This window comes from Niallia laureatilytica, from assembly GCF_046613985.1.
In the GTDB taxonomy this organism is placed as follows: domain Bacteria; phylum Bacillota; class Bacilli; order Bacillales; family Cytobacillaceae; genus Niallia.
Genome location: NZ_JBKKHP010000012.1, coordinates 57,672 through 115,342, shown reverse-complemented (window position 1 = coordinate 115,342; position 57,671 = coordinate 57,672). Strand labels below are relative to the sequence as shown.

Genomic DNA, 57,671 nt, shown 5'->3' with positions numbered 1-57,671 from the left:
CGCCATTAAAAAGGACGGCATTGTTAATTTAACATCAGCAGAATACCGCATTAATATAAAAGCAAATGATCAAACTGCAAATGTTTATGTTTGGGTTGGTGAAAAAGGGCAACAAAGCACATTAATGAAGGAAGGAGACTCCCATACGATTTATATTGTCTCAGAAAAATGGACAAACTTATTGTCCCAGCTAATAATGTTTTAAATGAGACTAAAGGGGGAAAACATAGAAAATACCTTTGACTTACGGTATATATAAATGTATTCTATATATGAATATATGTTCATATAAACAATATTAAAATAAAATGCTTATGTAAAAACAATTTAGCGGCATAATGTAGCTTAAGGGGGAATGAAAAATGGGACATAACCATAGTCATGGACACGCTCACAATTCGAATAAAAAAGTGTTGTTAATATCTTTTATCATTATTACGAGTTATATGATTATTGAAGCAGTCGGCGGCTTTCTTACAAACAGTCTTGCCTTGTTATCAGATGCTGGACATATGTTAAGTGATTCAGTTTCATTAGTAATTGCGCTTCTTGCTTTTCAATTAGGAGAGAAAACAGCAAGCTACAGCAACACATATGGGTTTAGGCGGTTTGAAATAATTGCGGCCATGATAAATGGTGCTACCTTGATGCTTATTTCCCTTTATATTATATACGAGGCTATCATTCGTTTTGCTAATCCACCGGAAGTTGCAACAACTGGAATGCTCCTTATCAGCATTATTGGATTGCTGGTCAATCTGGTCGTAGCTTGGATCATGTTTCGCGGCGGAGATACCGAACATAACTTAAATATGAGAGGAGCTTTCCTGCATGTGATAAGTGACATGCTGGGCAGTGTCGGGGCGATAATAGCAGCCATTTTAATGATGGTGTTTGGATGGGGCTGGGCTGATCCCCTTGCAAGTGTCATCGTAGCAGTCTTGATTCTAAGAAGCGGTTACTTTGTGTTGAAGGATGCCCTTCATGTATTAATGGAGGGGACACCAAAGTCGGTAAATGTTGAGGAACTTATTAAAGATATAGAAAAAACAGAAGGTATTCAAGGCATTCATGACTTGCATATATGGTCGATTACCAGTGAAATGCATGCGTTGTCCTGTCATGCTGTTGTAGACAGTCAGCTTACGGTAGCGGAAAGTGAAGCGATTTTACGCAATATTGAACATGAACTGGAACATAAGGGGATTTCTCATGTGACAATCCAATTAGAAACTGCGTCTCACCGTCATGATAATGCTATCCTTTGTCAGGCTAAAAATAAGCCGCTTCATGTTCATCACCATCATTGAGTTATGCTAAAAAGCAGTAAAACTCACCATTTGGTGAGTTTTACTTGTAACTATTTACTAATCTTAGGGATTTTTCTTGCAACGCCTGTATCGACAGCAGCCTTAACGACAGCGTCACGTATTTTATCGACAACAGTATTATTAAAAACAGAAGGAATAATGTAAGATTCATTTAATTCTTCATCTGAAACCGTTGAAGCAATTGCTTCAGCAGCTGCTAATTTCATCGCTTCATTTATTTCACTTGCCCGGCAATCCAATGCTCCGCGGAAAATACCAGGGAAGCATAATACATTATTAATTTGGTTTGGATAATCCGAGCGGCCTGTCGCCATCACTCTTACATAAGGAGCTGCTATATCAGGATCAATTTCAGGGATTGGGTTGGCCATTGCGAAAACGATGGCATCATTGGCCATTTTTTGGACATCTTCGGCTTTTAAAGCCCTAGGTGCAGAAACTCCGATAAAAACATCTGCACCTCCGATAACATCTGACAGGCTGCCTTGAAGGTTGTCAGGATTAGTCATTTCCGCATATGCTTGCCAATGGGAGTTTGTATAGCCTTCACCGCGGTAAATCGCACCATTGCGATCAACACCAATGATATTTTGCACACCTGCAGCTAGAAGAATTTTTGTACAAGCTATTCCTGCTGCACCGATGCCATTGATGACAACTTTAATATCCTTTACATTTTTTTGCACAATTTTCAAGGCATTAAGTAAACCTGCATAGATAGCTACAGCTGTGCCATGCTGATCATCGTGGAAGACAGGAATATTAAGCTCTTTCTTTAAGCGTTGCTCTATTTCAAAGCAGCGAGGAGAAGCGATGTCTTCAAGATTTATCCCTCCAAATGTAGGGGAAAGAGCTTTGACAATCTGGATAATTTCTTCTGTGTCTTTCGTATCCAAGCAAATCGGAAATGCATCGACATTTGCCAGCTGCTTGAATAACATTGCTTTACCTTCCATTACCGGCATTGCCGCTTCTGGTCCTATATCACCGAGACCAAGGACGGCTGTACCGTCTGTCACGATAGCGACCGTATTGCTTTTCATGGTGAGAGAATAAACCTTGCTGGGGTCAGCATGTATTGCTTCACTGACGGCAGCTACACCAGGTGTATAAACCCTTGACAAATCATCACGGTTTTTAATCCGCACTTTCGTTTTCATTTCAATTTTGCCACCTAAATGCAAAAGGAAGGTGCTGTCAGAGACGTTGACAATATGAACTCCAGCCAATTCGGAAATCTTACTGACTACCTTTTGCCCGTGATCATTATTATGTACTCGCACTGTAATATCGCGAACTGTATTTGTTTTACTGGAAGAGATGACGTCAAGACCGATAATATCTCCATCAGCATCTCCGATTACATTAACAATTTCTCCTAAAGAAATGATGCTAGTCTCTAACTGTATCCGAATAATAATGTTCATGCTTGCCCCGCTCGGTATAGACATTTCATCCACTCCCATTAACAATTATTAAGTATCTACATCATAAATAAATGGTAATAAACATGGTTGTTATGATCAAAATGTTGGATACTGTATATCCAAACCTTAGATGAGGCAGGAAACCTCAGTAAAAGGCCTTAAGTTATATAATCATCTCCCTTCCTATTCATTGTCCATTCTATGAAACAAGGCCTTCTTAGGAAGTGTTATAAAATGTCAGTGGGAAGGCAAAGAAGGGACGAGATTAACTGCTTTCTTTTCATTAAAATAATAATGTAAGCGCTTATAAAAAGCAATTGATATCCTAAAAAAGGAAGGATTTAAATGCTGCATTTAGGTATATGTTGCTTTTTGGCGCAATATCCTGATTCCTTTTCCTTAAAAGTAAAAACCAGCCTGTTCAACTTAACTAAACAGGCTGGTTGCTATGAAATCAATAGATTAGCACCAAACAATGATTTTGTAAGGAGTTGTTAAGGCTGGAATGCTTTTAGTGGAAGCTCCATAAAGGACAATGAGGTTTCGGTTCATAAGCGTCCCTGTAAAAGGCTGATCATTTTTTAAGCGTAGTTGGGTGCTTGAAGCAATATTTAATTTCAAGGTTCCGTCACTGCTGATTAATTGGCTGTTAAAATAGTCTGCTTTCACATTTTGATATGGTAATTCCTTTGCTATAGCAATGGCCTCATAACGGGGGGGATAAATAAGGGGGACAGGAGCATTACCATCATAAAATCCAGTTACCCGATCACCAGGCTGCACGATTAAATGGTCAATAAAATAAGTGGATGGGGCGATGACGAAGTGAACGATGGACCCTGTATGATCTTCAACGGTAAAAATTTTATGACAACCGTTCCCCTCATTATTTTGGCTGGTTGGAAAATCAGATATATTGGTGACAATGCCTTGAAAAAAATAAAATTTAACCATTTTTATTCCCTCCAATTAATAAAAAAAAAAGACTTTCTGTTGCTTGTTAACAAAGCATAGAGTTCATATTTTTTCCAAACCGTAATAATTACTATTTACAACTAAGCATAATTAAAATATGATAGAGAACATAAAACGAAATGGTTCTTATTTATTTAAAAAGCAAGAGTAAGTGATTATTAACGTGAAATGGATTGTGTTAAATAAAAATATTTTTATGCTCATGGCGGTCATTTTAGTACTGCTTTTAGCAGCATGTTCAAATACATAACAGCATTCGTTTTAGGAATAATTCTTCTAGCAAGTACGGACCAGTTGGACTGGGCTGTTAGAGTTTTTACGGGAGCTACTGAAGTTGATTATGTAAAAAATTCGATGATAGGCGCGGTTTTGCTCTTTTTCGTGATTCTGTTACCTGCAGCACATGCTTGGGGAAAACACGGGTTGTGGCTTGCCTTTATCCTTTTTAGTTTAGCAAGATCCGTTCTTCTGCTGTTATATTTGCCGAAATTAACAAATGGTTTACCAGTATCTTGAGCAAGGATGGACCTATATGACTTCCCTTGCCAAGCAGCTGCATTTCCCTCAATATAAGAGGGAAAGTATATATAAAAGAAAAGGGCGTTATCATGAAAAAGTTATTAGTAATACTTGCAATTATCGGCATTGCTGTATGTCTTTTTGTTTACCTTCAAAGAGATGATGCAGAAGAACAAGAGATCAAGATAGCAGCAACTAAACAGTCATTTTTTATAGCAGAAGATGGGGATGACGCGAATGACGGTAGCATAGAAGAACCTTTTCAAACATTGGAAAAGGCAAGTGAAGCAGCAATTCCCGGCACAACTGTATATATCCGCGGAGGGACTTATTACGAGTCTTTACAGGTGAACCACAGCGGAACAAAAACAGAGCCGATTGTTTTTCAGGCCTATGACGGCGAAGAAGTTATTATAAGCGGAGAAAAAATGGATGATGCAGAGGAGGACACAGCCCTCGCTTCCATTAATGATAAAAGCTATATTACAATAAAAGGCCTGACGTTTACTAATCTCTCCACAGAGCTGGCAGATGAAACGGTTATAGGTATATACGTTACTGGCAACAGCAGTCATATTTCGATTGAGAATAACACTGTCCGAAATATTGAGACATTCCATGATGAGGGCAATGGCCATGGAATTGCTGTTTATGCAACAGAGGCAATGAAGGACATAACAATAAAAGATAATCTCGTGGAAAATTTGAAGCTTGGTGCAAGTGAAGCACTAGTTCTTAATGGAAATATTGATGGATTTCAAATATCTCATAACACTGTAAGAGATAATGACAACATCGGTATTGATATGATTGGTTATGAAGGCACTAGCGAGGAAAATGATTACGTTAGAAACGGAGCTGTTGAAAGCAATATTGTTTATAATAATAGTTCCTACGGCAACCCTGCATATGGGGAAGATTACAGTGCTGGCGGAATTTATATTGATGGCGGCCGTAACATTACTGTTGATCATAACATTGTGCATCATAATGACCTTGGAATCGAAGCAACCTCTGAGCATCATAAAAAATATGCCGTCCATATTGATATTACAAGTAATACTGTATATGAAAATAATTATACAGGCATCTCTATCGGCGGTTATGATACAGAAAGAGGAGGTACAAAAAACTCTACGATAGCCAAAAATATTTTGTATAAAAATGATACAAAAGGTTTGGATGGCGGTCAGCTGATGCTGCAGCATGATACGAGCAGTAATAAAATCGAGAAGAATGTTTTCTCTTCAAGTGAAAATGGACTATTTATCATTAATTATTTTACCGCGAACAGCAGCAATACCCTTTCAAGCAATGTATATCATCTAGAAGAGGATAAGGAGACAATCTGGGTTTGGAAGGATGAGGAATATACTAGCCTCGCTTCCTTCGAAACAGCAGCAGATAGTGACAGTAATTCAAGCATACTTGATCTTGGTTTTGCGGATCCAGAAAATGGTGATTTTACATTAACGTCTGACTCGCCAGTTAAGAATATAATAGAATAGATGATGTTAAGGTTAATGTGTAGAACTACTATGCATTAACCTTTTTTCGCTGTATAGGAGAATTTTCACCATAAATATCAAGGAGCAACCATTAGTTGCGCCTTGGTGCGCATAGAAGTATCTTTACTTTATGACTTATCGCATTAATATAAAAAATGTAAAGGCAGGCGAACAATAAGATGATTTTTAGTGAGCGACTAAAAAAGGAAAGGGAGAAAAAGGGATGGTCTCAACATGATTTAGCAGAAAGAATTCATGTAAGTCGTCAGTCTGTTTCAAAGTGGGAAACAGGCAAGAATTATCCCAGTATTGAAATGATCATTCATCTTAGTGATTTATTTGGCGTTACAATTGATGAATTGTTAAGGAGCGATAAAGAATTGAAGGATAAAGTTATTAAAGACAGCAAGCAGCTTGCCCACCCGAAATGGAAGGTTTTTTTTGAAAGTATATTTTCCATTGGTGTCCTGTTGCTGGTTGCAAAATTAATTATCTTACTGTTAAATCATTTCGGTGGGACAGCTATAAGTTTAGAAGGAATACCAACAGGAATCGTATCGTTTTTACCATTAGTTTTGATGCTTGTCGGCGGAATTGGGGCAGATCAGCTGAAGAATAAATATGTAGAGTAAGCAATACAAAATACAGCTAAAGCCTGCAGGCAGTCTATAATGCCTGCAGGCTTAATTTAATTAATCTTAAAGCATATGTCAGAAAAGTTTAGTATAGAAGCTGTTGGGGAAAACTTAAACCATAACGTTATACTGTACAGTTTCTGGTTGGTATGATATATTATATATAAATAATGAACGGAAAGGGTGAGTAATTTGGGAAGGCGTTGCTGCGTATCGGAAAAGTGGCTGAATTAAGTGGATTGTCAACACGGACAATAGATTATTATTCTCAAATTGGTTTACTGGAGGTACAACGGTCTTCTTCTAATTACCGCTTATATCCAGAGAACGTTCTTGAAACATTGGAAAGAATTAAGCTATTGAAGCAGCAAAGGATGTCGATGGAGGAAATAAAGGAAGCCTTGAAGTCAGATGTTTCTGGAGACATCGAACCGATTATATGCGATGTTCAAGATGAAATAAACTGCTTGCAAAGGAAACTTTCCCTTTTGGAAGAAAAACTAAAAAATGTGCCTCCAGAAGAAAGAATGAAGGTTTATAAAAGAATTGAACCAAAAATGACAGCAATTATGACGCTGTTAACATTGTTATAACTATTCATACGGAGGTGAATCCCTCAACCTTGAGGGAATTGATTGGACATAATTACTCTTACAAATCTGTTCATACTTGCAATATTGATCGTGCTTACGGCATTCTTTGTCGGCTCAGAGTTCGCGGTCGTTAAAATCCGTCTGTCACGAATTGATCAACTGATTGCAGAGGGGAACAAAAAAGCAGTAATGGCTAAAAAAGTGGCGAGCAATCTCGATTATTATCTTTCCGCCTGCCAGCTTGGTATTACCGTTACGGCACTAGGTCTTGGTGCCCTTGGAAAGCCGGCTGTAGAGCGAATTCTTTATCCTATTTTTGATTTGTTGAATGTGCCAGGGTCGGTATCCTCGATTGCTTCTTATGCAATCGCATTTATTCTTGTAACCTTCCTCCATGTCGTTGTTGGTGAAATGGCACCGAAAACATTAGCTATTGAATTTCCAGAAAAGCTGACATTAATGCTGTCAGGTCCATTGTATTGGTTTGGTAAAGTAATGTACCCGTTTATTTGGGCACTAAATGGAGCATCTGGCAGAATACTGCGCGTATTCGGAGTAAAACCAGCCGGACACGAGCATGCCTACTCAGAGGAAGAGCTGAAGATTGTTATGGCGCAAAGCTATCAGGGCGGTGAATTGAACGAGACAGAGCTTGAATATATGGAGAATGTCTTCTCGTTTGATGAACGTGTTGCTAAAGATATCATGGTGCCGAGAACATCCTTAATTACATTGGACCAAAATATGGACCGGGAAGAAATCATAAAAGTTCTTGATGAATTTAACTATACTCGTTATCCAATAACATTAGACGGAGACAAAGACAATATAGTCGGTATGGTAAACATAAAAAAAATGTTAGCCAATATGGCTACAGGAAGAAACCGTCAGCTAAATGAATTTATCCGTGAACTGCCAGTTGTGCTGGAAGTTACTCGCATACAGGACATTTTGTATAAAATGCAAAAGGAAAGAATTCATATGGTATTGGTTATTGATGAGTATGGAGGAACATCTGGAATACTGACAATGGAAGATATCCTTGAGGAATTAGTCGGCGAAATAAGAGATGAATTTGATGCTGATGAAGTGGAAGATATTCAAAGCATTGGAGAACACCGTTATTTAGTCAACGGCCGTGTGTTGCTGGAAGATTTGGAAGATCAATTCGGCATCCGCTTTGAAGAAAAAGAAACAATTGACACAATCGGTGGCTGGATGCAATACCAATTAGTTGATAATGTTCAATTAGACGACCAAGTTGAATATGGAAAGTATGTTTGGACTGTCACTGAGATGGACAATTATCAAATAAAACAGGTTACACTTGCTAAAACGGAATCAACTGATGATGTCGAAATGGTCCTCAACTGATCAGTTACTAAGCATGAAAACTTTTAAAAATAGGAGCGCATGAATTGGACGGATTAATAGTTTTGAATTTGTTTCTTGTGGCCGTATTTATCGGATTGACTGCATTTTTTGTTGGTGCGGAGTTTGCGATATTAAAGGTAAGGATGTCACGAATCGATCAATTGATTGCAGAGGGTAATAAAAAGGCTCATATCGCGAAAAAAGTTGCACAGAATCTTGACTTTTACTTGTCAGCCTGTCAGCTGGGTATTACGATTACTGCCCTAGTACTTGGTGCATTAGGAGAGCCTACAGTGGAGAAGATGCTTCATCCTTTATTTGAAAGGTTTAATGTTCCAGAAGCATTAGCCACTGTCCTGTCTTATGCTATTGCCCTGTCAATTGTTACATTTCTCCATGTAGTATTAGGAGAGCTTGCACCTAAAACATTGGCAATTCAATATGCTGAAAAAATGACACTTATGCTTGCACCGCCTCTTTACTGGTTTGGTAAAGTGACAAAGCCAATTATCTCCGCATTGAACGGATCTTCCCGCATTCTCCTGCGTATGTTTGGGGTTAAACCAGCTGGGCATGAGACGGTCCATTCAGAGGAAGAATTGAAGCTCATTGTTACACAAAGCTATGAGAGCGGAGAAATTAATAGAACAGAGCTTGAATACCTGGAAAATATCTTTGCCTTTGATGAGCGGATTTTGAAGGATATTATGATACCGAAAGAGAGAATTATTTCAGTTGAAAAAGGCATGCCTTTTGATCAAATAATAACTGTTTTAGATCAGTATGAATATACGAGATATCCGGTTACAGATAAAGGGGAATATATCGGATTTATTAACACAAAAGAAATGCTTACAAGTGTTGTGGCAGGCAGGAAACTGACAATGGATTCTGTTGTCCATTCACTGCCTAGCTTTAAAGAGACAGCACCAATTAAAGATGCATTATTAAAAATGCAGCAAAGCAGTACACATTTAGCGATTGTAAAAGATAAGAACGGCAAAACAGCAGGTATTGTTTCGATGGAAGACATATTAGAAGAAATCGTCGGAGAAATCGGCGATGACTTAATCGAAGCAGCCGTTCCAGCTAAATAATTTTAGGAAGGGAGAAGCAGTATGTTTATCATATATTTTTTGATTATCCTAATTGTCCCTATATGGGCACAATTCAGAGTAAGAAGCGCTTATAAAAAGTATTCTAATGTAACAGCGTCATCCCAAATGTCCGGGAGAGAGGTAGCCAGAAGAATTCTTGATTCCAACGGCTTGTATGACGTTTCTATTGAGGAAACAAGGGGAGTATTATCTGACCATTATGATCCGCGCTCTAAGGTTGTCCGCTTATCTTCTGACAACTATCACGGCCATTCAGTGGCAGCAGCGGCGATTGCAGCCCATGAGGTCGGCCATGCGATTCAAGACCAGCAAAGCTACGCGTTTTTAAGATTCCGTCACGCTCTTGTCCCTGTAGCGAATATCGGCAGTAACTTTTCCTGGATCTTGATTCTAATCGGAATGATCGCAGGCATGAGCAATTTATTACTTCTTGGAATTGTATTCATGGCAGCAGCGGTATTATTTCAGTTTGTGACATTGCCTGTAGAGTTTAATGCCTCTAACAGAGCGATGGATGAGGTCGTTTCCCTTGGTATTATTCGCAATGACGAAGAAAGAGAAACGAAGAAAGTGCTAAACGCAGCAGCATTGACATATGTTGCAGCTGCAGCAGTTGCTGTTCTGGAGCTGATTCGTTTGATTTTAATCTATACTGGAATGCAGCGAGATGAAGACTGATTAATCAGGAGGCACCTATCTAATAGGTGCCTCTTTTTTATGCCCTATTAAGCGGCCAAACTCATGACTTAAAAAAGGTATGTATTTCTTCGTTTCAAAAATAAATATTAATTATTAATTATGAATATGGTAGAATTTAATAAATTGAATATTTGGAAAATAAAGAATATACATAGAATGCTTCTATTCGGAAAGGAAAAAAAGTATGAAGGAGTTATCAACCAAGGTTCAAGGAATTAAAGCAGCAAAAGTAAGACAAATGTATGAGCTGTCACAAGGGCTAGAGGATGTGGTCAGTTTTGTTATTGGAGAGCCAGAGTTCGATACCCCGAAAAACATAATAGATGCTGCTAAATCAGCAATGGATAATGGCGAAACCCACTATACTCCTAACTCTGGGTTACTTCCTTTGCGTGAAGCAGTTAGCAAACACTTTGAGAATTTCGATAAAGTCAGCTATGATCCTGCTAATGAAATTTTTATTACTGTTGGCGGTATGCAAGGATTGTCTTTATCTTTGTTTATTTTAACCAATCCAGGTGATGAGGTGATTGTAAGCGACCCATGCTATACGAACTATTTTGGCATGATTGAGATGAATAATGCTGTGCCTGTTACAGTGCCTGTTTATGAGGAAGAAGGTTTTAACTTTACAGAAGAGCGTCTGAGAGAAGCGATATCAGCTAAGACAAAAGCAATAATTCTGAACTCCCCGTCTAATCCGACAGGTGCTGTCGCAGGCAAGGAAACAATGGAAATGATTGCTCGGGTGGCGATTGAACATGATTTATATGTTATTTTTGATGAGGTATACAAATATTTGACGTATGACGAGCCTTTTTTTAATATAGCGAGAATCTCGGGCATGAGAGAAAGAACCATCATCATTGACTCTGTTTCTAAATCCTATGCTATGACAGGCTGGCGCGTCGGCTATTGTCTCGCACCGAAGCCAATAATTGCTCAAATGCAGAAAATCCAGGAATTTATGCTGTCATGTGTAAATACACCAGCTCAATTTGCAGCAATCGAAGCGTTGACAGGTCCGACTGAAGCTTATGCTTATATGAATGAGCAATATAAGGAGCGCAGAAGCATCATGGTGGGGCGTATTAACAAAATAGATAAGATATCCTGTGTAATGCCTAAAGGGGCTTTCTACGTCTTTATGAACATAAAAGAAACAGGCTTAACTTCCGATGAGTTTGCTATAAGGCTGCTTAACGAACAGCGCGTAGTTGTGTCACCTGGCGATTGCTTTGGCAGTATGGGAGAAGGTTATGTTAGGCTGTCATATGCGTCATCTGTTGAAAATATTCATAAAGGATTTGACCGGATTGACAGGTTTGTTCAAGATCTGTTTACAGAAGAAAGAAAGACAAATTAGTAAGGCGTGGGGGCATGGAGATTTCATGTCTCTATTCTGTTATTTAGGCTAAACTATAAAAAAAGCAAAAGAGGTGGAGCCTGATGTGCGGTCGATATTCATTAGTAAGTGAGCTGTCCCAATTACAAGCAGAATTTGATTTTGAGTTTTCTGCTGAGCTTACGCCCAGATATAATATTGCTCCAGGGCAGGATGTCCTTGCAATAGGATATAACAATGGAAGACGGATAGGGAGCTACTTAAGATGGGGACTAGTCCCTTTTTGGGCGAAGGAAGAAAAAATAGGCTATAAACTAATCAATGCCCGTATGGAAAGCCTGGAAGAAAAGCCTTCATTCAAACATGCCTTTCAAAAAAGAAGATGTTTAATCATTTGCGACGGTTACTATGAATGGAAAAAGACAAAGAGTGAAAAGCAGCCTTTTCGGTTTGTCATGAAAGATAGGCGGCCATTTGCGATGGCTGGCTTATTTGAGGTTTGGAAAAAAGCAGATGGAACGAAGCCTCTTGCTACTTGTACCATTATAACAACAGAAGCAAATGCTAGTACAGAAGATATTCATGATAGAATGCCGGTTATTTTGAAGCAGGAAGATTATGATTATTGGATGAACCCGAAGAACAGTAACATAAACGAATTAAAGCAGCTACTTGTACCATATAGTGCAGAAGCAATGGATAAATATGAGGTTTCAACCCTTGTCAATTCACCAAAAAATGAAGGGGAAGAATTGGCCATCCCGTTTAATAGTCAGTGACAAATTAATGACATGAATAAAATTAATGAAAAAATACTACAGGCATTCAAAGTGAAAGTCCCATAAAATTTGACAATAATCGCAACAAATGCGAGTAAGTATATAAATATTTATGAGGAATTGTTAAGGTGAATTTGTCAGGGGAAATGGAATGCACATTGATGAATTAAAAAAAGCGTGGAAGGATAGAGGATCCACAGATTTATTTGTATATGTTATTTCCTGTTTGAAAGTGCACTTTCGTTAAATCATCAGAGTGCATGCTGCTTATCAAATTAGGTAGTTTCCATACTTATTACAATCACCTTCATATTTACAGCATTACAAACAGGGAATGAGCCGAATAGTCTATACTCAACCATTCCTATAGTAGGCTTTTCGGCTTCCGAGCATGTCCATGATTAGAGGGGCTTTACAGGCAAATAAACAGAGCGGTAATAAAGGTTCTAGCATCTCCTTAATTTCTAGGATTAGGTTTAGATTATTTTACGGCAGTAGCAAAAAAAGGTACGGTAAGTCATTAACATACTTTTCAATGAAAAAGTTAGGTTGTTTATGTCTGCTGTTGTACTAAGACCATCTTGATGACATAGCACAGTATACAATTAATCGATTGCACACTTATTTTAATTTTATGAGTTTTTCCCCTTACAGCTTTGGTGAATGCTAATTCTTTTTTATATGGTACTCCTCCTTTTTACAGTGTCCTAAATAGGATACTGTTTTTTTGTTCTTCAAACGAGTTAGAGAATATTGACATTTTGTATACGAATGTATACATTGAATATAGAAACAAAATGTATACATATGTATACAAGGAGGGTGAACAATGAGAAACGAGCATTTTATGAAAGATAGCTATCATCATGGTGAACATCATAAGCGGAAGAATAAAGGACATAAAGGCGCGAAAACATTCCGCCGCGGCCGAGCTATTGCCTTTCTGGAGATGATGAAATTAAAACGCTCTACCATAAAGCAGCAGCTTGAAGCTCCTGAATTTCAGTCTATTCAACCGATCCTAGTCGGAGAATTGAAAGCGATTGATATGGTTATTAATGAGTTTACTGAGCTTTTTGAAATTCAAGAAAATGAAGTGAATGACACTAGCGATGCAAAGATACAGACAGAAGAAGCCAATCCGCATAAAGGGGAGGAATCTTTAAATGAGGAAGATAGGAGTGGATTGGAATAATCCAGTCCGTTTCCTGTTTAAAGGGGAGGTACTATGAAGGAATTAATGGGTTTTCTGAAGCCATACTGGAAAATAACCATACTGGCACCACTGTTTATGGTGCTGGAGGTGTCGATGGATTTGCTTCAGCCATTTTTAATGGCGCAAATCGTCAATGAGGGTGTGATGAAAGGGGATTTAGAGACAATTCAGCGCACTGGCGGGCTGATGATTCTTGTCGCATTTATCGGTTTGATTGGCGGTGCAGGCTGTACGGTGTTTTCCAGTACGGCATCGATGAATTTTGCCACCGATTTGCGAAAAGTAGTTTTTGATAAAGTGCAAAGCTTTTCTTTTCAAAACTTGGATAAGTTTAAAGGAGGCAGTTTAATTACGAGGCTGACGGCCGATATAGTCCAGCTGCAAATGTTTGTGATGATGGTTTTGCGCAGCATTCGCTCACCGCTTTTGACGATTGGAAGTGTTATTATGGCATTTACTATCAGCTTTAAGCTTGCGTTAATATTTGCCGCAACTATTCCTGTTTTATTTATTATTCTTTATCTGCTTATTCGAAAAGCCTTTCCTACCTATAATATAGTTCAGCAAAAGCTGGATAAGGTTAATACTGTCCTCCAGGAAAATTTGATGGGTATTCGAGTAGTTAAAGCGTTTGTACGCTCTGATTTTGAAAATAACCGGTTTGGGCAAGCAAACGAGGATTATACAAATAATGCAGTCAGGGCAGCTCGCATTGTATCCTTCAATATGCCTGTGTTAATGCTCATTCTTAATTTCAGCCTAGTTATTATCCTTTGGTTTGGAGCACATCAGACGTGGAGCGGATCTTTACAGGTGGGCGATCTTATTGCCTTTATTAACTATGTGACACAGGTGTTGTTTGCTGTGATGATGATTGGCATGATGATGATTACGATTTCCCGCTCAAAGGTGTCAGCAGACCGCATTCAAGAAGTTCTCCATACAGACCTGGATTTAGTGGATCATCAGCACGCAGACCAGCAAGCAATCGTGAAGGGGGAAGTAACTTTTGACCGCGTATCTTTCAGCTATGATGGACAATCTGAAGTGTTAAAGGACATCAGTTTAGTTGCAAGGGCCGGCCAAACTGTAGCCATTCTAGGGGCGACTGGTTCTGGAAAGTCTACAATGGTGCAATTAATTCCGAGATTATATGATGCGACAAGCGGCACGGTTATGATTGACGGCACGGATGTTCGTCATATTAAACTGGAACATTTGCGGACATCTGTAGGTGTAGTTTTACAGCAGTCCATCCTGTTCAGCGGCACAATCCGGGATAATATTCGTTATGGAAAACCGGCTGCAACACAAGCTGAAGTTGAATTAGCGGCGAAAGCAGCATGTGCCCATGAATTTATAATGACTATGCCAGATGGATATGATACTGTACTTGGCCAGAGAGGCATGAATTTGTCTGGAGGGCAAAAACAGCGGATTTCGATCGCCAGAGCGCTGTTAGTCCGCCCCGTAATCTTGATTCTAGATGATAGTACAAGTGCAGTTGATTTGGGAACTGAATCCCGCATACAAAAAGCACTAGGAGAATTGCTGGAACATAGCACTGCCTTCATCATTGCTCAGCGTATTTCTTCTGTAATGGAGGCAGATAAAATTGTCGTCCTGGAGGATGGAAGGATTTCCGCAGAAGGCACGCATGAACAGTTAATGAAAACTAGTGAAGTGTATCAGGAAATATACCGCTCCCAGCTGGGAAAGGAGGAAGTAGTTTATGAATGATCGCAAAACAAACATGCCTCCTCAACAAATGGGGTTAGGAGGGCCGAAGCATTTCCGCGGAAACTTGCCAGTTCAGAGGGCAAACAATATGAAGGAAACATTGGTAAGAATATGGCGCTATATTGGTCATCAACGGAAAGGATTAGTGCTGGTTGTATTCTTGACAATGACGACAGCAGTTTTAAACCTGCTAGGTCCTTACTTAATTGGTGTTTCAATCGATAAATATATCATCACTCGCGACGTAAACGGCCTTGTTTGGTTTTGTGCCGGCTTGCTTGGTGTTTATATATGCAGCTCTATTGCTACCTGGCTTCAATCTTATTTCATGGCAGCTGTTTCTCAATATACAGTACTTGCAATGCGCAAAGATATGTTCGCCAGGCTTCAAAAGCTGCCTTTGCATTTTTTTGATAGACAGTCACATGGAGAATTGATGAGCAGAACGACAAATGATATGGAAAATGTATCAAATACGCTGAATCAAAGCTTTACAACATTAATATCCAGCATTATGACACTGATCGGTGCATTATGCTTTATGCTTAGCCTTAATATTGGATTGACATTGTTAAGCTTTGTAACAATTCCAATTGTCATGTTCCTGACATCAAAAATTGCTAAATTTACGAGAAAATACTTCACTAGCCAACAGCAGCATTTAGGAGAGCTAAATGGGTATATAGAAGAAACTATTTCTGGACAGAAGGCAGTTAAAGTCTTTCATCGGGAGGAAAAGGTGAAGGAAGAGTTTCAGGACATTAATGTAAAGCTTCGCGAGGCATCTATCCGCGCACAAATCTATTCAGGGTTTATGGGCCCTGTCATGAATGTAATGAAAAACGCTAGCTTTGCAATCATTGCCGCAGCAGGCGGCTGGATGGCCCTTGAAGGCATGGTTACAATTGGGGTGGTTGTTAGTTTTCTTTCGTATTCAAGGCAGTTTAACGATCCAATCAATCAAGTAGCAAACCAATTCAATATGCTTCAATCAGCAGTGGCAGGGGCGGAGCGTGTTTTTGAAATAATTGATACTCCAACAGAATATGCCAAAAAGCAACCTGTCAAAGTTGTAGAGGATTTGACAGGAGAAGTCATTTTTGAGGACGTTTCTTTTGGTTATAAAGAGGGACACTCCATATTAAAGAATATCACTTTAACTGCAAAGCCTGGTGATACGATTGCCTTAGTTGGGCCGACAGGTGCAGGAAAAACAACCATTGTTAACTTATTAACGAGATTTTACGAGATAAGCAATGGCAGAATCTTAATAGATGGAACAGAGCTTCAAACAATCAGCAAAGACAGTCTGCGCCGCAAATTAGGGATAGTATTGCAGGATGCGTACGTATTCTCTGATTCTATTAGGGAAAATATCCGCTATGGCCGCCTGAATGCTACAGATGAAGAGGTGGAACAAGCGGCACAGCTTGCCAATGCAGATGGATTTATCCGTAAACTGCCAATGGGCTATGACACAGTTCTGACAGCAGAAGGAGGAAACTTAAGTCAAGGTCAACGACAGCTGTTGACAATTGCCCGGGCCATACTAGCAGATCCTGCTGTGTTAATTCTGGATGAAGCAACAAGCAGTATAGACACACGAACTGAAATGCAGATCCAATCAGCTATGAGCGAGCTTATGAAAGGACGGACCAGCTTTGTTATTGCCCACAGGCTTAGTACAATTCGGGAGGCAGACAAGATTCTTGTACTAAAAGACGGCGAAATAATCGAGCGTGGCGCCCATGATGAGCTAGTAGAACAAAAAGGCTTCTATTATGATTTGTATACTAGCCAATTTAAAAAGGTAATTTAATAGAATGAGTAAGGAAGACAGGACAGCACATGATGAGTGCTGTCTTTTTTGCTGTTCGGCTTTTAGAATAAACAAATTCAATAAAAGATAGAATAGCTCTATCTTTTCACCATCTTTTCACTAAAGGCTACTAAACTACCAATATGAACAAAGAAAGGAGGAAACAAAACAGTGAATGCTAGATTGAAAAAAGGTATTTTCTGGGGAGCAATTGTTGCTTCTATGACGCTTGCGATAAGCTTTATCTTTAATCTGATTGGGGGGACAACAACACTTGCTGCAGGCTTTCACGATCATGGAGGCCCAGGAGAAACAGTGCTGCATCATCGCGATGTAGTTGTGCGTGAACGAGTTTTAGTCGGCTATCATAATGAACCAGCATTTCCGTGGATTTGGACCCTCATTATTATTATCATCCTGATAGCAGTGACTGTCCTTGCCGTTAAAAGCTTCAGGAAGAAATCGCAAGCTTCTTCGATGCAGCAATTTATTGATACTTCCATCATGAGTACACCAAAACCGTCTGTGAATTATACGAATGCAACGATTTTAGATGAATGGGAAAAGAATAACGCAGAAAAAAAGGAGAGAATGTAAATGGGTATTTTTAAAAGAATAAAGACAATTGCTAGAGCGGATATTAATAGTTTATTAGACAGCATGGAGAATCCAATTGCGATGCTGAATGAATACACTAGAGAAATGGAACAGGAGCTTAGCAAGGCACAGTCCGCTTTATCTAGACAAATCTTTGTGGAAAAAAAGCAAGCGGCACTTATTTCACAAACAAAGGAATTAGTGGAAAAGCGAGTCCGCCAAGCGAAACTGGCTCTTGAGAAGGGTGATGAAGGGATTGCTAAATTGGCAGTGCAAGAAAAAATCAATTTAGAGACTCAGCTTAATCTTTATGAACAGCAGCTAATCACACTTAAGGAACAAACGAATATTTTGAAGGAAAAATTCAATGAGCTCCAAGTAACTTATAATGAGCTTCAGCATAAGAAAATTTTACTTGCATCCCGTGCAAATGCAGCAAAATCAATCAAGCAGATTCAAAAGGTTACTATTGATTTTAATGGCGAAACAATCACAAAAGGTATAACAAGAGCAGAGGAAAGAATCCTCTTTATGGAAGCAGAAGTGCAAGCAGGCAGCTATACTTCCAACCCGCTAAACAGCTATAACAAAATAAGCTTTTCCAATGTGAGCGATGAGGAAATCGCCAAAGAACTAGACAAGCTTAAAGCTGATAAAGAAGCAATATGAGTGGTTGACAAGAAGGGGAAGTGCCTGAAGTAAAAATAGGTGCTTCTCCTTCTTTAATAAACGTGAAAGGAGCTAAAAAAATGAGAGAAACAATTCAAGACTTACTTCAAATCAATCCTATATCTTATCTAAGTTATGACAAGGCACTGTCAATTTTTATTTATCTAGCAATAGCATTAATTGTGTCTGTCATTCCGATTGTTAAAGCTTGCTTTTCCATTTGGAACACTTTGCTGTTGAATATTATCAGCGATATAGCTGCTGGCAGAAAAATCAGGGGCATTAAGAAGAAGAAACAGCTGCTTGAGGGTGAAGCAGACGGGAAAACATTAAAAGCTGCTTTTCATATGTATTTAGGACACACAGGCGCTTTAATAGCAGCTACTGGTTTATTTTACTTAGTTTCAAAGCAGCAGTACGAATTTATTTTCTATATATTAATCGGGCTTCTTGGGTTATCGTTGTTGTTCTGGATTCGCAGCTTTGTCGGGTTTGTCTGGGCCATTCTTTCTATTGCCATGCTAACAGCACCGTTGTATTACGGCGATGAAACGATCATTATGCATGGCGCGATATTTCTAGCAGCGATTATCCTTGTTCAATCTGTCCTCGGGTCCTTTGTTCAGCTGAAAAGCAGCGTTTCTAATAGAAAGTTAATGAAAGGAAAAGGAATCTTCGGAAGACTTAAGTGGGTCCCAGCAATGATGTTTGGAGTAGTGCTGATTGGCCAATCTCTTTATGCAGGCTTTTTCATTGTTACTACTTTCTTAAGTTAATTTTAAGAATATGTTGCTAGGATTGGCAGAAAGTGAGTAAGACTTCAGACTTATAATAGATACAAGAAATAATAAAAAAGGAGGAGGAGTTTTACATGAACATACTCTTAGCGGAAGATGATTTCCAGCTTGGTGAGCTAGTTGAATATATGTTAAAGAAGAAGGGCAGCTATAAGGTCGATTGGGTTACAGACGGGGAAGACGCATACGATTACGCGAAAGCCTCACACTATGATATATTGATATTGGATTGGATGATGCCTAATGAGGATGGTGTGTCTGTTTGCAGACGGTTAAGATCCAGCGGCTATTCTGGAGCAATCTTAATGCTGACTGCTAAAGATGCTGTAGAGGATCGAATCATCGGATTGGACGCGGGAGCAGATGACTATCTTGTAAAGCCCTTTGAAATTGAAGAGCTCCTTGCCCGCTTGCGTGCTCTGTCCCGACGCAATTATGCACCTATTCTTGAAGAGCAGCTGTCCATTCATGAAATGCAATTAAACAGGCTCAGCCAGACAATCTCCAATGGAGCAGACGAAGTACAGTTAAGTCCTCGTGAGTTCCAGATGCTCGACTTGCTCGTGCAAAACCGTGGACAAGTGCTGCCAAGGGAAGTGATTCTTGACAGGATTTGGGGTTTGGATGCAGATGTATCCATGAAAATAATTGATGCAACAGTCAAGCTGCTCCGCAAGAAGTTGGACATGATTGGTCAAAATGGGCTGCTCCAAAGTATAAGGGGGGTAGGTTATAAATTTGAAAGCTAAAATAGCGTCACTTGTTTCTATCTGGAAAGGACGAAACAACCAGGATATCTTTAAAAGCACTCAATATCGGCTGACTGCACTATACAGCGGCTTGCTAATGCTGTTTTTGCTCCTGTTCATTATTGTTGTTTATTTGCTATTATATTTTACTATTTTTAAGGAGCAAGAACGCGAGCTGAAGGTGACTGCAGAACAGGAAGCAACCAGTATTGAAGCCTATTTGACACAGACAAATCAAACTAATCTTCTTGAATTTCAAAACCAGAAATCACTGGAGAAGGATGTAGATCAGTTTTTCTTTTATGTTGTTAATACTTCTGGTTCACTTGTTCTGGGAGATGAAACGGTGTCTGATTCCCGGTCTGAAATTTTAAACAAGCTGGATGGCTGGGATCCTTCTGAAAACGAAATTCGCAGTGAAACGATAAAAGTGGACAATATAACAGCCGAAAGAAGATTTAAAACGAGAGGCAGAGTAGAAGAGTTCGAGTCAGATCAAAAGCAAGAAACCGTGCGGCTCCTTGTAGCAGCACAGCCTATATACCATCATGGCCAAGAAATCGGCTTGCTTTACATAGGTAAGGAAATCTCGTTTGCGTACCAGCTTTTTAAAATGCTTCCCTTTATCCTGCTAGGGATAGCCGTTCTTTTTATGGGAGTCGCTATTTATATCAGCTACTATATGTCCAAAAAAGCGATGATTCCGATTTCAAGAACGTTTGCGAGACAGAAGGAGTTTGTTGCAGACGCGTCTCATGAATTGCGGACACCGTTGAGTGTGATGCTATCTTCTATAAATGCAATGGAAATGACAGCAGAGTTTAAAGAAGAGGATTATTCACACAAGCTTCTTTTTAATATGAAAAATGAAGTGAAAAGAATGACCGGTTTAGTCGGAGATTTATTAACAATTGCCCGATCAGACATGGAGAAAATAGAGTTGGCAAATGAAACCTTCGATTTTTGCCCATTAGCAAAGAAAACAATCCAATCTTTAAAAATGCTTGCTGATTCGAAACAAATTAAATTATACTTACATGCCCCTGAAGCACTGATTGTGCATGGAGATTCACAGCGTTTTACACAGCTGTTGTATATTCTAGTAGATAATGCAATTAAGTATACTCCGAACGGCGGAGAAGTCTTGCTGTCATTGGCTGCTGATGGGAGAGAACTAGTGGTGGAAGTTAAGGATACTGGTATCGGAATCGACCCGAAAGATCAGCAGCGAATCTTTGACCGTTTTTATCGCACAGATAAATCAAGAACAAGACAAGTCGGGGGTCATGGCCTTGGGCTTTCTATTGCAAAATGGATTGTCGACAGCTATGCAGGGACGATTCACGTAAGCAGTGAAATAGGCAAAGGAAGTGTGTTTTCCATTAGAATTCCTATACAAAAAGAAAATGATAAATAATCTGTTTGATGACAGGGAAAGAGCCTAATCTTTAGGAGAGGTTAGGCTCTTTTTGCGTTAGTCGAAAATTGTCGATAAAAAACAGTTTTGTATTTATAGAATTTTTTGTAAAATTAAAATATAAGAATAAGTAAAGGGCAAACTGCTTGAAAGAGTAGGGCGCAAAGCAACAGATCTAAGGGATTTCTATGATGGCTGTGCTGCCTAAAAACCAGGAGGGCGTATGGCTGACACAAGTGCTGAATTAAAATTGGATATGGAATGGATTCAATTAATAGTAGAAGCAAAAGAACTTGGATTAACGATTGAACAAATTAAAGAATTTATTAACCAGCAGAGCTAAGCGTTTTTAACATACATATATGGATAGAAAAAAGGTCAAATCTATAGATTTGACCTTTTTTATTACCAGCTTATTGTTTGATAAATTCCGGCAAAAACATTTGAGCATTATTTCGTCCGCTCCGTTTGGCAGTATAAAGTGCTGCATCTGCTTCTCGCATTAAAGTTTGAATAGTTTCGGCAGCATCATTTGTAATAAAGGCTGTATGGGAAACACCTAAGCTTAAAGTAGTATATATATTTATTTCGTGAACGGGTGCGAAGCTTTCTGAAACTTTCAGGCGGATAACATTGGCTAAACGGTATGCTTCATTTAAGGACGTTTCTGGAAGGAGGATGATAAATTCTTCTCCTCCGTATCTACCAATTATATCTTCGTCACGAATGGTTTTCTTTGCTACTTTAGCTACATGAGATAAAACGATATCTCCAGCTTCATGTCCGTATTGATCATTAATTTTTTTGAAAAAATCTATATCAAACATAATGAGAGAGACATTTGCTTGAATTGTTGAAGCTGAAAGCATTTCTTCTGCTTTTTTTAAAAAATAGGTACGGTTGTATACTTGTGTAAGGCCGTCAATAGATGCAAGCTGCTTGAGCATTTTTTGCATTTCTATCTTTTCTGTAATATTAACAAACGAGACTATTTTCCCTATTTTCCCTAACCTATTATCCTCGACAAGAGAGAAATGTACTTGATGATAAATGCTTCTATTCCCTTGATTCCATTCATAGTCACAATCTACACCTTTATCAATAATCTTCATAAGCTTTTGGTTGCCTATAAGAAGGCTGCTTAAAGGTTTTCCAATTACAGAAGCATTTAGACTTGGAATGATAGGAAGTATAGCATCATTATAATCAAGGATTACACCATTTTGATTTAATACAATAACCCCTTCTTTCATTCTCTCAAATACAGTATCCCTAAATATTGGCATTACATTGAACATCTTGAAGGTCAGAAGAGCAATAGAATGAAATATAAAGGATAAGCTCATGGATACTGGTCCAAGATCAATTCCATAAGGGCTTAGATTGTTTAAGTAAAAATAATTTGCAATAATTGGGAAAATTAAACCTGCTGACATAGTAACTATTTGTATTCGAAACATAAAGGAAGCATTTTTCAGTTGTTGTAGCAATGTAATAATACTAACAGTTAAACAGAAGAACATATAAAAAGCATGAACATAAAATAATGGTCCATATTCCAACTTTAAGATAGGAAACGGTACATCGCTTCTTAGCGCAACAGAAGAGTAGTACAGATGGTGAAGGTCATTGGTTGCTTGCATGAAAATTGTAAAGCATGGAATTAGAAATAGGATGTAATAGTTCCACTGCTTTAGCTTTTGGCCAACGTATTCCAAACACATTAAAAAGAGAAAGGCCGGAATAAAAGGCATAACAAGATACTCCATAGTTACCCAAAGTTTTATTGTCTTAAGAGAGGTGCTTGATAACTCAAAGACATAAAAAAAGGAAAATATAGAGGAAAATAAAGTTGCATATTGATAAAATCTGGCACCTGGTGCACCTTTCAGCTTAAAGTAGGAAAATATGTACAGAAATAAGCTTAAAGAACCTGCAACAATAACCAATAGTATATAAAAAATCAATTCGTTATACATCAAATTGTAGTACTCCAATAATTTTAAATGGATCTAACAAAAACTTGGCTGATTATATTAGTATGTCATTCTTCAATTATACTTTAAGATACTGCATTAGGTAAGCTATTTTAGAAACTATTGAATAGTGATGGAGTACCTTCGTACACCATGTTCATGCATAAAAGGCATCAGTAATACAAAAAATAATAAATAACATCCTACATAGGAAACTTTTAACAGCCTTATACAGGCGAGGGATACTTATGAAATTATTTAAATTAACAGTCATAATAAGCTTTTCACTGCTATTTTTAACAGGCTGCTGGGATAGAGCGGAGCTATCAGAGGTGTCTATCGTAACAGGTGTGGCAATCGATAAAGGAAAAACGAAAAAATACAGGTTAACCATTGAGACCACGGAAGCGAGAGAAATGAATTACCAAACTGCAACAGGCATGGCCCCATCATTTGTTTATTCATTAGAGGGGGATGCAGTAGGAGAAATTGCTCATAAATTTAATATATCTAATGCATCTCGTCTAGTTTACTCTCATATGAGACTGCTTGCAATTAGTCAGGAAGTGGCGGAAACCGGCACGATGGACTTCATGGATTTTTTTGACCGCAACAGAGAAATGCGTGATGACTTTAGTATAGTGATTGTTAGAGGACAAGATGCAGGAAGTTTGTTGGAAGTTACAAATATGTACAAAAAAAGCCCGTCCTTAAAAATCTTTACACAATTGAATACGATGCAGAAAGAGTGGGGCGGGGCACCTGATATTAAGTTAAATGATTTTGTGCGTTTATATAATGCACAAGGTCAGTCTCCTGTCCTTGCAGCAGCCCGATTAATTGGTGATCCAAAAAAAGGCGGAAATGTTGAGAACTTAAAGAGTGAAGTCCCTGAGAGTTCAGTAGTTATTGACTCAATTGGCGTAATCAAAAACGGTAAACTCGTTGGTTTTGCAACATTAAAGGAAGTTAGAGATATGCTCTTTATTCAGGGAAGAATAAAGAATACAGAATTGACGGTTAAATGTATTAAGGGAGATAAGAAGTTTGGCTATCGTATTACTAGCACAAAAACAAAGGTAACAGCGAAAGAGAAAAATGGCATTCCAACCTTCCATGTTAAAATTAAGGCAGAAGGCTATTTAGAAAGTACAGGTTGTACAAATGAATTTAAAAAGGAGTCTGCTTTTGAAGGGCAGGAAAAAGCTATTAACAAAATGATGGAAGACGAGATAATGCGATTTATTAATAAATCTAGAGAAGAGTATAATGCGGATATATTTGGTTTTGGAGAGTTTTTACGAGAACAAGATTATAAGCACTTTAAGAAATACGGAGTTCAATGGGATCAAGGCTTTGCCAAAGCAGATATAAATATTACTTTCGCTGCAGAAGTAAAAAGAACTGGTTTGAGAAGCAATCCATATATGATGAAATAAATAATTGATATTCACGTGAACCTCGACCAATATGTCGAGGTTTTAAACTTTCTTTTAAAATAATTTACTTTAATGGTAGCTTACGTTATTATACGTAGAAATACTGTGTACATAAATATTCTATGTACTTCACTTTTGAATGGAGTTTAGAGAAATGAAAATATCTTTTTTAGGTTTATTATTACAAATAGTATTCGTTCTGTTGATAACCATGTTTAATCATGTGCGCGTTTTTGTTATGGAGCAATACTCTATCTATCATGTAGCTTTATTTGAGCTGTTTATAGGTTTGGGTAGCTTTATTTGCGGAATTATCGGGCTGGTAAAAAAAGAAAATATAATGCTTTCCTTTTTTGTTATGGGGTTTGGGCTGCTGATTTGCATCTATTTTGTTTTTATATATCTATTAGGAGAAGCGGGGAATCCACCACCTATTCGGTGGCTTTATTTTATCTAAAAATTTGTTGTTCCACATGAATTTATAAAAAAGTAGCCATTGGTAACAATAGATATTAGAGAAACAGCTTATTTTCAAAGCTTACCTTTCTTAGAAACGAAGAAAAAAATCATTATAAATCAAAAAGACTTTAAATTATTGTTTATAATTTTTAATTGAAAAAATTCCTACTTTAAAAATGCCGATTTCTGTTGTTCAATTGAGAATAACTGCTGATGAATAGTAATGAAATTCGGCAATAAATGAATTAAACTACAGCGTCCTTATGAGAAAAAATGTTGATTTTATCGATTTTTTGATAGCCTTTTCATTTTATCTAGATTAAAATAATTACATTTTTTATTTGATTATAAATAATGATTGTTTTATAATACTAATTATTAATTTAATATTATTAAGTTATAAAATTTATTGTTAATTTAATAATACATCAAATCACTTTTAGGAGGAAATTTTTTATGTCATTAATCGGTAAAGAAGTAGCAGAATTCTCAGCTAAAGCATTTCACAACGGTGAGTTCATCGATGTTTCTGAACAAAATTTAAAAGGTCAATGGAGTGTAGTTTGTTTCTATCCAGCAGATTTCACATTCGTATGCCCAACTGAATTAGAAGACCTTCAAAACCAATATGGTGCTTTGAAAGATCTTGGAGTAGAAGTTTATTCTGTATCTACTGACACTCACTTCACACATAAAGCATGGCACGATCATTCTGATGCTATCGGAAAAATTGAATACATAATGATCGGTGACCCTTCTCAAAAAATCTCTCGTATCTTTGATGTGTTGAATGAAGAAGAAGGCCTTGCTGATCGCGGCACATTCATCATCGATCCAGACGGAGTTATCCAAACAGTTGAAATCAATGCAGACGGAATTGGCCGTGATGCAAGCACGCTTGTAAATAAAATTAAAGCTGCACAATATGTTCGCAACAATCCAGGTGAAGTTTGCCCGGCTAAATGGCAAGAAGGTTCTGAAACACTTAAGCCAAGCCTTGATCTTGTAGGAAAGATCTAAGGAGTGTCATCAATGATATTAGATGGAGACATTAAAGCACAATTAGAACAATATCTTCAGCTGATGGAAGGCGACGTTTTATTAAAGGTTAGTGCAGGTACTGATAAAGTATCTACTGATATGCTTGCTTTAGTAGATGAACTGGCAACTATGTCGCCAAGAATTAAAGTAGAAAAGACTACTTTACAAAGAACACCAAGCTTCAGTGTTAACCGTATCGGAGAAGACACTGGTGTCATCTTTGCAGGAATTCCATTAGGCCATGAATTTACTTCATTAGTTTTGGCACTGCTTCAGGTTAGCGGAAGAGCTCCTAAAGTAGACCAAAGCTTGCTAGACCAAATTAAGAACATCAAAGGCGAATACCATTTCGAATCGTATATCAGCTTAACTTGCCATAACTGCCCAGATGTTGTTCAAGCATTGAATGTGATGAGCATTTTTAATCCGCAAATATCACATACAATGATTGACGGCGGAGCATTTAAAGAGGAAGTGGAAAGCAAAGATATCATGGCAGTGCCAACTGTTTTCGTAAATGGTGAGCCATTTGGCAGCGGCCGTATGACTTTAGAAGAAATTCTTAATAAAATCGGCAGCGGTCCAGATGCTTCTGAACTTTCTAGTAAAGACCCTTACGACGTACTAGTTGTCGGCGGCGGTCCAGCAGGTGCTAGTGCAGCTATTTATGCAGCACGTAAAGGGATTCGCACAGGGCTTGTTGCTGAACGCTTTGGCGGTCAAGTAATGGATACATTAGGTATTGAGAACTTCATTAGTGTGAAGCATACTGAAGGTCCTAAGCTTGTTGCCAGCCTTGAGGAGCATGTGAAGGAATACGGCATTGATGTAATGAACTTACAGCGTGCTAAGCGTTTAGAAAAGAAAGATTTAATTGAATTAGAGCTGGAGAATGGTGCAGTTCTTCAAAGTAAATCTGTCATTCTTTCTACAGGAGCTCGTTGGAGAAATGTAGGCGTGCCTGGTGAAGCTGAGTTTAAAAACAAAGGTGTTGCGTACTGCCCTCACTGTGACGGACCATTGTTTGAAGGAAAAGACGTAGCTGTTATCGGCGGCGGTAACTCTGGTATTGAGGCTGCAATTGATTTAGCTGGTATTGTAAAGCATGTTACAGTGCTTGAATTCATGCCTGAACTAAAAGCAGATAAAGTACTGCAAGATCGTCTATACAGCCTTCCAAACGTTACAGTATTAAAGAACGTACAAACAAAAGAAATTACCGGTACAGATAAAGTAAACGGTATTTCTTATATCGATCGCGATACAGAAGAGGTTCATCATGTTGAACTTCAAGGTGTGTTTGTTCAGATTGGTCTTGTGCCAAATACTGACTGGTTAGGTGACACAATCGAACGTACTCGCTTCGGTGAAATCGTTGTAGACAGACACGGTGCTACAAACATTCCTGGAGTTTTTGCTGCAGGAGATTGTACAAACAGTGCTTATAAACAGATTATTATTTCCATGGGATCAGGGGCAACGGCGGCTCTAGGCGCATTTGATTATCTGATTCGCAACTAAATATAATATAAAAGGCTTTCGGTAACTAGTTTGCCGAAAGCTTTTTTTTACCTTCTATTTGTTCCCCTATCATAGCTTCCGTAACCTGTCACTGCTCCGTTCAACAAGGAATTGAAATAAATACAATAAAGGAGCTTTCATAAAGAAATAAATAAAAAACTGCACATTGTTAAAGCGAACTAATGTATAGTATTTAAGTTTCTTTGCAGCAAAAGTATAAGGAAATGCGAAAAAAGCATGTATTAATGCATTGATTATCATAAACTTTTTGAAATTCCCATAGGCTATCTTTAATGTCCACATGGAAATGAAAATAAATGGACCAGTATTAAAAGGCAATTCATCGACCCAATAGGTGTTTGGCTTATTATAAAAAACCCACCACTTACGGTCTTTGCCAACTTTTGCATGCAAAATTTCAATAATGCCAATTATTAAGGTAGCAGGAAGAAATCTTTTTATATTTTTAACACCGATAAAATATAGCGACAACCATGAAATCGTAACCATACAAATATTAAGTAGAGATTGAATTTTAAATGACATATTGAACCCTCACACTTTTTTTATTAGGATTCTTTTTTTAGTATTTATTATTCATAAAAAGTGTTTTCCGTACACTGCTGTAGTACTGAAAAGTCTGTTTGATATTGGAGGGCATATAGCTTGAATAAGAGCAATGAAAGGAGAAAATTTTCATACGCCAAGCATGCTAGATGGAGAAACCACAACCTCTGCTAGCGCGCCATTTTCAGAAAAATGATTTTTTAACTCTTATAAGAAGATAAATCCCCTTCTAAATTAATGTTAGAAGGGGATTTTTAAAACAACAGTATGCTCTCCTTATCGTGTTTTCCGATAGTGCAAAGGAGTTTCTCCATATTTCTGCTTAAACATTTTGTAAAAATAACTGGGATCATTATAGCCGATTTCATAAGTGATATCTGCAATTGGCATATTCGTTTCCCGCAGCAGTTTTTTTGCTACGCTTAATCGTTTATCGTTCAATAATTCAAAAAAACCTTTCCCTAAATTTTGTTTAATTTTAGAAGACAGGTAGTTTTTATTAAATTTAAATGTTTTTGCAAGGGAAGCAAGTGATACATCCTGATAATGACAGTCTATGTAGCGGATGATTTCAATCATTTTACTGTCCATCGTGTTCTGCTTCTCGCCCCAAGCCCGATTTTCCAGTATACGACTCAGTTCATAACTTAATATGGAAAAGTAATGTTTCATAACCTCCTGTTTGAAATGCTTTTGATTAAAATATTCAACCATCATATTCCGTAGTACGGATAAAATCGTCTCTTTTCCTGACACATCAATCAGTAAAAAAGTGCTGTGAGCGGATTTTTCGCGAATAGCATTAAGCAGAAATTCGCTGAAAATCGAATGTGATTGGAAAGAGTCAAACAAAATATCCATCGAGAAAAAATTCTCATGTACTAAAATATTGATTAAAATATCATTTTCTCCAATATTATCAACTTTTTGGACCACATCTTTATCCATTACGATAATGTGGTCCTTTTTTAGTTCAATTTTTTCATCATTAATATACTGCGTACAGTTTCCAGAATACATATAGTTTATTTCAACAAAGTCGTGGGTGTGTGCTGGAGTGTATGAAAATCTTTGCTGTTTATTGATAAAAATATTTCCCTCAAGAAAAAATGCCTCTTTTGGGATTTTCGGGACTTTTTGAAGGGCATAAGGAAGGTTTAACTCGTTAATATTTTGTTTTTCTTTTCGTTGAATCTTTTCAACTTCTGTATGGCTGAAAAGGTACTCATCTAATGTCGATAATTCCATGTGCTTAATATCCTTTCCGAATATTTTACTAAACCTGAACAAAGACCATATTTTCAAGAATAAATGCCATTTTATCTAGATTTTATTTAGATTATACTTCGTATGTAAGCGTTTCACAAGTAGTGAGAAAGGATGAAAATAGTGAATTATTGGATTTGGTTTCCAGGAGATTTTGAAATTTACCATATTATGAAACAAAATTTTAGTCGAGAAGAACGTGGCTTTGATTGGCCTGCCTATTGGTTTACAGCTGGTTGGAACCATAATGTTAAGTTTAAACAAACGTATCATCTCAAAGAAAAGACAACTTTTACGGTACATGCTAAGGGGAAGGGGCATGTAGCTGTTACAAGACGGGAGGAGGCTGGTAGTGAACAAGTCGATAAATACCCATTTGAACAAACTATTACTTGTAATCCAGGTAAAATAACGGTTGAAGTGATTGTTTGTCATTTGGAAGGATTGCCTAGTATCTTTGTGTGCGGGCAAACTATATTTTCTGATGAGACTTGGTTTGCTTCAAACTATATCGAATCAGATCAGGCTGTAGGTGTAAGCGCTCTTTTTGTGGATAAAGAGCAAGATCCGATGGAATTTCCTTACACATATGAACAAAAGACACCCTCGAAGATTGAATATGTAAATGGAGGTACATTGCTAGATTTCGGTCATACCATTACAGCAAAAACAAAAGTGATTTTCTCCGAAAGATTTCATCCTATTACGTGTTGTTACGGTGAGAGCAGGACAGAAGCACTTGATGATAAGGACTGTTACCTCAAACAAGTGATAAACACTCGTGATGATAAAGACTTTGAACTATTGGAAGAAAACACTTTTGTTACCCGACTGCGAGCGTTTCGCTATATCTTTTTACCCAATGTAATGGATGATTCAGTAATGATTACTGCTATCCGGCAATATGTTGAGTTCGGCGGAGTAAGTCAGTTCCACTCATCAGATCAGCAGCTCAACCAAATTTGGGAGGTTGCCGATCGCACTTTCCGTACTTGCAGTGATATCTTCTTTTTAGATGGAGTTAAACGGGATAAATGGGTATGGTCGGGAGATGCCTATCAAAGCTATTTCATTAATCGCTATAGTTTTTTCAACAAAGAAATTGTTGAGCGGACAATTCTTGGGCTCCGCGGTACCAATCTTATGCAACAACATCTTAATACAATTATCGATTATTCCCTGTATTGGCTGATAAGCATTGAAGAGTATTATCAAACATTTAGTGATCGCAGATTTATTGAGGGAATTTATCCGAAAATGGTATCCCTGCTGCAATATTGTGAATCCCAAACGAATGAACACGGTTTTATTTACGGTAAACCAGGTGATTGGGTGTATATTGATTGGGCAGAGTTTGATATTTCAGGCCCGCTCTGTGCAGAACAAATGCTGCTGGCCCGTGCTTATCAAAGCATGATGAGCGTTGAGAAAGCATTGGGAATGCCAAATGGAGACTTACAAGCAAAATCAGAAAAGCTAATAGCCAATATCCATAAATATTATTGGGACGAAGAGAAGGGCGGCTTTATAGACAGTTATGAATCTGGTAAACGGAACATAACAAAACATGCTAACATCTTTGCCATACTGTTTAATATAGTTGATGAAAAAAAAGCAGCGATTATTAAAAAGAATGTTTTATTAAACCCAGCAATTAATGATATTCATACACCGTATTTTAAGTTTTGGGAGCTTGAAGTAATGGCACAAATTGGTGAATATTCGTATGTCCTTGAGCAAGTTAAATCCTACTGGGGCGGGATGTTAGCTGAAGGTGCGACGACTTTCTGGGAATATTACGACCCTAACGAAACAGGTGCCGAAAAATATGCAATGTATGGTGATAAATATGGGAAAAGTCTCTGTCACGCATGGGGGGCCAGTCCTATTTATTTAGTCGGGCGTTATCTGTTAGGCGTTCAGCCCACAGCACCAGGGTACAAAAGCTTTGAAGTGGCTCCACAAGTAGGCCTTTTTAAAGATTTCTCCTGTGTATTGCCAGTCGGAGCAGGGCAAGTAAAAGTTGAATGGAGCAAGCAACAACTTACTGTTACAGCAAACGTATCTGGAGGAGTTCTTCGTCTAGCTAATCGAATTATTCCTATCGAAAGAGAGCAGGAATTAATTATTAACTTATAAAAAAGGGAGTAAATGAATATGGAGAAATCACAAGATAAGCTTTCAGGTAAAGACTGGTTTTTAGCAAGTGTTGCAGGTGTTGCTTCCTACCTGGATGCCGCATTGCTTGTCAGCGCCGGCATTGCTCTAGCAATTTGGTCTGACCATTTCGGCATTAATCCATGGTGGACAGGAGTTATCAGCACAGCGCTAACCCTTTCTGTTGCGATCGGGGCATTGTTTGGCGGCCGTTTATCTGATAAATTTGGCCGGGTCCGTGTCTTTAACATCGATATTCTGCTTGTAGCAATCGGCAGTATTATCATCGCCTTTTCTAATAGTATGCCAATGCTACTCATTGGGTTAATTATCGCAGGACTTGCATCAGGGGCAGATCTGCCAACATCGCTTGCTGTCATTACGGAGCGTGTTTCACCGAAACATCATGGTAAAGTTATCACTATTACGGAGATGTTTTGGATTCTCGGGATTCTCCTTTCACAAGCACTTGGTTTCTTAACTTCTACCATGGATATGACAGGGACACGGGTGTTGTTCATTTGGATTGCCGCAATAGCCCTGATTAATTGGGGCATTAGGGTGTTTTCCAAAAAGTTTCGTCAAGTTGAACATGAACTTTACGAACAAAATGCACATGAAAATAATCGCGCTCAACCAGCACAAAAAGTTTCCATCAAAGCGATTTTTGCTTCCAAAAAGTATATGGTGCCGCTCATCTCGATTACTGGTTTTTATCTGTTTTGGAATATCCCAGCAAATACTTGGGGCTCGTTCGTCAATTATTTCCTTGTTACCATTAACGGACGGACCCAATCATATTCAACTGCACTAGGCTTCTTTGCCAACCTTGCTGCAATTGCCGTTCTCTTTTTCATTTATATGAAATTAGCTGATACTAAATATCGATACACAATGATGCATACCGGAATTTTTCTTTGTGTTCTGTCTTTCGTGATTTCTGGAATTTTTGGCGGAACATCATGGATTATTTTCTCTGCCGCTTACTTTATTTACTCTGCTTGTAATAACTTACATGGAGAATCAATTTATAAAATTTGGACACAATCATTCTATCCGCCAGATTTGCGGGCAAGCGTCACAGGCTTTTCAATTGCTGTTGTCCGTATTTTAACAGCGGCGTGCTCTGTATTTACACCAGTCATTATGAACTACTCACCAGACCTTCTAATGTGGATGCTAGTTGCCTCACTAGTCATCTGCTGGGCATTCGCAGCTGCAACAATAAAATTAGTAAAAAAATATAATATTCACGATCCAGGAATAAGAGAATCTGTAACAAATAAGGATACTGGTCTATCGCAAAGATGACTTATGACATAAGCAGTCCCATGTTTACTAAAAGTGAACATGGGACTGTTTTTTTAAGGAGGCTTTGTTATAAACTTATGTACTAAAGTACATAGTGATTGTACTTTAGTACATTTAATTTTTCGAGAGTTTTCTCTAAAATAAAAAAAGAGATAATTCCTTATAATAAAAGTATTTAACGTATAGAAAGCGGTGTATACATGTCTGTATATAAGCATAATAAATTTTATTCTTTTGCTGATTTTACTCATTTTTTGTTGCTGAATAAAATACCTTTTCTCTTATGGATTTTAATTGTCTTTATTTCAGCAGTAACATTTCAGCATATTCATTCACCATTGCTGTTAAATAGTATAATTGTTGGTGCTTTTATGGTTGTTCATGTATTACTTTACTGGTATTCAGATGTACTGATTGCTAAAAAAAGGTTAGTGTATTTTATTGGGCAAACAATGATTATTTTTGCGGCGGCCTTTATATTACCTATTGGTTCTATTTCTTTGTTGGTTGGTCTTTTGCCATTGTTAATTGCACAAAGTATCATTATTTTTAAAAAGAAAATCCAAGTAGTTATCGTATTTTCTTTGTTGTATTCTCAATATTGTATAGTTATTCTCCTGAATTACGGCAGAGGGGAACTGCTTGAATTTATCTTGATTTTTATTTTCATCCTTATTATTGTTGTATTTTATTACTCCATCTATCACGGTCAAGTAAATGCACGTATTCGGACCCAATATTATTTGACTGAATTAGAGGCAGCACACATTAAATTAGAGGAACTAACTTTGGCTAATGAAAGACAACGAATGGCAAGGGACTTGCACGATACGTTAGCACAAGGTTTAGCTGGATTGATTATGCAACTTGATGCAGCCGATTCTTATTTAGAAAACGGAAATGCTGAAAAATCACAGGAAATTATTCGAAAGTCGATGGATCAAGCTCGTAAAACATTACGGGAGGCGAGAATAGTCATTGATAATTTACGTGAGAACTCGTTAGCTGATATGAACTTTGAGAAGGCTGTAACAGAAGAAATAGAGCGCTTCAAAGAAAACACATTGATTGCAGTAGAGTCTCTCATTAATGTTAAAGTAAATCTTAGTAATTTATTAAAAGAACACAGCCTTTATATTATAAGTGAAGGACTAACCAATATCGCTAAACATTCACATGCAACAAAAGCTGCTGTTACTGTAATAGGTGAAAAAGGCGAAATACTAATAAAAATTGAAGATAATGGGATTGGTTTTGACAATGTTACAAAAGTACAGCGTGGAAGTTACGGCTTGTTAGGCTTGAAGGAGCGAGTGAAGATCATTGGCGGTGAGCTCAGTATAGAAAGTGAATTAGGAAAAGGTACGAAAATAACAGTAAGATGCAATTTAAACAAAGGAGTAATGAGATGAAGTATAAAGTTCTAATTGTGGATGATCACACTGTTGTTCGTGAAGGGCTTAAAATGATCCTTGAAACGAATGAATCATTTATAGTAGCAGCTGAGGCTGGTAATGGAGAAGAAGCAATCCGGTTAATTGATAAAACCTCCTTTGACGTCATTTTGATGGACTTAAATATGCCGATAATGAGTGGATTAGATACTATCAAAGCGCTTAACGAAAAAGATATAAAGATTCCCATTATTATTTTGACAACATACAATGAGGATGACTTAATGGTACAAGGTCTTGAATTAGGAGCAAAAGGATACTTATTAAAAGATACTGGAAGAGAGGACTTGTTTCGAACAATTGAATCTGCAGCCAGAGGAGAAACACTATTGCAGCCAGAAATAATGCAGAGGCTCTTGAAGTCCCAACATAAAAAAAAGAAATCTTCTGATGATAAAAACCGACTAACAGAAAAAGAACTGCTTATCCTGCAGGCAGCTGCTAAAGGGTTTCGAAATAAAGATATAGCTTATGACCTTGGAATAGCAGAAAGAACGGTTAAAGCGCATTTTACTAATATTTTTAATAAGCTTAATGTCACCAACAGGGTGGAAGCTATAAGAGCAGCTATTGATTCTCAGTTAATAAAATTATAATATTGCCCTTTCGTACATAGTGCTTCTGCCCCAATGTACGATTTTTTTTTGCTATTTTTCCTTTAATATAAAGCATGTAAAAGGTGAGCTTTTAAAAAAAGGGAATAGTGAGAGGAGAAAAAAATGGCAAAGTTTTTATATAAATTAGGAAATTGGGCAGGTTCCAACAGCAAAAAAGTCATCTTAATGACTATCATCATTTTAATTGGCTTAGGATTTGCAGCTGTCGGTATTGGAATGTCATTTAAAGATGATCTTGCAATACCTGGAACAGAATCAGAAAAAGCAATGAAGGTGTTGGAGAAGGAGTTTCAGAGTAGTGATAACAGCGGGCAAGTTTATCTTGTTATGAAAGCCCCTAAGAATGAAACACTAGATTCTGAAGAAAACAATAAAGTAATCAAGGAAGTTCTTGAAGAAATAAAAAAAGACAAGACAGTCACAGCGGTGGCAACACCTGCAGAACTAAAAAATATTAATGCTGACAAGCAGATTGGCTATGCCGTAGTAACTTATGATAGACCTGCAGGAAAGGTATCAGACAAGTCGAAAGAACATGTGGAAGATAGTTTGCATATCACAAGGGATGCAGGTATACAAACAGAGCTCGAAGGAACAGTAGAGTTCGATGTAACGAAAGGCGGCGGTTCAGAAACTATTGGAATTATAGCTGCTTATGTAGTATTAGCACTTACCTTTACTTCTTTATTAGTAGCTGGAATGCCTATACTTACTGCCTTGTTTGGTTTAGGTATCGGAATTTTACTAGTTCTTATCGGTACGAATTATTTTAATATCCCTTCTATATCGATGACATTAGGTGCTATGTTAGGTTTAGCAGTCGGAATTGATTACGCTCTGTTTATCATATCCCGTTTTAGACAAGAGATGAAACAAGGCTATTCAGTGAAAGAATCCATTGCTATTGCAAATGGAACAGCAGGAAGCGCAGTAGTATTTGCAGGCGTTACAGTTATTATTGGACTAGTTGGCCTGCTTGTAGTAGGCATCCCATTTATAGGTGTAATGGGGGTAACTTCTGCTGTTGTTGTACTATTTTCAGTTATTATTTCCATCATTGTAGTTCCAGCTCTTTTAGGGATGTTAGGTAAAAAAGCAGGACCATATAGAAAAAATAGACTGCTGCAACTGTTAACAAGAGCTGATAAGAAAAAGGACGTTTCTAATAATAAATGGGGCAGATTTGTTACGAAAAAACCATTAATTACATCCCTCATTGGTATTGCTATTTTAGTATTTATGACGCTACCATTCTTCCATATGGAGCTAGGTTTACCAACTAAGGGAGATAAAACCCTCGATAAAACAGAGCGAAAAGGGTATGATCTCCTTTCAGAAGCATACGGAGAAGGATTCCATGCCTCGTTAGTCGTTATTGCCGAACCACAAGGAGATGCCAAGGAGTTTCAGAATAAGCTTTCTGAAGTAGCGGAAGACATAACAGCATTAAATAATATAGAAAAGGTTTCACTTCCAGTTCCAAACAAATCCGGTAATGTATTTTTGATAAGTGTTTCTCCAAAAACAGGACCAAATGACTCAGATACAAAAAAAGTGGTGCATGATATAAGAGATCTTTCCAAACAGGAAGAAGTAAAGTTAATGGTAACAGGCTCAACAGCTATTAACATTGATATCTCTGAGAAAATAATGAATGCCTTACCGCAATTTGCCGTTTTCATCATTGTTTTCGCTTATTTGCTGCTAATGGTAGTGTTCCGCTCATTACTAATTCCGTTAAAAGCAGTGCTAGGTTTTATTCTTTCTATTGGTGCAGCCTTCGGATTTACCGTATTTGTTGTTCAAGACGGTAATTTGCAAGATTTATTTGGGTTGCCAGGACCAGCAGCTATCCTGTTTTTATTGCCGATCTTAAGCATTGGAATATTATTCGGTTTAGCAATGGATTATGAAGTGTTCTTAGTGAGCAAAATGCGCGAGGTATATACTCATACGGGAGATGCTAAAAAAGCTGTGCTTGCTGGGATGAGAGAAAATGGAGCAGTTGTAACAGCAGCAGGATTAATCATGACATTTGTCTTTTCAGGTTTTATCTTAGCGGAAGATCCAATAATTAAACAAATGGGATTAACTTTAGCATTTGGAGTATTATTTGATGCATTTATAGTTAGGATGACAATTGTTCCAGCTGTGATGACATTAATGGGCAAAGCTTCCTGGTATTTACCGAAATGGTTGGATAAAATTCTTCCTAATATTGATATTGAAGGGGAGACAATATTCAAGGCGGAAGACAAAAAGAAAAAACATTAAAAAGCAGAATCTAAAGCATATAATCCGCTTAATCTAGTAGATTGAGCGGTTTTTCTATATAGTAGGCAGGAGGAGTTAAAGTGTCTCATTTAAAAAACTTTGAAGATTGGTATCTAGATTATAAGCATGACGTATACAAGTATATACTTTCATTTGTAAAGAATCGCCATTCAGCAGAAGACTTAATGCAAGAGACTTTTATAAAAGCTTACGTAAAAGCAGACACATTTAAAGGAGCATCTAACGTAAGGACATGGTTGTTTAGCATTGCTTACCATGTAACAATGGATTACTTTAAAAAGCAGATGTCTATTAATCAGATGGTGTTTAAATATAAATCAGTGATGATGTCGCAAGAAACCTCATCGGATATTAAAAAAAGGGAAAATAAAAAGGAATTATTAGCTTCCATAAGAAAACTAAAGAATTCTTATAGACAGGTGCTTATATTCCGAAAGCTTCAAGGCTATTCTGTTAAAGAAACTGCTAAAGTATTACATTGGTCGGAAAGTAAAGTGAAGGTGACTTTAAGCAGGGCATTACGGAGCTTAAGAAAACAATTAATAATCGATGGGAACTATATGGAAATGCTTTAACATTAATCTTTATATTTACTCCATTATTTTAGTGTTTTTGCCCTAGTGTACATGTAAATTTGCCTGATTGTACGATTTTTTTGGTTTTGATTTCTTTTATAATAAATGTATAGAGGAGGATAACGAACGAGTGGAATAAAATAAGGAGCTGACAAAAATGAAAAATAAACTAGTGTACGGGATTGTATTCAGTGTCTCACTTCTGGCAGGGTTTATTTTATTCTTTGCGGAAAAGAGGTACAGCAAGGAATATAAGAATAACAACAATACGAGTTTATAGTTATCCAACAGTTGGAGCGTACAGAAAGAGAAGTCTGCATTTAACAGACTTCTTTTCATTTTTAAAGCACTATTTAATGCTTTCATGATTCTTTTCTTTTTCGATAATATCTTTTACAACATCGTCAATGGTAACATGACTTAAAGCTTTCTCCATTGCTGATTGAGCAATGGTAAAGAGGGGAAGTACTGCGTCTTGTATATTTCTTCCTACAGGACAATCAGGGTTTGGATTGTCGTGTATACTAAACAGCTCTTTTTCTTGGACGACATTTACAGCTTTATAAACATCAAGCAAAGTTATCTCAGCTAACTTTTTTGCTGCTTGAGCTCCGGCAATTCCTGGACGGACGTTAATTAAGCCGACATTTTTAAGCATGCCCATTATCTTTCTGATCACGGCGGGATTTGTATTTACACTGCTTGCTAAAAACTCAGAGGAGTTAACACTTGTTTTATTTATTTCAATAAGAGTCAGTATATGAATACCAACAGCAAAACGACTGCTGATCGACATGTAAAACACCTTCCTAACGATAAGTTCCATATTCATGTAATTATTCTGGTTACAAGTATATTATACCTAAAGATCTTAAAAAGTCTCGGGAAAAACAATTTTATATACCTGTTGACAAGTTAGATACATGTAACTTATATTATTACATGTAACAACTATTGTTACAACTAATTATCTGTGAACGAAGTTATTAATGATAAACATAGAAAAAAGTGGAGGAATGGTAATGAATCATTTAGTTATTTATGCACATCCAAACGAAGAAAGCTTTAACCATGCTATTCTCGGTACGGTCGTCGAGTCTTTACAAGAGAAAGGTCATGAAGTTATGGTTAGGGATTTATATGCAATTGGGATAGACCCGGTTTTAAAGTTTGATGGTAAGGGTGAAGTAGATCCAGAAATTAAAAAAGAACAAGAATACATCAGCAAAGCGGATGTTATTACACTCATTTATCCAATCTGGTGGACAGGAATGCCGGCTATTTTAAAAGGATATATTGACAGAGTTTACTCCTACGGATTTGCTTATCAGTACAATACTGATGGTGGTATAGATAAGCTGCTGGCAGGGAAGAAAGGTCTTATTATCAATACTCACGGAACACCGAAGGATATTTATGATTCTATTGGAATGACAGAAGCACTAAAGAAAACCTCTACAACAGGAATATTCGAATTTTGCGGTATCGAAAGTGTTGGTCATTTAATTTTTGGCAGCGTTCCTTCAGTGGATGATTCAACAAGAAAAGGAATGCTTGAAGAAATTAAAAACGAAGTAAACTCATTGTTTTAACTAAGCGAGAAGCCTTTAGGTGGAAGAGTTGTAACTATTAAAATTATAATTAAAGGAGGAGTTTATAATGAAAATTGCAATTATAGGTGCTAGTGGTAAAGCAGGAAATTTAATTTTAAAAGAAGCAGTAGAACGGGGACATGAGGTTACAGCAATTGTAAGAGACGCTGCAAAAATACAAAATCAACAGGTAGCTGTCGTTGAGAATAATGTTTTCAACTTGAAAACAGAAGATATTCAAAAATATGATGTGGTAGTAAATGCTTTTAATTCTGCTCCAGGCCAAGAAATCCAGCATATTGAGGCAGGTCAGGTGCTGATAGAAGCATTAAAAGCTTCCCCAAACACTCGACTAGTTGTAGTAGGTGGAGCAGGAAGCTTATTTGTAGATGAAGCGAAAACGATGCGCGTTCTGGAAACACCTGAATTCCCTAAAGCGTATTATCCAACAGCTTTTAATATGGGAGAAAACTTAAAAGAACTGCAAAATACGAATGATATTAACTGGACATATATTAGTCCTGGAGGCTTCTTTAATCCAGAAGGCAAGCGTACAGGATTCTATCAAAAGGGCGGAGATGTTCTTTTTCTGAACTCTAAAGGTGACAGCTATATCAGCTATGCCGACTATGCAATCGCCGTATTAGATGAAATTGAAAATCCACAACATAAAAACCAACGATTCGCTGTTGTTGGGGAAGCTGAATAAATTTAGATTTGGCCAAAAACCGACCTATATATGGTCGGTTTTTCATTTTAATAAATAAGTTGGAGCAGGAATGCCGCATGTAAATGAAAGAGTTATCTTTCATGTATTTAGCTATCAGAAAGTGGCTACACAAAAATTATATATACTGCTGCTAATTAATTAGGATTTTTTATCCTGATTAATTAGAAACTTCAGTAATGGAGGAGCGAACAAGGTTGTTAATATTATCACAACTACCGTTGACGTGAAATATTCAGGCAGTAACAGGGATTCTTGCAAACCAGTGGCCGCGATTATCAAGGCTACTTCTCCACGTGAAACCATTCCGGCCCCGATTATTAGGGCGGAGTGGTTATTAAAGCCTGTCAGCTTTGCTCCTATAGCTCCTCCTACTAGTTTTGTTAGAATGGCAATGACAGATAGTACTGCAATAAACCCAATCTGACTTCCAATTCCGTTAAATGAGACATTTAACCCGATACTGACAAAGAAAACAGGAACAAAGACAGCGTATGCTACAGGTTCCATTTTTCTTTCAACAGTGTGTTTATAATCTGTTTGAGAAATGGCAATACCTGCAGCGAAAGCGCCAATTATTCCTGCCATTCCAAGTAAATCTGCAAAATACACAAAGGCAAAACAAACAACTAATGCCATAGATATCACAGGTTCTGTAACTTTAAGTTTAGAAAGTATTTGGAGGAATTTAGGTACAATAAAAGCCCCTGCAACTAGTACTCCGATAAAGAAGAGAACCTTTTTGCCTATGAGCAGTCCGATTGAAACTTCTTCTCCAGTCCCAAGAAGGCTAGTCATTACTGCTAAAAGTATAACAACGAGCACATCATCAACAACCGCAGCCCCTAGTATAGTGCTCCCTTCAGGCGAATTTAGACTGTTCATATCTTTTAGAACCTGGACAGTAATGCTAACGGATGTTGCACAAAGCAGCACACCGATAAATAGAGAGTATGTTGTATCCAAGTTAAACAGTTCTCCTATCGAGTACCCTCCGATAAAAGGAAATATAATCCCAACTATAGCAACTGCAAAAGCAGCTTTCCAATTTTTTTTGAGTTGATCTAAGTCAGTCTCTAAACCGGCCAAAAACATAAGCAATAAAACGCCGATTTCAGAGAAGTAATGAATAAATTCATTGTTGTCAATCCAGCCAAGCACTGCAGGTCCTAAAATAATTCCGATAATCAATTTACCAAGCACTGATGGCTGTCCTAGTCTTACTGAAATATCTCCTGCAACTTTTGTGGCAAATAAAATTAATAGCAAATATAGAATAAATTCCATTCTTGTAAACGACCTCCCTTTTAACACCTGGAATACAGTGTAATGCTCTAAAAACAAGCTGTCAATACGTGGTTTTAAGAGGTTTTCAGGGTGTTTTGTGATGTGTAAAAAACACAAAAATATAGCTACTCTTATTTTTAATAAAGTGGCAAAATAGGCGATTATGTAGTTTTGGGAAGGTGGTGTATTTTAGCTGAAATTTCACTTGAGAGAAAATATTCGAATAAGGAAATCCAGATACATGTTCAGGTATTTGTCGAAAAATTAAGTGTATTTTCAGTTGACACCATTTGTGCTTTTGGTTTAGCATAAAGTTGCATTAAGGCAAAATAATTTAATTGATTTAACTTTTGTGGTACAAGGTAAAATTATTGCGAACAAGCTAAAGAGGAGGTATATTATGGTTAAAAAAATGTGGGGAAGTATGGCTGTCTTATTTGTTGTGGTTCTTTCGTTAGTAGGTTGCTCAAACGCTGAGCAATCAAAAGGTGCAGATGGGAAAATCCACGTCACTGCAACTACTGGAATGATTAATGACATTGTTAAAAATGTTGGCGGGGACAATGTAGAAACGAATGCATTAATGAAGTCTGGAGTTGATCCTCATCTTTATAAAGCATCACAAGGAGATATAAGTAAGCTGAAGGAAGCGGATATGATTTTTTATAATGGCTTGCATCTTGAAGGGAAGATGATTGATATTTTCGAGAAGATGAGCAAAACAAAGCCAACAATAGCTGTCACAGAAAATATCGGAGAGGAGGAGCTGCTGACGCCAGATGACGAATCAGAAGGAAATGACCCTCACGTCTGGTTTGATGTTTCCCTTTGGATTCAAGCTGCAGAAGCAGTTGAGGAGGAACTAATTGCCTTTGATCCTGACAATGAGGAAGCATACAAAAAGAATGCAGAAGCATATATAGGTGAATTAAAGGAATTGGACGATTATGTGAAAGAACAAATTACATCCATTCCTGAACAATCTCGGGTTTTAGTAACTGCACATGACGCTTTTGGCTATTTTGGAAAAGCGTACAACATGGAGGTAAAGGGTCTGCAAGGAATCAGTACGGCATCTGAATATGGATCAAAGGATGTAAGTGAGCTGAGAGATTATCTTGTTGAAAATAAAATCAAGGCAGTATTTATAGAATCAAGTGTACCGAAAAAAGCGATTGAGGCTGTTATGGAAGGTGCTAAAGAAAAAGGACATGAAATGGAGATAGGTGGTGAACTGTTCTCAGATGCAATGGGGCAGGAAGGTACGGAGGAAGGAACATATATTGGCATGGTCAGGCATAATGTGGACACGATTGTGAAGGCACTGAAATAGATAAGGGAAAGGGAGAATTCAAATGATATCACCACTAACTGTTCATAAATTAGCAGTAGCTTATCAAAAAAAGCCGGTGCTTGAGGATATTTCGTTTACTATCCCAGAAGGAAAGCTGATTGGAATTATTGGACCAAACGGTGCAGGAAAGTCTACCCTAATAAAAGCGATATTAGAATTAATTCCGTCTCTTTCAGGTGAAGTAGAAATATTCGGTGGAACATATAAGCAGAATCGGAAGAAGGTCGGATATGTTCCCCAAAGAGAATCAGTAGACTGGGATTTTCCGACAAACGCCCTTGATGTCGTTACAATGGGCAGATATGGTCATTTAGGCTGGTTTAAGCGCCCTGGTAAAAAGGATAAACAGTTTGCACTAGAGTGCCTTGATAAAGTGGGCATGTTGCAATATGCTGACAGACAGATCAGCCAGCTTTCAGGAGGTCAGCAGCAACGCGTTTTTTTGGCAAGAGCACTCGCACAAGATGTAAATCTATACTTAATGGATGAACCTTTTGTCGGTGTAGATGCGGCGACAGAAAAGGCAATCATTTCATTATTGATGAACTTGAAAAAACAAGAGAAAACAGTGCTGGTTGTCCATCACGATTTAAATACAGTTAAGGAGTATTTTGATTGGATAATGCTTTTAAATGTGAAATTAATTGGAATTGGTCCAACTGAGCAGCTGTTTACAAAGGAATATTTGCAAAATACATATGGAGGGAGCCTTGCCTTGCTTGAAGGGAATGCCGCTCCCTTCATTATCGGTTAAGGAGGTGTGAGCATGGAATGGCTGGAGATTTTTTCAGACCCAAATACGCAATGGATCCTGATGGGGTCTATGCTGCTCGGGCTCAGCAGTGGAGTCATCGGCAGTTTTGCTTATCTTCGCAAGCAGGCATTAATGGGGGATGCCCTGGCACATGCGGCGCTTCCAGGTGTATGCATCGCATTTATGCTGACTGGAACTAAATCAATCTTTTTCTTTTTGATTGGTGCGATTATTGCCGGCATTGCTGCAACTTTGTCTATCGGCTTTATAACGAGAAATTCCAGAATAAAGCAGGATGCGGCACTCGGCATCATTCTCTCTGCCTTCTTTGGAATTGGGATTGTCCTTTTGACCCAAATTCAGCATAGCGACAGTGGCAACCAAAGTGGTTTAGATAAATTTTTATTTGGTCATGCAGCTTCCATGATTAAATCAGATGTATATACGATTGCAGGCATAGCTTTGTTCCTAGTATTGGTTTCTATCGTGTTCTTCAAAGAATTCAAGCTGATCTCCTTTGATTCAGGATTTGCGAAAGGCATTGGTCTGCCGATTGTTGCGCTCGACCAATTTATCATGCTGCTGCTTGTCACGGCTGTTGTAATTGGAATTCAGGCGGTAGGCGTCGTTCTTATGGCAGCCTTGTTAATTACGCCAGCAGTTTCGGCAAGATACTGGACAGAAAAACTGCATGTGATGGTGATTTATTCAGGCGTTTTTGGCGCAGTTAGCGGAATTGCTGGAACAATCATTAGTACGATGGCAAACAATTTACCGACTGGTCCATTAATTGTTTTAGCTGCAACCTTTTTATTTATCATCTCTATCTTGTTTGCACCGCGAAGAGGGACGGTAGCTAAATGGAGAATGCGCAGCCAGGCAAAAAAGGATTACAGATATAAAATAGTTAACCAAGAAGTAAAGGAGAAATCCTTATGAATCATTTTTGGATTATTTTAATTGGGGCACTTGTCGGCGGCTCCTGCAGTATACTAGGCTGCTTTCTTGTGTTGAGAAAGATGTCGATGATTGGGGATGCTATCAGTCATTCTGTGCTGCCGGGTATTGTTATTGCTTTTTTGATAAGCGGCACTAGAGACTCTCTTTTCATGATGCTGGGAGCTGCCGCAGTCGGGCTTATCACAGTATTCCTCATACAAATGTTTCAAAATAACGGAGTACAATCTGATGCCTCCATCGGTGTCGTATTCACAGCTCTATTTGCGATTGGTGTGGTGCTCGTTAGCCTGTTCACAAGACAGGTGGATATAGATTTAGATTGTGTTTTATATGGAGAAATAGCTTATGCTCCTTGGGACACACTGCAGATTGGCGAACATAGCCTTGGTCCGAGAGCCGTCTGGGGGATAGGAGCGAGCTTCCTAATTAATGTGCTGGCAGTCAGTTTGTTTTATAAACAGTTTAAGCTGAGCGCATTTGACCCTGCGATGGCATCAGCACTCGGAATCCCAGTCATGTTCTTCCACTATTTATTGATGGGACTTGTATCTGTCTCGACAGTCGCTTCTTTTGAAAGTGTCGGCGCAATTTTAGTAGTCGGCATGATTATTATTCCAGCAGCTGCCGCCTATTTACTGACAGATAAACTTAGTGCCATGATTATATGGAGTGTCATGATAAGTATTCTTAGTTCAGTTATAGGATACTATTTTGCTTATCTTACAGATACTTCCATAAGTGGTATGATGGTTTCTGTAGCTGGCGTTATTTTTGCATTAGCTTTGCTGTTTTCACCAACACATGGAGTTGTCATGAAGAAGTGGAAAAGAGAGAGAATGATAAGCCGAATATGATGGTATGAACGTAGTAAGGGAGTATTTTTATATTCAATAATACTTATAAATCTTGCCTAACAGGGGTAAATTAACCAAGTTCATTCTATACAAAAGGAGAGTTAATATTGACTAACATCTATAATCTATACAGCTCAGACGAAGATCACTTAGGCATTAGCAAATCCTTTCATATTCAATGCGATTTACCTCCGCATAAATTCCGCCAAATTATGATGGAGTATCGCCGCAATAACACAGTAGGAGATGACATTCATTCATTTGTCCATTATTTAAAGGAATCATTTCCTGACTCGTTATCTACCTTTGACTATGATGATGTCATCCAGTTTGATGCAGACCAAGAGAATAGTGCGATTCTTGCTAACTTAACAGATCAGATGAATAACTCAATTTAATTTAAATGAACAGCTCTCCCTTCACTTGAAGGGGAGCTGTTTTCTATTAAAAGAAAGCTGAAAAAATTACTTGTTCATTTTTCGGAAGTATTTCTTCTTGCAGGTCTCTATAATAAATAATATAACGGATCTAAGTTAACAGATTTCCTTTGAACCTAAGTGTATAGAACTTACAGAAGAAAATAAATGAACGCTAAATTGAGGTGACTTAAGCAGTGGTTATTTCTGAAAAAAAGAAAGAAGAATTTTATCGAGCATTAGTGGACAAAAATCCACACTATGATGGTATTTTTTTTGCTGGTATTAAAACAACTGGAATCTTCTGTCATGCAACTTGTACTGCCAGAAAGCCAAAGTATGAAAACTGCGAATTTTTTCTAACAGCAGAAGAGGCGCTGTTAGCCGGGTATCGCCCTTGCAAACGTTGTAACCCTTTGTATTATCCTCATAGCATCCCAGAAGAGGTGGAAATATTAGTTGCTGAAATTGAAAGAAACCCTGAAAAGAGGTGGAAAGAAGCAGACTTTCTAGAGTTAGGCATCCATTCGGCTACTGCCAGAAGAAAGTTCAAAGAAATATATGGAATGACATTTGTCCAATATGCCCGCTCCCGCCGTATGGGAATGGCTTTTAAAAAGATTATCTCAGGCAAAAAGGTAATTGACCAACAAGTTTCCTTAGGCTATGAGTCATCTAGCGGGTTTAATGACGCATTTACAAGGATAATGGGCAACCCTCCGAAGAAAACAGCTATTTCGATTATCAATGCTCACATATTCTCCACACCTCTTGGCAATATGATCAGTTTGACTGACGCAAAATATCTATATTTGTTAGAGTTTTTGGATAGGAGAGGACTAGAAAGAGAAATTGAGAAGCTGCGTATAAAGCATAATGCTAGAATTTTACCTGGAAATACAGACATTAATAAAAGTTTAGTTGAACAGTTAAATTTATATTTCTCAGGGAGGTTAAGGCAATTTACAGTTCCTCTTTATAAAAGCGGAACACCTTTTCAAATGAAAGTATGGGATATCCTTACCACCATCCCGCCAGGTCAAACAATCTCCTATCAAGATATTGCTAGCAGATTAGGAAATATAAATCTGGTGAGAGCTGTTGGTAATGCAAACGGGGCCAATCAGATTTCGATCATCATTCCTTGTCATAGAGTCATAAGCGCAAATGGAGACATAGGAGGCTATGGCGGTGGAATACAGCGGAAAAAATATTTACTTAATATAGAAAATTTATATAGTCAATAAAAAGACGGTTTGCTTATGAAAGCAAACCGTTTTTATTTTAAACTTAATTCCTGCCTAATCGCTCATCAAACATTAATTGGACTTGTATACCATATGGATCTTCAATTATTCCGTATGCTTTACTAAATAAGTTAGCGGACAAGGGGACTATTACTTTTACTCTATCGTCTGAAATGAAGTCAAAGAAAATTATCCTTCTATGACCATTCCTACTAAAAATAAAACCGTTATTAAAGGCTGCTATAACAAAGGTGAAGAGCAATTTATAGCCGATTACTTTATCAGATATGGTTGTGATTTGAAATCGGTTAAGCCTGAATCTTTATAACAAACTATTCAAGATAGATTAAAGCAGCTTCAGAATCACGATGACAATATATGGAATTACTCTTCTCCGAAAGGAAATTAAATAGTATAATTTATTTAGTGAAGCTAATTATTAGTGGATATGAGTGGGAGGTAAATATGGATATTAGAGTGCTTGAAAAAAGGGATGCGAAGGCATATAAAAAGTTGAGATTGGAAGCTTTACAAACAAATCCAGCAGCATTTGCATCTAGTTATGAAGAGGAAAAAGACTTCACACTTGAGAATTTTGAAAACAGGTTAACGAATTCCTCTGCCTATACTTTTGGAGCATTTGAAGAAGGAGAACTTAATGGTGTTGTTACACTGCAATTAGAGCAAAAGGTTAAATTAAAACATCGAACAAATTTAGTTGCCATGTATGTCACAACTGAAAAACGGGGCAAAGGAATAGCGAAAAAATTAATACAAGAAGCTATAAAAAGAGCGGAAAAGTTAGAAGGCATTGAACAAATTTACTTATCAGTTAGTGCAAATAACACGCCTGCTAAAAGTCTCTATAACTCTTTAGGGTTTACTATATATGGAATAGACCGAAGAGCGCTAAAAATAGACAATACATATCTTGATGAAGAACTGATGGTTTTATTTTTATAATGTTTGATGCTGGCAACTGAAACCTTTTCTTAGTCTCTCCCGTATTAATGGATAATTACATGAAATAGTTGGAGGGAATAAAGTTGACGGAAAAAGGGTGTTTAAAATGTGGCAGCAAGGATGCAGGGAAAAAAGAAGTGGCGATGACAGGAACAGGTTTATCAAAAATGTTTGATCTTCAACATAACACATTTATTGTCGTGTATTGCAAAAAATGCGGTTATTCAGAGTTTTATAATAAGCAAACTTCTGCAGGATCTAATATTCTTGATTTATTTTTTGGTTAAAAATACTAGGGGCATTACTGAAAAAGTGGTGCTGCCTTTTTTTGTGCGTTGGTTGCATCAGGCTGAAGAAATATTGAAAAGGTTAATGACCGCTTGGCAGAGAATTGGAGCAAGTTACTAATACTTAATCGATAAAGTTTAACAATATCTGAAAAACATGAACCAACCATATTACTGGTCGATTCATGTTTTTCAGGTATTCCTAAAGATCCTGTAAGTCTTCTATCGAATTTATATCCATATAAGCAGGAACTACGAGTCCATTCTTTAAACCCGTGAAGTTTGGACCTAGGTCTACGAAGTCACCTTCAAACTTTTCATAATAAGCAGCATGTGTTGTTGGTAAGGCTGCACCTATCATAGCATCGACACTGCCGTCTGCAACACCTGCCCACATTGCACCAGGCTCCACTTGGATTAAGTTGACGGAATAGTCTAATTTATTTTCTAACACGTATTTAACGACATTATTGCTTGCGATGGCGTCAGCCCAAGCTGCATATGTCATTTTTATTTCTTCCCCATTACCAGGCTCTACACCTTCAATCCAGGTATCAACTAAATCAGCATTATCAGCGACCCATTCTTCAGCTGCTTCCTGTTCGGTTTTTCCACTTTGGATTCTTACCATTACATCCTGCATTTCTTCAGGTCCCCATTCGAATTGATCAAGGAACTTATAGGCTTCAGGCAAATCCTCTTTAAACCCATGCCGTACAAGAGTATGTATGTATTCTTCGTCTCCGTAAAGTCCTTTAGGATCTTCAAGCATTTTCAAATCAAATTCATTAAATATCCAGTGTGGAATCCAACCTGTCACAATAATTGGCTCTTCCTTTTTAATTGCTTTTGTTAATTCCGCTGTCATTGCAGTATCGGAGCCTTCTATAACTTCCCATTTTTCATCAAGACCGTAACCTGGCATTACTTTATTTTGTGTAGCATTCATTAGACCAGATCCTGGATCTATCCCAACAATTGTATAATCCAATTCTTCGGCGATAGACCCATTGCTACCTGTTTCTTCACTTCCACATGCGGTTAAACCGACTGACAGAGCTAATGCTGATGTTACTCCGAGAAGTTTTTTTAGCACTAATAAAATCCCCCTTTAATTTGTTTTTAATGTTTCGTAAAGTGTAACGTTAATCTAAATGGAACTCAAAGCGCAGAATATCTCTTAATCTCCTGTAAGCAATGTAGAGATGTAACTATATAACTAACCTGCACTGTATACGCCCTTTTCCTCTATTTTCCTAGCTTATCCTACATGGTGGGTGTATTTTTTCATCTATAGTGTAATGGGTAGGAGGGGAAGCCAGAAAGTAGAAAGGTAGCTTGAAATAAGGCATAAAAAAAACGAATGATGTGCATTTTCATTCGTTTTTCGTCGTATATCTGTACTTTTTTCTGGCTTGGCATGATGGTGATTTCGAGCTTTCCGTCAACCATTTATAGCACAGTTTGATTATCTTTAAGATCATTGGAAACCGATGGCTTTCTTTTTACTTCGGGAAACTTATCTTCTTTCAGTTTTTCCGAAATTGAGATGTTATTTAAAGGTGGTATTCAGTTTATGAATGGTGCTTCATTTAATTTCATTGAAGTTGAGGTTTTCAATTGTCGAAGGGTTAGTTCCTAAATATGGTTATAAATGCGAATATAAACGAGCGGAAAATAAAACTAGTAGATTGAGATACTCTAACTTAAGATTCAAGTAATTTTTGTTTTTATTTGTGATAACGGTACTAACGTTACTTTGAAAAAATTAATTATACCTTTTTTTTCTTTCAGTTCAGCATAACCACTGGAGTATATGTAGAGGACTTCATACTCTTTGAATTGAAATATAACAACATCACCTTTTTTTAACATCAACTTCCTCCCTTGTTTCCCACAATTTATTAAAAAAATAAGCAGCCCACAGTAAAAAATATAAAGTAATAAACTGTCTTTTTTACTGTGTGCTGCTTGGATAAACAAAAGCAATATTAAGAAAGCTCGTGGTTTTTCATTACCTTCTCTTCATAGAACAATTTACTCCAAATCTTCCATTTCATTATTTCTAAAGCAAGGTGTATGACTGCAAGATAGGAGATATATAATAAAATTTGGTGGAATAGTGTCATCTCTTTAAAGAACGAGTTGTATTCTCCCCGATACCAGTTGAGGACTAGTGCAAGCACTATTAGTCTGAATAACAATTTCCATGTTATATATTTAAGTGTTAGTTGTTTCATTCGGATTCCCTCTTCAATTCTGTCATTATTGTTTATTCGTGCTGGTTATTATACAAAAAGCTTGTTATGACCGTTTTTTCCACGGCGAATACACTTGTCTGTGTAATAATCATATTTATGCTTGTTCTGAATGAAACATATTATAGCGTTTAAGAACAAAATAATATACCCCCTATAACAAACTTTTATTTTTGATTTTATCCAAAATAATGAGCCAATCCTTGTTTTATTAACTTGATCCAACCGAAAAAAGATATCCAAAGAATCACGCCTGCTAACAGGACGTAGTTAAAGAAATATTTCTTCATTTTAAAACTCCTATATTGAAAGTATTAATTTTGGAGAGAATCCTATTAGTGAGAAAGAAAACTTGCATCATCAAAACATATAACTGTTATGCTAATCAGATTCCTTATCGAAAACCTGAGAGAGGAGTTCGATAAGGAAGAGGAATCTAACAACATGCTATTTCGGAGATGGTAGAAGAAAGAAGCTTGAAAAATTAATTGATTGGGACAAATTAGCTGCATATATAGCTTTAATCGTTCTGAAAGGTAGCTCTATAATTTTGATATACGATCGAGAATTATATTAATGGCGATAACATCATCCAAATAACCGATTGGCAGTATGTAATCTGGAATAACATCTAATGTGCTGACAAAGTAAAAAAGTCCGCTTGCCATTAACAGAAGTTGAGCTGGGCTTCCCTTTTTATATCTAAATTTATAATATAATTCCTCCAGCTGTTGAATAAACGGCCCTTCACTTCCTAATTTCTTCACTTTTTTCTTGAATTGAGTGATTAAATTCTTCTGTTCTTCTGAGGAATGTACATCGTTTGAATAAGCATTTATTTGCTGTTCAACTTCTTCAATTTTAAAGGTGTCACTATACATCCCTGATGAGTTAATCATGTTTTGGATAGCATCTATTTTGGCATGCAGTTCAAAATGATTGTCTGCTTCTGTGGATTTCTCTGTATATCCTGCAGCAGTAAATAACTCATAAACGGGAATGTGAAGAGACTCGGAAATAGCCTGCAGGTGCTTTGGGGTGGCCTTTCTTTTTCCACTGATAATTCTTGAAATAGTCGCTTTATCAATATTTGTTTCTAAACTGAGTTTACTCATAGAGATTTTCTGATTTTCTAGGGTGGTTTTTAACAGATGCCCGAGTTTATTTTCATTGATTTCATTACTCGTCATTACATTCAGCCTCCATACTTTTAACAATTGAAATATACTATCTTGTTGACAAAATGTCAACGAATATACTAAGCTGTTACTAAATTTACTAACAGAGACAATAATAAACGTAATAATTTCGCTTTAACTCTATTAAAGTAAGTTAATTAGGAGGTTAAAACATGTTTTTAGTTTATTTTATCATCATTTTGATTATACCAGTTTGGGCACAGCTAAGAGTCAAAGGTGCTTACAAAAAGTATTCAAAAATCGAGTCTTCTTCCTTCCTTTCTGGTAGAGAAGTAGCTAGAAAAATACTTGATTCAAACGGTTTATATGATGTTTCAGTGGAAGAAACAGGAGGGGTGCTTTCTGACCATTATGATCCGCGGTCAAAAGTTGTCCGTCTGTCAACGAATAACTATCACGGTCATTCTTTAGCGGCAGCAGCAATTGCGGCTCACGAGGTTGGTCATGCTATTCAAGATCAGCAGGATTATTCTTTTTTAAGAATTAGGCATGCATTAGTACCTGTAGCTAATATTGGGAGTAATTTTTCATGGATACTCATCTTAATTGGCATGATTGCCGGTTTAAGTAATTTCGTGTTGTTAGGCATCATTGCTATGGCAGCAGCGGTATTGTTTCAATTTGTCACATTGCCAGTTGAGTTTAATGCATCTACACGGGCAATGGATGAAGTAGTGTCTTTAGGAATTATCAGTAATGCAGAAGAAAGAGATACCAAAAAGGTGTTAAATGCAGCAGCGTTAACATATGTGGCAGCGGCAGCGGTTGCGGTGTTAGAACTTTTCCGTTTAATCCTAATTTATACAGGTATGCAAAGAAACGAAAACTAAAGTTTACTTACCAGTTGTTCATGAAGAGAACTAAATTTAGAAGGTGAAGATTTTGAGAAGCAGAGGAGAAATAAAAAAGAAACGAAAATGGATAAGGAATATACTGTCCATCGTCATCTTGCTGATAGTTATTTGCACGATGTTTATTATTTATCAGTATAAAAGCGGGGTAATCGAATCTACCAAAGATGTGAATAACAAAGGGAAGGATTATGATTTTCTGCCTGCTGAACCACAGTTAGGAGAAATGAATATCCTATTGCTTGGCAGTGACTCTAGAGGAGAGGAGCATTCCCGTTCGGATACATTAATGATAGCTCACTATAATTCGAATAATAATAGCATAAAACTTGCATCCATCATGAGAGATACATATGTTGATATTCCCGGACATGGTCTCCAGAAAATAAACGCAGCATTTGCATTTGGCGGGCCTGAACTGGTTAGACAAACAATAAAAAACAACTTTGATATAGATGTAAATTACTATGCGATTGCTGATTTTAAAGGGTTTTCTAAATTAGTAGATATCATTGCACCTGACGGGATACAGGTTGATATTCCTTATGTAATGTCTTATGGAATTGGTACGGTTTTAAAACCAGGCAGTCAAATTTTGCACGGGAAAGATTTACTTGGTTATGTTCGTTTTCGTCATGACAGATTAAGTGATTTCGGGCGGGTTGAGCGCCAACAGGAAGTAATGTCTAAGCTGAAAGAGCAGGCAATTAGTGCTCATACTATATATAATCTGCCAAAAATTATTGGCCTTGCAACTCCTTATATTGATACAAATTTAGATACCCAATCCATATTGTCCTTAAGCAAAGGGCTGCTTTTAAACAGCACAGACGGATTGGAAAGCTTAAGAATACCCATTCAAGATTCTTACGAGAATGATGTAGTAAATGTAGGGGCTGTTCTAAAGGCAGATTTAGATACAAACAAGGAAGCATTGAGCTCCTTTTTCAACTAATTTCAACGACAAGTTTAACACTTCCTAAAAACAGTTGTCGTATGGTAACTGTTTTTTATGTGTTTACTCAAAAGGGTTGAAAATAACTATAATTCTCAAGGAGATTTAACAATGGATATTGTCTTAATTATAAAAATGATTATTATCGGTTTAGTTCAGGGCTTTACTGAGCCGATTCCTGTTTCGTCGAGCGGACATGTTATGATAGCCAGTCAGCTTCTTGGGCTGGGAGATCAAGGCTTTACGTTTGCTATTCTCACCAATACGGCCTCTTTGCTTGCTATTCTATTTATCTATAGAAAGGACATTATTAGAATAGCTGTTCATTCGATTAATTACTTAAGAACGAAAGATAGTATGTATAAGAGTGATTTTCGTTTTGTATGTTATATCGTTATCGGTACAATTCCTGCCGGTGTACTGGGAGTGTTCTTGAATGAGTATATTGCTGACAATGTCAGCATGACTACAATTGCTGTCATGCTGTTTATAACAGGTCTTGCTTTATGGTTTATTCGAAATTTGAAAGGTAGAAAAGGTGAATCTGATATTACAGTTAAGGACGCACTTATTGTTGGTCTTGGTCAGGCTGTTGCCTTAGCCCCGGGAATTAGTCGAAGTGGTGCTACTATCATTTCTGCAATAGCTGTTTGCATTAAACAGGAAACCGCCCTGCGATTCTCCTTTTTATTGTATATTCCAGTAAGTGTTGGGGGGCTTATTCTCGGATTTTCCGACTTTTTAGGCGAACCAAATAAAGCAGAATTAGCTGTCCCTTATTTATCTGCCTTTATCGCAACCCTTATAATGAGTTATTTGGCGATGAAATGGTTTATGGGCATTATGAAAAAAGGCAAGTTAGTCTATTTTACATATTATTGTTTTATCGTAGGAATATTGCTTTTAATATTTTACTAATTTGCCATACAGATATAACTAATGGTTAGGAGATTAGGATGGGTAAGACATTTTTAAGGAGATTGGATAAGCCGATATTATGTATCATTATAATATTTAGTATCCTCAGCATCCTATTTATTCACAGCAGCGAAGGGATAGGCCAGTATGGTGTTCAAAATTTTGCGCTTAAGCAGGGAATCAGTTATTTACTAGGGTTTGTATTGTTGCTGGTAGTTGCGTATTTGGATGCAGACCAGTTTGAGAGAATTGCTTGGCCCTTTTATTTACTAGGACTTGCCGCAATTATGTTATTGCCTCTTATGCCGTCAAGTATTGCTCCATCCATCTTAGGAGCAAAACGGTGGTACAGTTTTCCGCTATTAGGGTCAATACAGCCTTCGGAGTTTTTTAAAATCGCTTTGCTGCTAGCTGTGTCCCGGTTAGCTTATAAACATAATCTTGTATACTTGGAACGTACAGTTTGGACAGACTTCCTGCTGATTGGTAAAATCCTGATTGTTACCATAATCCCATCCTTGTTTGTTTACCAGCAGCCTGATACTGGAATGATTGTGCTGTATTTGGCAGGAAGTGCAACAGTGTTATTTATATCCGGGATAAACAAAAAAATTCTCGTGGCAGCTGTGATTCTCCCTGCTGCGGCTGTTACTTTTTTAATGTATATATATTTCCAACATTCTTCTATTCTCTTCGATCAATTAATACCGATGTTAAAACCTCATCAGCAGGAGCGGATTTTAGGCTGGCTTGCACCAGAAGAATATACAGATAATGCCTATCAGACGAAAAAGGCTATACTAGCCGTTGGAAGCGGAGAGCTTAAGGGGAACGGAATAGGCAATAATAAAGTGTATATTCCAGAGAAGCATACAGATTTCATCTTTGCCACAATTGCGGAAGAAGGAGGCTTTATTGCAGCTTCTGTAATCATTGTATTGTTTTTTCTCTTAATGTCTCAAATGGCTATAATTGGCCACAGAGCAGAGACATCATTTGAACTTTATGTATGCTTTGGTTTAATGGCAATGTATTGCCTGCAAATCTTTCAAAATATCGGAATGACGGTTGGAATGATGCCAGTTAAAGGAATATCTCTCCCTTTACTATCATATGGAGGAAGCTCCTTGCTTTCCAATATGATTTTTCTAGGAATCATATTATCCATTCGCAAGCCATACAGAAAGTATATGTTTGAGATAAAATAAGTACTGAAACTTTTATTTCTTTAAAACGTATATATTAGTAACAAATAGGATTGGTGATGTTGGTTTTATGCATACGAAGAACGAAGCTGCTAAGTTAATCGCTAAACTAGGTTGTTATCTCATTATTGTAGTTGGCGTTTTATTTAACTTAGACTGGAATCCGTTTTTTAGTGGATTTGCAGTGCTTATTTTCATTTTAAAAGCTGCATTAGATATAAAGAAGTTCAATCATGCAAGATTAATAAGGAGTCTTAAATGAGAATCCTTGAAAGCTAGATTAATCAGCTCATTTTTGAAGAATATTGGAGGATTATTCATGGGAAAAGCCAGTTGGGCACCATATGTGAAGAAGCTGCTTTGGGTAATAGGCTTAATTATTTTAGCAAGTATATGCTTCCATTTTGACAATCAAATTCAACAAAAAGCAAATGAGCAATTTAATTTTATTCCTGTGATTTGGACAAAATTATTCATTTCACTTATGTTTGGACTTTATCTTTCCTTAATTTTGGTGAAAAGATGGTCGATAAGTATAAATTCATCTTTATTATGGTGTGTTGCGGTCCCGTGTCTATTACTTTCCATAAGATTTCCAGTATTGGTAACACTTGCAGCTGGTGGTCATTTACCTGATGTGATATCTAGCTCTCCAGTTATTATGGAACTGCAAAAAATCTTTTCAACTAATATATTAGGTGTAACAGCAGGCTTGACAATGATTATAAGTTTCTTTGGCAATCAAAAAATTTGTGATGATAATATATAGTAAGAAGAGATGAGATGTCGACATTTTGTCGGCATTTTTTGATAAAAGATATAATCAATGGGTTAATAGAGACTACAATAAGAAATATTAGTAATATGGTCATTGGCAATAAATAACAGTGTTTATCTGAACTTGTTTTGCAAGAGAGAAGGTCGAAGGTAGATAATTATATTCTTGAGTTGAGCGATAACTAATCTTTTTTGACTTACTTAATAAGAAGTCACTTATTATCAGATGAAATTGCCAAAACAAATGGTCCTCTACTACGAATAGTTGGACGTGTTAAGGCAATTACTAAGAAGTACAAAAGTAAAAAATAATATATAGGCCATGGAAAATAAATCGAAACATGGTTCTTTACATACCTCTATAGGGTATGTTAAAATAGCCTCAAGTAAGGGGGGGAGTGTAATGGATAACTCAGTAAAAGGAGAAGCTTGTCATACAGTTGATGGCACCTCTTCTCGTAAAAGTCATCATCCTGAACGGGTAAAAAAGGATTTAACAACAAGATTAAATCGTATAGAAGGCCAAATCCGTGGAATTAAAGGGATGATAGACAAGGATGTATACTGTGATGACGTTATTACCCAGATATCTGCGACACAATCAGCATTAAATAGTGTTGCCAAAATCCTCTTGGAAGGTCATTTAAAAGGGTGTGTTGTAGACCGGCTTTCAGAAGGTGATGAAGAGGTTTTAGACGAGTTAGTCGTAACTATCCAAAAATTAATGAAAAAATAAATTTTTTTCGTTTAAATATACCCTTACGTGGTATGAGTATAAATTATAAATGATAAAAGGAGAGACTTAAAATGCAATCTGTAACTTTAAATGTACAAGGAATGTCATGCGGACATTGTGTAAAGGCTGTAGAAGAGAGTGTTGGGGAATTAGAAGGTATTAACCAAGTAAGTGTAAAATTAGATAAAGCATTGGTTGAAGTATCTTTTAATGAAACTCAAGTTTCTCTTGATAAAATTAAAGAAACAATCGAAGACCAAGGATATGACGTAGAATAAGAGTGCTGCAACAGCACTCTCTCATTTTATCGAAAATATACCCCGTATAGGTATAAGAGAGGTGAATC

General features: G+C 37.3%; 60 protein-coding genes, 1 pseudogene and 1 riboswitch (1 of these 62 only partly in view). Of the genes and pseudogenes, 49 read left to right on the top strand and 12 right to left on the bottom strand.

The genetic code is table 11. The annotated features are described in order from the left end of the window. Positions 1 to 205: the 3' portion of a YhfM domain-containing protein gene (locus ACLIJJ_RS22560; RefSeq protein ID WP_411411741.1), read on the top strand. The gene continues 197 nt to the left of window position 1, outside the view; the window shows 205 of its 402 coding nt (coding positions 198-402); the start codon falls outside the window, past its left edge; the stop codon is at positions 203 to 205. A 157-nt stretch (positions 206 to 362) separates the two neighbouring features. Continuing rightward, positions 363 to 1,310: a cation diffusion facilitator family transporter gene (locus ACLIJJ_RS22555; protein ID WP_233316983.1), complete on the top strand. Its 948-nt coding sequence runs from the start codon at positions 363 to 365 to the stop codon at positions 1,308 to 1,310. Positions 1,311 to 1,360: 50 nt separating this feature from the next. Here ACLIJJ_RS22555 and ACLIJJ_RS22550 read toward each other — a convergent pair whose 3' ends face one another. Beyond that, positions 1,361 to 2,782, bottom strand: coding sequence for an NAD-dependent malic enzyme (locus tag ACLIJJ_RS22550; RefSeq protein WP_233316984.1), 1,422 nt, complete (start codon positions 2,780 to 2,782; stop codon positions 1,361 to 1,363). Positions 2,783 to 3,220: 438 nt separating this feature from the next. After that, a complete protein-coding gene (locus tag ACLIJJ_RS22545) occupies positions 3,221 to 3,712 on the bottom strand; it encodes a hypothetical protein (RefSeq protein WP_411411740.1) in 492 nt (163 codons plus the stop codon). Positions 3,713 to 3,967: 255 nt separating this feature from the next. Between ACLIJJ_RS22545 and ACLIJJ_RS22540 the strand changes: the two genes are divergently transcribed. From ACLIJJ_RS22540 to ACLIJJ_RS22455, 18 genes are all read left to right on the top strand, one after another. Beyond that, on the top strand, positions 3,968 to 4,249 hold the full coding sequence (locus tag ACLIJJ_RS22540; protein ID WP_237943379.1) for a hypothetical protein: 282 nt from the start codon (positions 3,968 to 3,970) through the stop codon (positions 4,247 to 4,249). A gap of 92 nt (positions 4,250 to 4,341) precedes the next feature. Further along, positions 4,342 to 5,760: a right-handed parallel beta-helix repeat-containing protein gene (locus ACLIJJ_RS22535; protein ID WP_237943381.1), complete on the top strand. Its 1,419-nt coding sequence runs from the start codon at positions 4,342 to 4,344 to the stop codon at positions 5,758 to 5,760. Positions 5,761 to 5,939: 179 nt separating this feature from the next. After that, complete coding sequence (locus tag ACLIJJ_RS22530) at positions 5,940 to 6,392, top strand: helix-turn-helix domain-containing protein (RefSeq protein WP_233316988.1); 453 nt, start codon at positions 5,940 to 5,942, stop codon at positions 6,390 to 6,392. A gap of 224 nt (positions 6,393 to 6,616) precedes the next feature. After that, positions 6,617 to 6,988, top strand: coding sequence for a MerR family transcriptional regulator (locus tag ACLIJJ_RS22525; protein WP_237943384.1), 372 nt, complete (start codon positions 6,617 to 6,619; stop codon positions 6,986 to 6,988). Between the two features lie 42 nt (positions 6,989 to 7,030). Beyond that, positions 7,031 to 8,362, top strand: a complete 1,332-nt coding sequence (locus tag ACLIJJ_RS22520; protein ID WP_233316990.1) for a hemolysin family protein — start codon at positions 7,031 to 7,033, stop codon at positions 8,360 to 8,362. Between the two features lie 44 nt (positions 8,363 to 8,406). Then, positions 8,407 to 9,459: a hemolysin family protein gene (locus tag ACLIJJ_RS22515; protein ID WP_233316991.1), complete on the top strand. Its 1,053-nt coding sequence runs from the start codon at positions 8,407 to 8,409 to the stop codon at positions 9,457 to 9,459. Positions 9,460 to 9,480: 21 nt separating this feature from the next. After that, the gene (locus ACLIJJ_RS22510; RefSeq protein ID WP_233316992.1) at positions 9,481 to 10,158 is read left to right on the top strand and encodes a zinc metallopeptidase; all 678 of its coding nucleotides are present in this window, start codon (positions 9,481 to 9,483) and stop codon (positions 10,156 to 10,158) included. 205 nt (positions 10,159 to 10,363) lie between these two features. Beyond that, positions 10,364 to 11,545, top strand: a complete 1,182-nt coding sequence (locus ACLIJJ_RS22505; protein WP_233316993.1) for a pyridoxal phosphate-dependent aminotransferase — start codon at positions 10,364 to 10,366, stop codon at positions 11,543 to 11,545. An 83-nt stretch (positions 11,546 to 11,628) separates the two neighbouring features. Next, on the top strand, positions 11,629 to 12,303 hold the full coding sequence (locus tag ACLIJJ_RS22500; protein ID WP_233316994.1) for an SOS response-associated peptidase: 675 nt from the start codon (positions 11,629 to 11,631) through the stop codon (positions 12,301 to 12,303). A gap of 829 nt (positions 12,304 to 13,132) precedes the next feature. After that, complete coding sequence (locus ACLIJJ_RS22495) at positions 13,133 to 13,498, top strand: hypothetical protein (protein ID WP_233316995.1); 366 nt, start codon at positions 13,133 to 13,135, stop codon at positions 13,496 to 13,498. Positions 13,499 to 13,531: 33 nt separating this feature from the next. Next, entirely contained in the window at positions 13,532 to 15,259 is a 1,728-nt protein-coding gene (locus tag ACLIJJ_RS22490; RefSeq protein ID WP_251646459.1) for an ABC transporter ATP-binding protein, read from the top strand. Further along, a complete protein-coding gene (locus ACLIJJ_RS22485; RefSeq protein WP_251646458.1) occupies positions 15,252 to 17,078 on the top strand; it encodes an ABC transporter ATP-binding protein in 1,827 nt (608 codons plus the stop codon). The genes ACLIJJ_RS22490 and ACLIJJ_RS22485 overlap by 8 nt, the downstream gene beginning before the upstream one ends. A gap of 171 nt (positions 17,079 to 17,249) precedes the next feature. Further along, positions 17,250 to 17,675, top strand: coding sequence for a hypothetical protein (locus ACLIJJ_RS22480; RefSeq protein ID WP_411411739.1), 426 nt, complete (start codon positions 17,250 to 17,252; stop codon positions 17,673 to 17,675). After that, positions 17,676 to 18,344, top strand: coding sequence for a PspA/IM30 family protein (locus ACLIJJ_RS22475; protein WP_237943402.1), 669 nt, complete (start codon positions 17,676 to 17,678; stop codon positions 18,342 to 18,344). An 80-nt stretch (positions 18,345 to 18,424) separates the two neighbouring features. Further along, entirely contained in the window at positions 18,425 to 19,120 is a 696-nt protein-coding gene (locus tag ACLIJJ_RS22470; RefSeq protein WP_411411738.1) for a hypothetical protein, read from the top strand. 95 nt (positions 19,121 to 19,215) lie between these two features. Then, positions 19,216 to 19,890: a response regulator transcription factor gene (locus ACLIJJ_RS22465; protein WP_233317001.1), complete on the top strand. Its 675-nt coding sequence runs from the start codon at positions 19,216 to 19,218 to the stop codon at positions 19,888 to 19,890. Beyond that, positions 19,880 to 21,307 carry a sensor histidine kinase gene (locus tag ACLIJJ_RS22460; RefSeq protein WP_411411737.1) on the top strand — a complete coding sequence of 476 codons (1,428 nt, stop codon included), beginning with the start codon at positions 19,880 to 19,882 and terminating at the stop codon, positions 21,305 to 21,307. Before ACLIJJ_RS22465 ends, ACLIJJ_RS22460 begins: the two co-directional genes overlap by 11 nt. Before the next feature lie 126 nt (positions 21,308 to 21,433). Beyond that, a riboswitch (cyclic di-GMP riboswitch) is annotated at positions 21,434 to 21,515 on the top strand. A gap of 15 nt (positions 21,516 to 21,530) precedes the next feature. Next, the gene (locus ACLIJJ_RS22455; RefSeq protein WP_233317003.1) at positions 21,531 to 21,650 is read left to right on the top strand and encodes an anti-repressor SinI family protein; all 120 of its coding nucleotides are present in this window, start codon (positions 21,531 to 21,533) and stop codon (positions 21,648 to 21,650) included. Between the two features lie 70 nt (positions 21,651 to 21,720). Here ACLIJJ_RS22455 and ACLIJJ_RS22450 read toward each other — a convergent pair whose 3' ends face one another. After that, entirely contained in the window at positions 21,721 to 23,286 is a 1,566-nt protein-coding gene (locus tag ACLIJJ_RS22450) for a histidine kinase N-terminal 7TM domain-containing diguanylate cyclase (RefSeq protein ID WP_411411756.1), read from the bottom strand. A 245-nt stretch (positions 23,287 to 23,531) separates the two neighbouring features. Here ACLIJJ_RS22450 and ACLIJJ_RS22445 point away from each other — a divergent pair, with 245 nt between their 5' ends. From ACLIJJ_RS22445 to ahpF, 4 genes are all read left to right on the top strand, one after another. Continuing rightward, positions 23,532 to 24,722, top strand: coding sequence for a Ger(x)C family spore germination protein (locus ACLIJJ_RS22445; RefSeq protein ID WP_233317004.1), 1,191 nt, complete (start codon positions 23,532 to 23,534; stop codon positions 24,720 to 24,722). 154 nt (positions 24,723 to 24,876) lie between these two features. Beyond that, positions 24,877 to 25,179, top strand: coding sequence for a hypothetical protein (locus tag ACLIJJ_RS22440; protein WP_233317005.1), 303 nt, complete (start codon positions 24,877 to 24,879; stop codon positions 25,177 to 25,179). Between the two features lie 458 nt (positions 25,180 to 25,637). Then, positions 25,638 to 26,201: an alkyl hydroperoxide reductase subunit C gene (gene ahpC / locus ACLIJJ_RS22435; RefSeq protein ID WP_233317006.1), complete on the top strand. Its 564-nt coding sequence runs from the start codon at positions 25,638 to 25,640 to the stop codon at positions 26,199 to 26,201. Positions 26,202 to 26,213: 12 nt separating this feature from the next. Next, complete coding sequence (gene ahpF, locus ACLIJJ_RS22430) at positions 26,214 to 27,743, top strand: alkyl hydroperoxide reductase subunit F (protein ID WP_233317007.1); 1,530 nt, start codon at positions 26,214 to 26,216, stop codon at positions 27,741 to 27,743. A 69-nt stretch (positions 27,744 to 27,812) separates the two neighbouring features. Here ahpF and ACLIJJ_RS22425 read toward each other — a convergent pair whose 3' ends face one another. Beyond that, entirely contained in the window at positions 27,813 to 28,289 is a 477-nt protein-coding gene (locus ACLIJJ_RS22425) for a hypothetical protein (RefSeq protein WP_411411736.1), read from the bottom strand. A gap of 297 nt (positions 28,290 to 28,586) precedes the next feature. Then, positions 28,587 to 29,558, bottom strand: a complete 972-nt coding sequence (locus tag ACLIJJ_RS22420; protein ID WP_233317009.1) for an AraC family transcriptional regulator — start codon at positions 29,556 to 29,558, stop codon at positions 28,587 to 28,589. Positions 29,559 to 29,699: 141 nt separating this feature from the next. On the opposite strand from ACLIJJ_RS22420, the gene ACLIJJ_RS22415 reads away from it, so the two are divergent. From ACLIJJ_RS22415 to ACLIJJ_RS22385, 7 genes are all read left to right on the top strand, one after another. Continuing rightward, the gene (locus ACLIJJ_RS22415) at positions 29,700 to 31,715 is read left to right on the top strand and encodes an alpha-L-rhamnosidase-related protein (RefSeq protein WP_411411735.1); all 2,016 of its coding nucleotides are present in this window, start codon (positions 29,700 to 29,702) and stop codon (positions 31,713 to 31,715) included. A gap of 18 nt (positions 31,716 to 31,733) precedes the next feature. Further along, positions 31,734 to 33,044: an MFS transporter gene (locus ACLIJJ_RS22410; RefSeq protein ID WP_411411734.1), complete on the top strand. Its 1,311-nt coding sequence runs from the start codon at positions 31,734 to 31,736 to the stop codon at positions 33,042 to 33,044. A 200-nt stretch (positions 33,045 to 33,244) separates the two neighbouring features. Then, the gene (locus tag ACLIJJ_RS22405; protein ID WP_411411733.1) at positions 33,245 to 34,456 is read left to right on the top strand and encodes a sensor histidine kinase; all 1,212 of its coding nucleotides are present in this window, start codon (positions 33,245 to 33,247) and stop codon (positions 34,454 to 34,456) included. Further along, positions 34,453 to 35,094, top strand: coding sequence for a response regulator (locus ACLIJJ_RS22400; RefSeq protein ID WP_411411732.1), 642 nt, complete (start codon positions 34,453 to 34,455; stop codon positions 35,092 to 35,094). Before ACLIJJ_RS22405 ends, ACLIJJ_RS22400 begins: the two co-directional genes overlap by 4 nt. Positions 35,095 to 35,217: 123 nt before the next feature. After that, positions 35,218 to 37,389, top strand: a complete 2,172-nt coding sequence (locus ACLIJJ_RS22395) for an MMPL family transporter (protein ID WP_411411731.1) — start codon at positions 35,218 to 35,220, stop codon at positions 37,387 to 37,389. An 80-nt stretch (positions 37,390 to 37,469) separates the two neighbouring features. Continuing rightward, positions 37,470 to 37,985 carry an RNA polymerase sigma factor gene (locus tag ACLIJJ_RS22390; protein ID WP_341079937.1) on the top strand — a complete coding sequence of 172 codons (516 nt, stop codon included), beginning with the start codon at positions 37,470 to 37,472 and terminating at the stop codon, positions 37,983 to 37,985. Positions 37,986 to 38,142: 157 nt separating this feature from the next. Next, on the top strand, positions 38,143 to 38,265 hold the full coding sequence (locus tag ACLIJJ_RS22385; protein WP_267913447.1) for a hypothetical protein: 123 nt from the start codon (positions 38,143 to 38,145) through the stop codon (positions 38,263 to 38,265). 69 nt (positions 38,266 to 38,334) lie between these two features. Here ACLIJJ_RS22385 and ACLIJJ_RS22380 read toward each other — a convergent pair whose 3' ends face one another. Further along, positions 38,335 to 38,781 carry an Rrf2 family transcriptional regulator gene (locus ACLIJJ_RS22380; RefSeq protein ID WP_411411730.1) on the bottom strand — a complete coding sequence of 149 codons (447 nt, stop codon included), beginning with the start codon at positions 38,779 to 38,781 and terminating at the stop codon, positions 38,335 to 38,337. Positions 38,782 to 39,007: 226 nt separating this feature from the next. On the opposite strand from ACLIJJ_RS22380, the gene ACLIJJ_RS22375 reads away from it, so the two are divergent. Both ACLIJJ_RS22375 and ACLIJJ_RS22370 read left to right on the top strand, forming a co-directional pair. Beyond that, a complete protein-coding gene (locus tag ACLIJJ_RS22375; protein WP_411411729.1) occupies positions 39,008 to 39,577 on the top strand; it encodes an NAD(P)H-dependent oxidoreductase in 570 nt (189 codons plus the stop codon). A 67-nt stretch (positions 39,578 to 39,644) separates the two neighbouring features. Next, positions 39,645 to 40,286, top strand: coding sequence for an NAD(P)-dependent oxidoreductase (locus tag ACLIJJ_RS22370; RefSeq protein ID WP_233317018.1), 642 nt, complete (start codon positions 39,645 to 39,647; stop codon positions 40,284 to 40,286). Between the two features lie 159 nt (positions 40,287 to 40,445). On the opposite strand, the gene ACLIJJ_RS22365 is transcribed toward ACLIJJ_RS22370, so the two are convergent. Next, positions 40,446 to 41,591: a cation:proton antiporter gene (locus tag ACLIJJ_RS22365; RefSeq protein ID WP_411411728.1), complete on the bottom strand. Its 1,146-nt coding sequence runs from the start codon at positions 41,589 to 41,591 to the stop codon at positions 40,446 to 40,448. 400 nt (positions 41,592 to 41,991) lie between these two features. On the opposite strand from ACLIJJ_RS22365, the gene ACLIJJ_RS22360 reads away from it, so the two are divergent. The 6 genes from ACLIJJ_RS22360 (at position 41,992) to ACLIJJ_RS22335 (ending at position 47,176) form a co-directional block, all read left to right on the top strand. After that, positions 41,992 to 42,924 carry a metal ABC transporter solute-binding protein, Zn/Mn family gene (locus ACLIJJ_RS22360; protein WP_411411727.1) on the top strand — a complete coding sequence of 311 codons (933 nt, stop codon included), beginning with the start codon at positions 41,992 to 41,994 and terminating at the stop codon, positions 42,922 to 42,924. Between the two features lie 22 nt (positions 42,925 to 42,946). Next, positions 42,947 to 43,699 carry a metal ABC transporter ATP-binding protein gene (locus tag ACLIJJ_RS22355; protein WP_411411726.1) on the top strand — a complete coding sequence of 251 codons (753 nt, stop codon included), beginning with the start codon at positions 42,947 to 42,949 and terminating at the stop codon, positions 43,697 to 43,699. A 12-nt stretch (positions 43,700 to 43,711) separates the two neighbouring features. After that, positions 43,712 to 44,638 carry a metal ABC transporter permease gene (locus tag ACLIJJ_RS22350; RefSeq protein ID WP_411411725.1) on the top strand — a complete coding sequence of 309 codons (927 nt, stop codon included), beginning with the start codon at positions 43,712 to 43,714 and terminating at the stop codon, positions 44,636 to 44,638. Continuing rightward, the gene (locus ACLIJJ_RS22345; RefSeq protein WP_411411724.1) at positions 44,635 to 45,513 is read left to right on the top strand and encodes a metal ABC transporter permease; all 879 of its coding nucleotides are present in this window, start codon (positions 44,635 to 44,637) and stop codon (positions 45,511 to 45,513) included. Before ACLIJJ_RS22350 ends, ACLIJJ_RS22345 begins: the two co-directional genes overlap by 4 nt. A 107-nt stretch (positions 45,514 to 45,620) precedes the next feature. Further along, entirely contained in the window at positions 45,621 to 45,911 is a 291-nt protein-coding gene (locus ACLIJJ_RS22340) for a hypothetical protein (RefSeq protein ID WP_411411723.1), read from the top strand. 215 nt (positions 45,912 to 46,126) lie between these two features. Next, complete coding sequence (locus tag ACLIJJ_RS22335; RefSeq protein WP_411411722.1) at positions 46,127 to 47,176, top strand: bifunctional transcriptional activator/DNA repair enzyme AdaA; 1,050 nt, start codon at positions 46,127 to 46,129, stop codon at positions 47,174 to 47,176. Positions 47,177 to 47,219: 43 nt separating this feature from the next. On the opposite strand, the pseudogene ACLIJJ_RS22330 reads toward ACLIJJ_RS22335, so the two are convergent. After that, positions 47,220 to 47,351 (bottom strand): annotated as a pseudogene (locus ACLIJJ_RS22330) (VOC family protein); the annotation flags it as partial. Positions 47,352 to 47,641: 290 nt separating this feature from the next. Between ACLIJJ_RS22330 and ACLIJJ_RS22325 the strand changes: the two are divergent. Both ACLIJJ_RS22325 and ACLIJJ_RS22320 read left to right on the top strand, forming a co-directional pair. After that, a complete protein-coding gene (locus tag ACLIJJ_RS22325) occupies positions 47,642 to 48,139 on the top strand; it encodes a GNAT family N-acetyltransferase (protein WP_411411721.1) in 498 nt (165 codons plus the stop codon). A gap of 83 nt (positions 48,140 to 48,222) precedes the next feature. After that, the gene (locus ACLIJJ_RS22320; RefSeq protein WP_233317027.1) at positions 48,223 to 48,426 is read left to right on the top strand and encodes a zinc ribbon domain-containing protein; all 204 of its coding nucleotides are present in this window, start codon (positions 48,223 to 48,225) and stop codon (positions 48,424 to 48,426) included. Positions 48,427 to 48,628: 202 nt separating this feature from the next. Here the strand turns inward: ACLIJJ_RS22320 and ACLIJJ_RS22315 are convergent, their stop codons facing one another. From ACLIJJ_RS22315 to ACLIJJ_RS22300, 4 genes are all read right to left on the bottom strand, one after another. Next, complete coding sequence (locus ACLIJJ_RS22315; RefSeq protein ID WP_233317028.1) at positions 48,629 to 49,522, bottom strand: glycine betaine ABC transporter substrate-binding protein; 894 nt, start codon at positions 49,520 to 49,522, stop codon at positions 48,629 to 48,631. Between the two features lie 617 nt (positions 49,523 to 50,139). Further along, entirely contained in the window at positions 50,140 to 50,301 is a 162-nt protein-coding gene (locus ACLIJJ_RS22310; protein ID WP_411411720.1) for a hypothetical protein, read from the bottom strand. A gap of 116 nt (positions 50,302 to 50,417) precedes the next feature. Further along, positions 50,418 to 50,666: a hypothetical protein gene (locus ACLIJJ_RS22305; RefSeq protein WP_233317030.1), complete on the bottom strand. Its 249-nt coding sequence runs from the start codon at positions 50,664 to 50,666 to the stop codon at positions 50,418 to 50,420. Positions 50,667 to 51,226: 560 nt separating this feature from the next. Then, positions 51,227 to 51,874: a DUF1232 domain-containing protein gene (locus tag ACLIJJ_RS22300; protein WP_341079957.1), complete on the bottom strand. Its 648-nt coding sequence runs from the start codon at positions 51,872 to 51,874 to the stop codon at positions 51,227 to 51,229. Positions 51,875 to 52,035: 161 nt separating this feature from the next. Here ACLIJJ_RS22300 and ACLIJJ_RS22295 point away from each other — a divergent pair, with 161 nt between their 5' ends. The 8 genes from ACLIJJ_RS22295 (at position 52,036) to copZ (ending at position 57,603) form a co-directional block, all read left to right on the top strand. Next, a complete protein-coding gene (locus tag ACLIJJ_RS22295) occupies positions 52,036 to 52,713 on the top strand; it encodes a zinc metallopeptidase (RefSeq protein WP_411411719.1) in 678 nt (225 codons plus the stop codon). Positions 52,714 to 52,765: 52 nt separating this feature from the next. Then, complete coding sequence (locus tag ACLIJJ_RS22290; RefSeq protein ID WP_411411718.1) at positions 52,766 to 53,689, top strand: LCP family protein; 924 nt, start codon at positions 52,766 to 52,768, stop codon at positions 53,687 to 53,689. Between the two features lie 111 nt (positions 53,690 to 53,800). Then, on the top strand, positions 53,801 to 54,607 hold the full coding sequence (locus ACLIJJ_RS22285) for an undecaprenyl-diphosphate phosphatase (RefSeq protein WP_411411717.1): 807 nt from the start codon (positions 53,801 to 53,803) through the stop codon (positions 54,605 to 54,607). A 38-nt stretch (positions 54,608 to 54,645) separates the two neighbouring features. Then, on the top strand, positions 54,646 to 55,815 hold the full coding sequence (locus ACLIJJ_RS22280; protein WP_411411716.1) for an FtsW/RodA/SpoVE family cell cycle protein: 1,170 nt from the start codon (positions 54,646 to 54,648) through the stop codon (positions 55,813 to 55,815). A gap of 67 nt (positions 55,816 to 55,882) precedes the next feature. After that, positions 55,883 to 56,074: a hypothetical protein gene (locus ACLIJJ_RS22275; RefSeq protein ID WP_411411715.1), complete on the top strand. Its 192-nt coding sequence runs from the start codon at positions 55,883 to 55,885 to the stop codon at positions 56,072 to 56,074. 57 nt (positions 56,075 to 56,131) lie between these two features. After that, positions 56,132 to 56,581, top strand: a complete 450-nt coding sequence (locus ACLIJJ_RS22270; RefSeq protein WP_411411714.1) for a hypothetical protein — start codon at positions 56,132 to 56,134, stop codon at positions 56,579 to 56,581. 411 nt (positions 56,582 to 56,992) lie between these two features. After that, positions 56,993 to 57,325, top strand: a complete 333-nt coding sequence (locus ACLIJJ_RS22265) for a metal-sensitive transcriptional regulator (protein WP_233317037.1) — start codon at positions 56,993 to 56,995, stop codon at positions 57,323 to 57,325. Between the two features lie 71 nt (positions 57,326 to 57,396). Then, positions 57,397 to 57,603 carry a copper chaperone CopZ gene (gene copZ, locus ACLIJJ_RS22260; protein ID WP_233317038.1) on the top strand — a complete coding sequence of 69 codons (207 nt, stop codon included), beginning with the start codon at positions 57,397 to 57,399 and terminating at the stop codon, positions 57,601 to 57,603. Positions 57,604 to 57,671 lie beyond the last annotated feature (68 nt).

What these genes read in the sequence shown, in the direction of transcription:
- ACLIJJ_RS22555 (WP_233316983.1), top strand. Translation starts at nt 363, where the DNA reads ATGGGACATAACCATAGTCATGGACACGCTCACAATTCGAATAAAAAA.
- ACLIJJ_RS22550 (WP_233316984.1), bottom strand. Translation starts at nt 2,782, where the DNA reads ATGTCTATACCGAGCGGGGCAAGCATGAACATTATTATTCGGATACAG.
- ACLIJJ_RS22545 (WP_411411740.1), bottom strand. Translation starts at nt 3,712, where the DNA reads ATGGTTAAATTTTATTTTTTTCAAGGCATTGTCACCAATATATCTGAT.
- ACLIJJ_RS22540 (WP_237943379.1), top strand. Translation starts at nt 3,968, where the DNA reads ATGTTCAAATACATAACAGCATTCGTTTTAGGAATAATTCTTCTAGCA.
- ACLIJJ_RS22535 (WP_237943381.1), top strand. Translation starts at nt 4,342, where the DNA reads ATGAAAAAGTTATTAGTAATACTTGCAATTATCGGCATTGCTGTATGT.
- ACLIJJ_RS22530 (WP_233316988.1), top strand. Translation starts at nt 5,940, where the DNA reads ATGATTTTTAGTGAGCGACTAAAAAAGGAAAGGGAGAAAAAGGGATGG.
- ACLIJJ_RS22510 (WP_233316992.1), top strand. Translation starts at nt 9,481, where the DNA reads ATGTTTATCATATATTTTTTGATTATCCTAATTGTCCCTATATGGGCA.
- ACLIJJ_RS22505 (WP_233316993.1), top strand. Translation starts at nt 10,364, where the DNA reads ATGAAGGAGTTATCAACCAAGGTTCAAGGAATTAAAGCAGCAAAAGTA.
- ACLIJJ_RS22500 (WP_233316994.1), top strand. Translation starts at nt 11,629, where the DNA reads ATGTGCGGTCGATATTCATTAGTAAGTGAGCTGTCCCAATTACAAGCA.
- ACLIJJ_RS22495 (WP_233316995.1), top strand. Translation starts at nt 13,133, where the DNA reads ATGAGAAACGAGCATTTTATGAAAGATAGCTATCATCATGGTGAACAT.
- ACLIJJ_RS22490 (WP_251646459.1), top strand. Translation starts at nt 13,532, where the DNA reads ATGAAGGAATTAATGGGTTTTCTGAAGCCATACTGGAAAATAACCATA.
- ACLIJJ_RS22485 (WP_251646458.1), top strand. Translation starts at nt 15,252, where the DNA reads ATGAATGATCGCAAAACAAACATGCCTCCTCAACAAATGGGGTTAGGA.
- ACLIJJ_RS22475 (WP_237943402.1), top strand. Translation starts at nt 17,676, where the DNA reads ATGGGTATTTTTAAAAGAATAAAGACAATTGCTAGAGCGGATATTAAT.
- ACLIJJ_RS22470 (WP_411411738.1), top strand. Translation starts at nt 18,425, where the DNA reads ATGAGAGAAACAATTCAAGACTTACTTCAAATCAATCCTATATCTTAT.
- ACLIJJ_RS22465 (WP_233317001.1), top strand. Translation starts at nt 19,216, where the DNA reads ATGAACATACTCTTAGCGGAAGATGATTTCCAGCTTGGTGAGCTAGTT.
- ACLIJJ_RS22455 (WP_233317003.1), top strand. Translation starts at nt 21,531, where the DNA reads ATGGCTGACACAAGTGCTGAATTAAAATTGGATATGGAATGGATTCAA.
- ACLIJJ_RS22450 (WP_411411756.1), bottom strand. Translation starts at nt 23,286, where the DNA reads ATGTATAACGAATTGATTTTTTATATACTATTGGTTATTGTTGCAGGT.
- ACLIJJ_RS22445 (WP_233317004.1), top strand. Translation starts at nt 23,532, where the DNA reads ATGAAATTATTTAAATTAACAGTCATAATAAGCTTTTCACTGCTATTT.
- ACLIJJ_RS22440 (WP_233317005.1), top strand. Translation starts at nt 24,877, where the DNA reads ATGAAAATATCTTTTTTAGGTTTATTATTACAAATAGTATTCGTTCTG.
- ahpC (WP_233317006.1), top strand. Translation starts at nt 25,638, where the DNA reads ATGTCATTAATCGGTAAAGAAGTAGCAGAATTCTCAGCTAAAGCATTT.
- ahpF (WP_233317007.1), top strand. Translation starts at nt 26,214, where the DNA reads ATGATATTAGATGGAGACATTAAAGCACAATTAGAACAATATCTTCAG.
- ACLIJJ_RS22425 (WP_411411736.1), bottom strand. Translation starts at nt 28,289, where the DNA reads ATGTCATTTAAAATTCAATCTCTACTTAATATTTGTATGGTTACGATT.
- ACLIJJ_RS22420 (WP_233317009.1), bottom strand. Translation starts at nt 29,558, where the DNA reads ATGGAATTATCGACATTAGATGAGTACCTTTTCAGCCATACAGAAGTT.
- ACLIJJ_RS22410 (WP_411411734.1), top strand. Translation starts at nt 31,734, where the DNA reads ATGGAGAAATCACAAGATAAGCTTTCAGGTAAAGACTGGTTTTTAGCA.
- ACLIJJ_RS22405 (WP_411411733.1), top strand. Translation starts at nt 33,245, where the DNA reads ATGTCTGTATATAAGCATAATAAATTTTATTCTTTTGCTGATTTTACT.
- ACLIJJ_RS22400 (WP_411411732.1), top strand. Translation starts at nt 34,453, where the DNA reads ATGAAGTATAAAGTTCTAATTGTGGATGATCACACTGTTGTTCGTGAA.
- ACLIJJ_RS22395 (WP_411411731.1), top strand. Translation starts at nt 35,218, where the DNA reads ATGGCAAAGTTTTTATATAAATTAGGAAATTGGGCAGGTTCCAACAGC.
- ACLIJJ_RS22385 (WP_267913447.1), top strand. Translation starts at nt 38,143, where the DNA reads ATGAAAAATAAACTAGTGTACGGGATTGTATTCAGTGTCTCACTTCTG.
- ACLIJJ_RS22380 (WP_411411730.1), bottom strand. Translation starts at nt 38,781, where the DNA reads ATGTCGATCAGCAGTCGTTTTGCTGTTGGTATTCATATACTGACTCTT.
- ACLIJJ_RS22375 (WP_411411729.1), top strand. Translation starts at nt 39,008, where the DNA reads ATGAATCATTTAGTTATTTATGCACATCCAAACGAAGAAAGCTTTAAC.
- ACLIJJ_RS22370 (WP_233317018.1), top strand. Translation starts at nt 39,645, where the DNA reads ATGAAAATTGCAATTATAGGTGCTAGTGGTAAAGCAGGAAATTTAATT.
- ACLIJJ_RS22365 (WP_411411728.1), bottom strand. Translation starts at nt 41,591, where the DNA reads ATGGAATTTATTCTATATTTGCTATTAATTTTATTTGCCACAAAAGTT.
- ACLIJJ_RS22360 (WP_411411727.1), top strand. Translation starts at nt 41,992, where the DNA reads ATGGTTAAAAAAATGTGGGGAAGTATGGCTGTCTTATTTGTTGTGGTT.
- ACLIJJ_RS22355 (WP_411411726.1), top strand. Translation starts at nt 42,947, where the DNA reads ATGATATCACCACTAACTGTTCATAAATTAGCAGTAGCTTATCAAAAA.
- ACLIJJ_RS22350 (WP_411411725.1), top strand. Translation starts at nt 43,712, where the DNA reads ATGGAATGGCTGGAGATTTTTTCAGACCCAAATACGCAATGGATCCTG.
- ACLIJJ_RS22345 (WP_411411724.1), top strand. Translation starts at nt 44,635, where the DNA reads ATGAATCATTTTTGGATTATTTTAATTGGGGCACTTGTCGGCGGCTCC.
- ACLIJJ_RS22325 (WP_411411721.1), top strand. Translation starts at nt 47,642, where the DNA reads ATGGATATTAGAGTGCTTGAAAAAAGGGATGCGAAGGCATATAAAAAG.
- ACLIJJ_RS22310 (WP_411411720.1), bottom strand. Translation starts at nt 50,301, where the DNA reads ATGTTAAAAAAAGGTGATGTTGTTATATTTCAATTCAAAGAGTATGAA.
- ACLIJJ_RS22305 (WP_233317030.1), bottom strand. Translation starts at nt 50,666, where the DNA reads ATGAAACAACTAACACTTAAATATATAACATGGAAATTGTTATTCAGA.
- ACLIJJ_RS22300 (WP_341079957.1), bottom strand. Translation starts at nt 51,874, where the DNA reads ATGACGAGTAATGAAATCAATGAAAATAAACTCGGGCATCTGTTAAAA.
- ACLIJJ_RS22295 (WP_411411719.1), top strand. Translation starts at nt 52,036, where the DNA reads ATGTTTTTAGTTTATTTTATCATCATTTTGATTATACCAGTTTGGGCA.
- ACLIJJ_RS22285 (WP_411411717.1), top strand. Translation starts at nt 53,801, where the DNA reads ATGGATATTGTCTTAATTATAAAAATGATTATTATCGGTTTAGTTCAG.
- ACLIJJ_RS22280 (WP_411411716.1), top strand. Translation starts at nt 54,646, where the DNA reads ATGGGTAAGACATTTTTAAGGAGATTGGATAAGCCGATATTATGTATC.
- ACLIJJ_RS22275 (WP_411411715.1), top strand. Translation starts at nt 55,883, where the DNA reads ATGCATACGAAGAACGAAGCTGCTAAGTTAATCGCTAAACTAGGTTGT.
- ACLIJJ_RS22270 (WP_411411714.1), top strand. Translation starts at nt 56,132, where the DNA reads ATGGGAAAAGCCAGTTGGGCACCATATGTGAAGAAGCTGCTTTGGGTA.
- ACLIJJ_RS22265 (WP_233317037.1), top strand. Translation starts at nt 56,993, where the DNA reads ATGGATAACTCAGTAAAAGGAGAAGCTTGTCATACAGTTGATGGCACC.
- copZ (WP_233317038.1), top strand. Translation starts at nt 57,397, where the DNA reads ATGCAATCTGTAACTTTAAATGTACAAGGAATGTCATGCGGACATTGT.